55 protein-coding genes and 1 pseudogene (1 of these 56 running past the window's edge) are annotated in these 57,671 nt (G+C 37.8%); 38 read left to right on the top strand and 18 right to left on the bottom strand.

Annotated features, from left to right (window positions below):
• Positions 1–167 carry the start of a Brp/Blh family beta-carotene 15,15'-dioxygenase gene (locus A9996_RS13050; protein ID WP_066435730.1) on the bottom strand. The gene continues 730 nt to the left of window position 1, outside the view, so only the first 167 of its 897 coding nucleotides appear in the window; the start codon lies at positions 165–167; the stop codon falls past the left edge of the window.
• 107 nt (positions 168–274) lie between these two features.
• Between A9996_RS13050 and A9996_RS13045 the strand changes: the two genes are divergently transcribed.
• The 4 genes from A9996_RS13045 (at position 275) to A9996_RS13030 (ending at position 3,927) form a co-directional block, all read left to right on the top strand.
• Positions 275–1,009 (top strand): bacteriorhodopsin-like, encoded by a 735-nt coding sequence (locus A9996_RS13045; RefSeq protein WP_066435727.1) that lies wholly within the window; start codon positions 275–277, stop codon positions 1,007–1,009.
• 204 nt (positions 1,010–1,213) lie between these two features.
• A complete protein-coding gene (locus tag A9996_RS13040; protein ID WP_066435722.1) occupies positions 1,214–2,161 on the top strand; it encodes an NAD(P)H-dependent flavin oxidoreductase in 948 nt (315 codons plus the stop codon).
• 79 nt (positions 2,162–2,240) lie between these two features.
• Positions 2,241–3,446, top strand: coding sequence for an NAD(P)/FAD-dependent oxidoreductase (locus tag A9996_RS13035; RefSeq protein WP_066435719.1), 1,206 nt, complete (start codon positions 2,241–2,243; stop codon positions 3,444–3,446).
• 31 nt (positions 3,447–3,477) lie between these two features.
• On the top strand, positions 3,478–3,927 hold the full coding sequence (locus A9996_RS13030; RefSeq protein ID WP_066435716.1) for a GNAT family N-acetyltransferase: 450 nt from the start codon (positions 3,478–3,480) through the stop codon (positions 3,925–3,927).
• On the opposite strand, the gene A9996_RS13025 is transcribed toward A9996_RS13030, so the two are convergent.
• Positions 3,911–4,486 (bottom strand): GNAT family N-acetyltransferase, encoded by a 576-nt coding sequence (locus A9996_RS13025; RefSeq protein ID WP_066435712.1) that lies wholly within the window; start codon positions 4,484–4,486, stop codon positions 3,911–3,913. The two genes, A9996_RS13030 and A9996_RS13025, sit on opposite strands and share 17 nt — an antisense overlap.
• 3 nt (positions 4,487–4,489) lie before the next feature.
• Entirely contained in the window at positions 4,490–5,134 is a 645-nt protein-coding gene (locus A9996_RS13020; RefSeq protein WP_066435710.1) for an alpha/beta hydrolase, read from the bottom strand.
• 287 nt (positions 5,135–5,421) lie between these two features.
• Between A9996_RS13020 and A9996_RS13010 the strand changes: the two genes are divergently transcribed.
• The 8 genes from A9996_RS13010 to A9996_RS19920 all read left to right on the top strand — a co-directional run bounded on the left by A9996_RS13010 (position 5,422) and on the right by A9996_RS19920 (position 13,561).
• The gene (locus tag A9996_RS13010; protein WP_066435701.1) at positions 5,422–5,847 is read left to right on the top strand and encodes a PaaI family thioesterase; all 426 of its coding nucleotides are present in this window, start codon (positions 5,422–5,424) and stop codon (positions 5,845–5,847) included.
• A gap of 1 nt (position 5,848) precedes the next feature.
• A complete protein-coding gene (locus tag A9996_RS13005) occupies positions 5,849–6,967 on the top strand; it encodes a chorismate-binding protein (protein WP_066435699.1) in 1,119 nt (372 codons plus the stop codon).
• A 172-nt stretch (positions 6,968–7,139) separates the two neighbouring features.
• Entirely contained in the window at positions 7,140–8,897 is a 1,758-nt protein-coding gene (menD, locus tag A9996_RS13000) for a 2-succinyl-5-enolpyruvyl-6-hydroxy-3-cyclohexene-1-carboxylate synthase (protein WP_066435692.1), read from the top strand.
• A 433-nt stretch (positions 8,898–9,330) separates the two neighbouring features.
• Complete coding sequence (locus A9996_RS12995) at positions 9,331–10,161, top strand: CvfB family protein (protein WP_066435690.1); 831 nt, start codon at positions 9,331–9,333, stop codon at positions 10,159–10,161.
• A gap of 20 nt (positions 10,162–10,181) precedes the next feature.
• Positions 10,182–11,021 (top strand): 1,4-dihydroxy-2-naphthoyl-CoA synthase, encoded by an 840-nt coding sequence (locus A9996_RS12990; protein WP_066435687.1) that lies wholly within the window; start codon positions 10,182–10,184, stop codon positions 11,019–11,021.
• 19 nt (positions 11,022–11,040) lie between these two features.
• The gene (gene menA / locus A9996_RS12985) at positions 11,041–11,943 is read left to right on the top strand and encodes a 1,4-dihydroxy-2-naphthoate octaprenyltransferase (protein WP_066435745.1); all 903 of its coding nucleotides are present in this window, start codon (positions 11,041–11,043) and stop codon (positions 11,941–11,943) included.
• Between the two features lie 298 nt (positions 11,944–12,241).
• On the top strand, positions 12,242–12,919 hold the full coding sequence (locus tag A9996_RS12980; RefSeq protein WP_066435743.1) for a metal-dependent hydrolase: 678 nt from the start codon (positions 12,242–12,244) through the stop codon (positions 12,917–12,919).
• A gap of 369 nt (positions 12,920–13,288) precedes the next feature.
• The gene (locus A9996_RS19920; RefSeq protein ID WP_157487221.1) at positions 13,289–13,561 is read left to right on the top strand and encodes a hypothetical protein; all 273 of its coding nucleotides are present in this window, start codon (positions 13,289–13,291) and stop codon (positions 13,559–13,561) included.
• Positions 13,562–13,584: 23 nt separating this feature from the next.
• Here the strand turns inward: A9996_RS19920 and A9996_RS12970 are convergent, their stop codons facing one another.
• Both A9996_RS12970 and A9996_RS12965 read right to left on the bottom strand, forming a co-directional pair.
• Positions 13,585–14,376 carry an SDR family oxidoreductase gene (locus tag A9996_RS12970; protein ID WP_066435741.1) on the bottom strand — a complete coding sequence of 264 codons (792 nt, stop codon included), beginning with the start codon at positions 14,374–14,376 and terminating at the stop codon, positions 13,585–13,587.
• Positions 14,377–14,587: 211 nt separating this feature from the next.
• A complete protein-coding gene (locus A9996_RS12965) occupies positions 14,588–15,544 on the bottom strand; it encodes a sterol desaturase family protein (protein ID WP_066435682.1) in 957 nt (318 codons plus the stop codon).
• 198 nt (positions 15,545–15,742) lie between these two features.
• Here A9996_RS12965 and A9996_RS12960 point away from each other — a divergent pair, with 198 nt between their 5' ends.
• From A9996_RS12960 to A9996_RS12945, 4 genes are all read left to right on the top strand, one after another.
• Entirely contained in the window at positions 15,743–16,777 is a 1,035-nt protein-coding gene (locus A9996_RS12960; protein ID WP_066435679.1) for an o-succinylbenzoate synthase, read from the top strand.
• A gap of 6 nt (positions 16,778–16,783) precedes the next feature.
• Positions 16,784–17,770, top strand: coding sequence for a CPBP family intramembrane glutamic endopeptidase (locus tag A9996_RS12955; protein WP_066435677.1), 987 nt, complete (start codon positions 16,784–16,786; stop codon positions 17,768–17,770).
• A gap of 100 nt (positions 17,771–17,870) precedes the next feature.
• The gene (locus A9996_RS12950; protein ID WP_066435674.1) at positions 17,871–18,941 is read left to right on the top strand and encodes an AMP-binding protein; all 1,071 of its coding nucleotides are present in this window, start codon (positions 17,871–17,873) and stop codon (positions 18,939–18,941) included.
• Positions 18,942–19,022: 81 nt separating this feature from the next.
• The gene (locus A9996_RS12945) at positions 19,023–21,104 is read left to right on the top strand and encodes a VWA domain-containing protein (RefSeq protein ID WP_066435673.1); all 2,082 of its coding nucleotides are present in this window, start codon (positions 19,023–19,025) and stop codon (positions 21,102–21,104) included.
• 50 nt (positions 21,105–21,154) lie between these two features.
• On the opposite strand, the gene A9996_RS12940 is transcribed toward A9996_RS12945, so the two are convergent.
• Positions 21,155–22,435 carry an MFS transporter gene (locus A9996_RS12940; protein ID WP_066435672.1) on the bottom strand — a complete coding sequence of 427 codons (1,281 nt, stop codon included), beginning with the start codon at positions 22,433–22,435 and terminating at the stop codon, positions 21,155–21,157.
• Positions 22,435–24,063, bottom strand: coding sequence for an acyl-CoA carboxylase subunit beta (locus A9996_RS12935; RefSeq protein WP_066435669.1), 1,629 nt, complete (start codon positions 24,061–24,063; stop codon positions 22,435–22,437). Before A9996_RS12935 ends, A9996_RS12940 begins: the two co-directional genes overlap by 1 nt.
• A gap of 165 nt (positions 24,064–24,228) precedes the next feature.
• Here A9996_RS12935 and A9996_RS12930 point away from each other — a divergent pair, with 165 nt between their 5' ends.
• The 7 genes from A9996_RS12930 to ettA all read left to right on the top strand — a co-directional run bounded on the left by A9996_RS12930 (position 24,229) and on the right by ettA (position 30,407).
• Positions 24,229–24,759 (top strand): NADPH-dependent FMN reductase, encoded by a 531-nt coding sequence (locus tag A9996_RS12930; protein WP_066435662.1) that lies wholly within the window; start codon positions 24,229–24,231, stop codon positions 24,757–24,759.
• A gap of 1 nt (position 24,760) precedes the next feature.
• Entirely contained in the window at positions 24,761–25,045 is a 285-nt protein-coding gene (locus A9996_RS12925; protein ID WP_066435660.1) for a GNAT family N-acetyltransferase, read from the top strand.
• Positions 25,046–25,145: 100 nt separating this feature from the next.
• Positions 25,146–25,583: a MarR family winged helix-turn-helix transcriptional regulator gene (locus tag A9996_RS12920; RefSeq protein ID WP_066435658.1), complete on the top strand. Its 438-nt coding sequence runs from the start codon at positions 25,146–25,148 to the stop codon at positions 25,581–25,583.
• A 97-nt stretch (positions 25,584–25,680) separates the two neighbouring features.
• The gene (locus A9996_RS12915) at positions 25,681–27,072 is read left to right on the top strand and encodes a M24 family metallopeptidase (protein ID WP_083993955.1); all 1,392 of its coding nucleotides are present in this window, start codon (positions 25,681–25,683) and stop codon (positions 27,070–27,072) included.
• Between the two features lie 416 nt (positions 27,073–27,488).
• The gene (locus tag A9996_RS12910) at positions 27,489–28,205 is read left to right on the top strand and encodes a pirin family protein (RefSeq protein WP_066435657.1); all 717 of its coding nucleotides are present in this window, start codon (positions 27,489–27,491) and stop codon (positions 28,203–28,205) included.
• Positions 28,206–28,435: 230 nt separating this feature from the next.
• Complete coding sequence (locus tag A9996_RS12905; protein ID WP_066435655.1) at positions 28,436–28,618, top strand: CAL67264 family membrane protein; 183 nt, start codon at positions 28,436–28,438, stop codon at positions 28,616–28,618.
• Positions 28,619–28,715: 97 nt separating this feature from the next.
• Complete coding sequence (ettA, locus tag A9996_RS12900; protein ID WP_066435653.1) at positions 28,716–30,407, top strand: energy-dependent translational throttle protein EttA; 1,692 nt, start codon at positions 28,716–28,718, stop codon at positions 30,405–30,407.
• A 91-nt stretch (positions 30,408–30,498) separates the two neighbouring features.
• Here the strand turns inward: ettA and A9996_RS12895 are convergent, their stop codons facing one another.
• Both A9996_RS12895 and A9996_RS12890 read right to left on the bottom strand, forming a co-directional pair.
• Positions 30,499–30,732 carry a hypothetical protein gene (locus A9996_RS12895; protein WP_066435651.1) on the bottom strand — a complete coding sequence of 78 codons (234 nt, stop codon included), beginning with the start codon at positions 30,730–30,732 and terminating at the stop codon, positions 30,499–30,501.
• A gap of 127 nt (positions 30,733–30,859) precedes the next feature.
• A complete protein-coding gene (locus A9996_RS12890) occupies positions 30,860–31,645 on the bottom strand; it encodes an MBL fold metallo-hydrolase (RefSeq protein ID WP_066435648.1) in 786 nt (261 codons plus the stop codon).
• 175 nt (positions 31,646–31,820) lie between these two features.
• Between A9996_RS12890 and A9996_RS12885 the strand changes: the two genes are divergently transcribed.
• From A9996_RS12885 to A9996_RS12840, 10 genes are all read left to right on the top strand, one after another.
• Positions 31,821–33,170 (top strand): coiled-coil domain-containing protein, encoded by a 1,350-nt coding sequence (locus A9996_RS12885; RefSeq protein WP_066435646.1) that lies wholly within the window; start codon positions 31,821–31,823, stop codon positions 33,168–33,170.
• A 262-nt stretch (positions 33,171–33,432) separates the two neighbouring features.
• Entirely contained in the window at positions 33,433–34,494 is a 1,062-nt protein-coding gene (locus A9996_RS12880) for a hypothetical protein (RefSeq protein WP_066435643.1), read from the top strand.
• Positions 34,495–34,745: 251 nt separating this feature from the next.
• Complete coding sequence (locus A9996_RS12875) at positions 34,746–35,111, top strand: four helix bundle protein (RefSeq protein ID WP_066435641.1); 366 nt, start codon at positions 34,746–34,748, stop codon at positions 35,109–35,111.
• Between the two features lie 83 nt (positions 35,112–35,194).
• The gene (locus A9996_RS12870) at positions 35,195–37,153 is read left to right on the top strand and encodes an AAA family ATPase (protein ID WP_066435639.1); all 1,959 of its coding nucleotides are present in this window, start codon (positions 35,195–35,197) and stop codon (positions 37,151–37,153) included.
• 58 nt (positions 37,154–37,211) lie between these two features.
• Positions 37,212–37,793: an NUDIX domain-containing protein gene (locus A9996_RS12865; protein ID WP_066435636.1), complete on the top strand. Its 582-nt coding sequence runs from the start codon at positions 37,212–37,214 to the stop codon at positions 37,791–37,793.
• 21 nt (positions 37,794–37,814) lie between these two features.
• A complete protein-coding gene (locus A9996_RS12860; RefSeq protein WP_066435634.1) occupies positions 37,815–38,462 on the top strand; it encodes a hypothetical protein in 648 nt (215 codons plus the stop codon).
• Between the two features lie 32 nt (positions 38,463–38,494).
• Positions 38,495–39,730, top strand: coding sequence for a DUF6638 family protein (locus A9996_RS12855; RefSeq protein WP_066435631.1), 1,236 nt, complete (start codon positions 38,495–38,497; stop codon positions 39,728–39,730).
• Between the two features lie 272 nt (positions 39,731–40,002).
• A complete protein-coding gene (locus A9996_RS12850; protein ID WP_066435624.1) occupies positions 40,003–40,362 on the top strand; it encodes a four helix bundle protein in 360 nt (119 codons plus the stop codon).
• Between the two features lie 353 nt (positions 40,363–40,715).
• Positions 40,716–41,240 (top strand): hypothetical protein, encoded by a 525-nt coding sequence (locus A9996_RS12845; protein ID WP_066435621.1) that lies wholly within the window; start codon positions 40,716–40,718, stop codon positions 41,238–41,240.
• A 122-nt stretch (positions 41,241–41,362) separates the two neighbouring features.
• Positions 41,363–43,060, top strand: coding sequence for a hypothetical protein (locus A9996_RS12840; protein ID WP_066435618.1), 1,698 nt, complete (start codon positions 41,363–41,365; stop codon positions 43,058–43,060).
• Between the two features lie 170 nt (positions 43,061–43,230).
• On the opposite strand, the gene A9996_RS12835 is transcribed toward A9996_RS12840, so the two are convergent.
• On the bottom strand, positions 43,231–44,706 hold the full coding sequence (locus tag A9996_RS12835; RefSeq protein WP_066435611.1) for a helix-turn-helix domain-containing protein: 1,476 nt from the start codon (positions 44,704–44,706) through the stop codon (positions 43,231–43,233).
• A gap of 121 nt (positions 44,707–44,827) precedes the next feature.
• On the opposite strand from A9996_RS12835, the gene aceB reads away from it, so the two are divergent.
• Positions 44,828–46,426 (top strand): malate synthase A, encoded by a 1,599-nt coding sequence (gene aceB, locus A9996_RS12830; protein WP_066435735.1) that lies wholly within the window; start codon positions 44,828–44,830, stop codon positions 46,424–46,426.
• 84 nt (positions 46,427–46,510) lie between these two features.
• Complete coding sequence (locus A9996_RS12825) at positions 46,511–48,142, top strand: isocitrate lyase (protein ID WP_066435610.1); 1,632 nt, start codon at positions 46,511–46,513, stop codon at positions 48,140–48,142.
• Between the two features lie 139 nt (positions 48,143–48,281).
• On the opposite strand, the gene A9996_RS12820 is transcribed toward A9996_RS12825, so the two are convergent.
• The 5 genes from A9996_RS12820 to A9996_RS12800 form a co-directional block, all read right to left on the bottom strand.
• The gene (locus tag A9996_RS12820) at positions 48,282–48,749 is read right to left on the bottom strand and encodes a GNAT family N-acetyltransferase (RefSeq protein ID WP_066435609.1); all 468 of its coding nucleotides are present in this window, start codon (positions 48,747–48,749) and stop codon (positions 48,282–48,284) included.
• 137 nt (positions 48,750–48,886) lie between these two features.
• Complete coding sequence (locus A9996_RS12815; RefSeq protein WP_066435733.1) at positions 48,887–49,312, bottom strand: hypothetical protein; 426 nt, start codon at positions 49,310–49,312, stop codon at positions 48,887–48,889.
• Positions 49,313–49,517: 205 nt separating this feature from the next.
• A complete protein-coding gene (locus A9996_RS12810) occupies positions 49,518–50,069 on the bottom strand; it encodes a hypothetical protein (protein ID WP_066435608.1) in 552 nt (183 codons plus the stop codon).
• A 5-nt stretch (positions 50,070–50,074) separates the two neighbouring features.
• Positions 50,075–50,368, bottom strand: a complete 294-nt coding sequence (locus tag A9996_RS12805; protein ID WP_066435605.1) for a hypothetical protein — start codon at positions 50,366–50,368, stop codon at positions 50,075–50,077.
• The gene (locus tag A9996_RS12800; RefSeq protein ID WP_066435602.1) at positions 50,355–51,386 is read right to left on the bottom strand and encodes a formimidoylglutamase; all 1,032 of its coding nucleotides are present in this window, start codon (positions 51,384–51,386) and stop codon (positions 50,355–50,357) included. Before A9996_RS12800 ends, A9996_RS12805 begins: the two co-directional genes overlap by 14 nt.
• 115 nt (positions 51,387–51,501) lie before the next feature.
• On the opposite strand from A9996_RS12800, the gene A9996_RS12795 reads away from it, so the two are divergent.
• Positions 51,502–52,413, top strand: a complete 912-nt coding sequence (locus A9996_RS12795) for a chromosome partitioning protein ParA (protein ID WP_066435598.1) — start codon at positions 51,502–51,504, stop codon at positions 52,411–52,413.
• 88 nt (positions 52,414–52,501) lie between these two features.
• Here the strand turns inward: A9996_RS12795 and hutI are convergent, their stop codons facing one another.
• From hutI to A9996_RS12780, 3 genes are all read right to left on the bottom strand, one after another.
• Entirely contained in the window at positions 52,502–53,740 is a 1,239-nt protein-coding gene (hutI, locus tag A9996_RS12790) for an imidazolonepropionase (protein ID WP_066435596.1), read from the bottom strand.
• 123 nt (positions 53,741–53,863) lie between these two features.
• The gene (gene fumC, locus A9996_RS12785; protein WP_066435594.1) at positions 53,864–55,261 is read right to left on the bottom strand and encodes a class II fumarate hydratase; all 1,398 of its coding nucleotides are present in this window, start codon (positions 55,259–55,261) and stop codon (positions 53,864–53,866) included.
• A gap of 229 nt (positions 55,262–55,490) precedes the next feature.
• A complete protein-coding gene (locus A9996_RS12780; RefSeq protein ID WP_066435591.1) occupies positions 55,491–56,348 on the bottom strand; it encodes a GLPGLI family protein in 858 nt (285 codons plus the stop codon).
• 368 nt (positions 56,349–56,716) lie between these two features.
• Here A9996_RS12780 and A9996_RS12775 point away from each other — a divergent pair, with 368 nt between their 5' ends.
• Positions 56,717–57,358 (top strand): peroxiredoxin, encoded by a 642-nt coding sequence (locus A9996_RS12775; RefSeq protein ID WP_066435589.1) that lies wholly within the window; start codon positions 56,717–56,719, stop codon positions 57,356–57,358.
• Between the two features lie 97 nt (positions 57,359–57,455).
• Positions 57,456–57,648, top strand: a pseudogene (locus tag A9996_RS20610) (hypothetical protein).
• The last annotated feature ends 23 nt before the right edge of the window (positions 57,649–57,671 follow it).

Genomic DNA, 57,671 nt, shown 5'->3' with positions numbered 1-57,671 from the left:
TTTGAAAGTTTATCAAATAGTATGATGTCATTCGCACCGTGAAGCATTCCAAAGGATAGTATTAAGAGAAAACCAAAAATCAGTTCGAGGTTGGCTGTCAAAAACGAGGCAAGCCATAAACAGACGAAGCTGGATACAATTGAGATATTCTTAAACTTGTAACTCATATTTTATATTTACAGTAAAAATAGATCATTTTAAATAGTAATATATCATTTAGTTTGTTTAACTTTATATCAAAATAATTAAACAAAACTAATTTAAACCAGATGTTATGAACACAATGTTACTAATTGCTGACGTGAGCAGCAGATTGAATCCAACAGATTATGTCGGATTTACCTTTTTTGTAGGCGGTATGGCCATGATGGCCGCTTCTGCCTTTTTCTTTTTGTCCCTAAGTCAATTTGACAGAAAATGGCGAACCTCCATTTTGGTTTCCGGACTAATTACCTTTATTGCGGCAGTACACTATTTTTACATGAGAGATTATTGGTTTGCCAATGCCGAATCTCCCACATTTTTTAGGTATGTCGATTGGTTGTTGACAGTACCATTAATGTGTGTCGAATTTTATTTAATACTCAAAGTAGCAGGAGCGAAGCCATCCTTGATGTGGAAGTTGATCTTTGCATCGGTGGTGATGCTAGTTACCGGGTATTTTGGTGAAGCAGTATTTACAGATCAAGCAGCTCTATGGGGAGGTATTTCCGGCGTTGCTTACTTCTATATTGTGTATGAAATCTGGTTTGGTGGTGCTAAAAAACTAGCTGTAGCCGCTGGAGAAGACATCTTGCGCGCTCACAAAATACTATGCTGGTTTGTATTGGTAGGATGGGCTATTTATCCATTAGGCTACATGTTGGGCACTGACGGATGGTATACAAGTTTTCTTGGTACAGGAAGCGTTGATGTAGTTTATAACATTGCAGATGCTATAAATAAAATAGGATTTGGATTGGTTATTTATGCATTGGCTGTTAAAAAGCAGAATGTACTTGTCTCTTAGTTTTTAAGTTTTTTTGATCAGTGAAGAAGCGTGATCTCCGTCAAATGGAGGTCGCGTTTTTTATTTACAATCGTATGGACTTTTAATTTTTTTTGATAGCAAATGTGACCCAATTTCCTATGCATGCATAATATTTTATATATTTGTTGAACTTGGGCAACAGTGTTCAACGTAATTAAATAACCACTCTTGTGGGAAATACATATGCCAACGCAACTCAACCAACTCCTTAACATCAAATACCCTATCATCCAAGCCCCAATGTTTTTGGTTTCCAATACCGCTATGGTTATTGCCGCCATGAAAGCTGGCATAGCCGGATGCATTCCCGCATTAAATTATAGAACCTTACCAGAGCTTAAAACGGCCATTCATGAATTAAAAGCAGCAAAATTGGAAGGCGGTTCTTTTGGTTTCAATTTGATTGTCAATAAATCCAACCTCAAATACAAAGAGCAGTTGCGTGTGCTTTGCGAAGAAGGTTGTGATTTTATCATCACCTCTTTGGGGAGTCCTGAAGACACCATTAATGAGGCGCATAAAGTTGGTATTAAAGTGCTGTGTGACGTCACCGATTTAAAATTCGCTAAAAAAGTGGAAGCTTTGGGCGCTGATGCCATTATTGCAGTTAACAATGAGGCAGGAGGACACCGTGGCGAAATCTCACCAAAGGACTTGATTCAACTTTTGAAAAGCAATTGTAACATCCCAATCATTTCAGCAGGCGGTGTTGGTACTAAAGCAGATTTGGATAGGATGCTGGGGTATGGCGCAGACGGGGTTTCTGTAGGAAGTCCGTTTATTGCATCTGTGGAAGCGGGAGTTACCGACGATTATAAACAAGCCTGTGTAGATTATGGTGCCAAAGATATTGTGATGACACAACGCATTTCTGGCACACCGTGTACAGTAATAAACACGCCTTATGTTCAAAAAATCGGTACTAAAGAATCGTGGTTAGAATCGGTATTGAACAAAAACAAGAAGCTCAAAAAATGGGTAAAGATGATCCGTTTTTCAATTGGTATGAAGGCTACTGAAAAAGCGGCCAAAGAGGCAACTTATAAAACTGTTTGGGTGGCAGGACCAAGTATTGAGCACACCACAGAAATTCTTCCAGTAAAATCCATCATTCAAAATCTCACCGCTTAAAATAAAGGAATGGGTTACAATTTTTTGTAAATGGTTATTCCAAATGGTCTAAATTTAGCATAGTTCTAAATATACCTCTATGCGATTAACTTCTGTCGAGCCTTTTTGGCTTGTTAAAAATGGCATCATTAATTCTTATCCTTCATTGACCAAGGATATTGACACTGATATTGTAATTGTTGGCGCCGGCATCACCGGTAGTTTAATTGCCCACCAATGTATGGCAGATGGTTATAAAACCGTCATTATAGATAAGCGCGAGGTATGCCACGGGAGCACATCAGCAACAACTTCAATGTTGCAATATGAAATTGATAAACCGTTGTTTGAGTTGATTGATATGATTGGTGAAGAAGGCGCTGTGTTAAGCTATAAAGCCTGTTTTGATTCCATTGATCAACTTCAATCCATCTCAAAAGGAATTAAATCGACTTGCGGATTTAAGAAAAAGAAATCCCTGTATTTCGCTTCCAGAAAAAAAGATGTGCCTTGGCTTAAGAAAGAATTTGAGGCACGAGAAAAACACGGCTTTCCTGTAAAATGGTTAGAAGCCGAAACTATTAAGAAAACATATCAGCTTGAAAATTCTTATGGCGGAATTCTTTCAGACCAAGGTGGCAGTATTGATGCTTTTCAATTGGCTCATGATCTTTTACATTATAATCACAAAAAAGGATTGCAGGTTTTTGATAAAACCGATGTCGTGAAAATTGAATATCGTAGTAAGGATGTCTTGATCTATACTGAATTTGAAAAGACCATTAAAGCAAATAAAATCATCTTTTGTAATGGTTTTGAAAGCACTGAAATTATTCCTGAAAAAATTGTAAATCTGTTGTCTACCTATGCCGTAGTGGGCGAACAAAACGAAGACGACCAATCACATCTTCAAAATACTTTATTTTGGAACACTGCTGATCCTTACAATTATATGAGAACTACAGATGACAACCGGCTTTTAATGGGTGGCGAAGATGAAGATTTTGTAAACGCTGACAAAAGGGATGGCTTACTTAAAAAGAAAGCGCTTAAGCTGAAAAAAACGGTAGAAAAACTGCTTCCAAAGTATGATTTTAGAGTCGATTTTGGATGGGCAGGAACTTTTGGCGAAACCAATGATGGGCTTCCTTATATTGGCAAACATCCTGACTTTAAAAATGCCTTTTTCGTTTTGGGGTTTGGAGGTAATGGCATTACGTTTTCCGTCATAGGCATGGACATGGTATCTAAAATGTTAAAGGGAAACGTGCACGAATTGTCAAAATACTTTAAATTTGGTCGATAACATTTTGAGACTTTTCAATTAAACCATATTTATGATAGACTTCCAAAGAACAAATCCGTCGCAAAATGATTTTATAGATTTAGTAAGGGAACTTGACGCAGATCTAAAAATCAGGGATGGTGATGATCATTCGTTTTACGATCAATTCAATAAAATTCAAAATTTAAAATATTGTCTTGTGGCTTATGAACATAAAGTTGCTGTAGGTTGTGGCGCCATCAAACCTTTTGATGCACAAACCATGGAAGTCAAAAGAATGTTTGTTTTACCAGATTATCGCGGAAAAGGAATCGCTGCTAAGGTGCTCAAGGAGTTAGAGATTTGGGCTAAAGAACTGGACTTTTCAGCATGTGTTTTAGAAACAGGTGTTAAACAACCTGAAGCCATAGCACTTTATAAAAAATGTGGGTATCAAATTACAGACAGTTACGGACAGTACATGGGCATTGACAATAGCATTTGTTTTAATAAAAATCTTTGAAAATAGATAGTTTTAGAGGTTGCCATTCTTCTTTCAAAATCCCATAACAGCAGGTACTGCGCTTAAAACCATCACGCATTAAGGTGTCTTTGCGAAGTATGCCTTCTAAAGTGGCACCAATCTTCTCAACAGCTTTTCTTGAACGCATATTGCGTTCATCAATTCTAAATTCTACTTTTTCAAATTGAAGCACATCAAAAGCATACTCCAGCATCAAAAATTTGACCTGTTTGTTGAGTCCTGAACCCTGAAATTCACGACCAATCCACGTCCAACCAATATGCAATACTTTAGTGTCCCAATTGATAAGACCAAAACGCGTACTGCCTGCGTAAGCATTTTTAATCTTGTCATAAATGAGAAATGGAATTACTGTGTTGTTATGATAACCATCCACTGCTGCCTGAAAATAGTTTCTTAAGGTTTCAGGTGTGGTGATGTCTGATGGCGAGTAAAATATTAAATCCTTTTCATTAGCAATATCTTGAAGATGCACATAATTTTCTAAATTCAGGAGCGTAAGTTTTACAAAATCGTTTTCTAATTGCTGTATATTCATGAGTCAGATTAACGTATTGATCAATTCTTTTTTTACCTCATGTACGCCTTCGAAGGGAATGATTTGCAATTTGAGATTTCCAAAAAGGTCAAATGCTCTATTTTTTTCTTGAAGAACCCGATCTTCATCTAAATACGCGTCATTGTTCCCATAAATTAAGGAGACCTTTGTTTCCGGATTTAAAAATTCAAAATCTCTAGTAACCAATTCCTTAGGAATGCCGCCCGACATCATCACGATTTGGGAACACTTCAATTGTCGTTTTGCAACATATCTTAAAGCCACTGACACACCTTGTGAATACCCCAAAACGATAAGATTAAGATGCTCAGGAATGTCTTCAGCTTCAAAAACAGCATCAAAATAACGCATCACATTTTGTGTGTCATTGATGGTGTTTTCTTTGGTGAGCCAACTTGCACCAACATGGTTGAATTTTGGAGGCGTATAATACTTGCTTTGTGCTTGAGGTGCAATGATATAGTTTTCTTTAGGATCCAAATCTGCAAAATACTTTAAGAAATAGCGACTCAAATACCCCATTCCGTGGCACACAAACCAGACGTTTTTTGTGTTTTCAGAGAGAGTGTTTAAAGTGGAGTAGGAGTTGGTGGTGTGATAGGTGATTTCTTTTTCTTTTGAATTCATTCTTTGAGGATTGTTAATCTATAAAGGTACTGAGATAAAATTTATGATTTTAAAATACCAAATACCAAATACCAAATACCAAATACCAAATACCAAATACCAAATATCAAAAACGAAATACCAAAAACCACATAACCATAAACAAAAAACCTGTCAATGTTATTTAGGCATGGACAAACAAGAAACCTGAAACCAGAAACCAGAAACCAGAAACCAGAAACTCAATTTCGAATTCATCAAGTGTTATTTCGTACCTTTACCTTGGACATTAATTACAGAATTTTTCTATGAATTTATCTAAAGAACAACTTCTGGCAAAAGCGAATAGCGCCAGTAAAAACACCCTGATGGAAACGCTTGATATCGAAATGATTGACTATGGTCAGGATTTTTTAGTGGCGAGAATGCCCGTCAATTCTCGGGTTTATCAACCAGATGGGGTACTCCATGGTGGTGCCACAGCTGCTTTGGCAGAAAGTGTGGGGAGTTTTGCGTCCCATATTTTCTTGGACACGGAGCATCTATTTGTTCGCGGACTCGAAATAACGGCCAATCATTTAAAATCTGTCAAAGACGGCTATGTATATGCCAAAGCGACCTTTCTTCACAAAGGGAGAACCACTCAGCTTTTGGATATCAGAATCACGGATGACCATGATAATTTGATTTCTATTTGCAGATTATCTACCATTACCTTACCCAAAACGAAATAGAATGGCGTTGGATCAATTTTTTGAGCATATCCAAAATCAGTTTGATAAGAAGTTGCCTTTTGTTGCGTATAAAAAACCAGACACGTCAGTAGTTAAAGGGCTTCTTCAAAGCGATGCTATAATTCACACCAGTGTCGACTTTACCGAAAGTGGCTTTGTATTTGCGCCTTTTGATGCAGAAAATGAAGCGTTCTTAATTCCTATTGAAAACTCAACTGGAATTGAACATGAGTTTCTCCCATCTCATGAATTTGATGGCGCAACTAAGGCAGATCAAAGCCCTAGTAATCAAAAAGAATTCCACGCACATCTCGTTCAAAAAGCGATCGAGGCCATTAAAAACAATCACTTAAAAAAAGTGGTACTCTCACGACGAGAAGCGGTTCAACCTCCAGAGGCCAATCCCATAAACTTGTTTAAAAAGTTGTTGCATACGTATACCACTGCATTTGTGTATTGTTGGTACCACCCAAAAGTGGGATTATGGTTGGGCGCTACTCCTGAAACCCTGCTGAGCATTAGAGGGAATCAACTAAAAACAATGTCCTTGGCAGGCACCCAGCCTTTTAAAGGTTCAACGGATGTGGTTTGGAAAGAGAAGGAGAAGGAGGAACAGCAGTTGGTAACTGATTTTATTGTTGGGAGTCTTGAGACTTCAGTTGACACTATAAAAGTGTCTGAAATAGAAACCGTCAGGGCCGGAAATTTACTTCACTTAAGAACCACAATTCAAGCCAACTTGAAACCTGGAACTCTAAATTTGAAACATTTGCTGAAAGCAATCCATCCAACACCCGCGGTTTGTGGTTTTCCAAAGGATAAGGCTAAAGCGTTTATTTTAGAACATGAAGGGTATCCCCGGGAATTCTATGCTGGATTTCTGGGCGAATTGAATCTGAAAGAAACCACCACAAGAAATACTAACAGACGTAACGTGGAGAACAACGCCTACGCCGTGTCAAAAAAGGTATCCAATTTTTATGTCAATTTGCGCTGCATGCAACTCAAAGATGAACATGTTTACCTTTATGTTGGTGGCGGAATCACTAAAGACTCAGATGCTGAGATGGAGTGGGAAGAAACAGTCCATAAATCTCAAACTATAAAACGGATACTTTAGGAATTGTAATCAATGAATTTGTGTTTTTCAGATGGTTTCTTTTTATCCTATTACTGAATAACTCAATAATCAATAATTCCATACGATCTCAATGGAGTTCATCTATTTTTCAAGCGGCAATGCTTCATTAAGCTATCCTAATGTTGTATTTTTGTTATAAGATTATCCATGAATGAAATATCCTAAAATCCCCCTTGCACAAACCGTTATTCAGCTTTGTAAAGCAAAAAACATCAAACATATTGTCATTTCTCCTGGTAGTAGAAATGCGCCTTTGACCATTGGTTTTACCAACGATCCTTTTTTTAAGTGTTATAGTATTGTAGATGAGCGTTGTGCTGCTTTTTTTGCGTTAGGCATTGCCCAACAAATTGAAGCACCAGTGTTGGTCTCCTGTACCTCGGGGAGCGCATTGCTCAATTATTATCCGGCGGTTGCTGAAGCATTTTATAGCGAAATTCCGTTGATTCTTCTTTCTGCAGATCGACCAAAACATTTGCAAAATATTGGCGACGGACAGACCATCAATCAGAAAAATGTTTTTGAAAACCACATCCTCCATTCTGCTAACTTAAAGCTGGACTTGAAAGATGAACTGAATATTCCAGTGACTGAGGATATTCCTATTTTTAAAAATATTGAGGATAAATTGGAGCGTTTGTTAGGGCTTCAAAAAGATATCCAGAAGTATAACGAACAGGAGTTAAATGACGCCATCAATAAGGCCGTTGTCAAAAAAGGCCCCGTACATATCAACGTCCCTTTTGATGAGCCGCTCTATGAAATGGTTGATGCCTTAAAAGTAGCGCCCATAAATGTTCCCATCGAGTTAGAGGAGCCAAAAATGGACACCTATATTTTGGACCAATGTTTGAATGATTGGCGAAAATCGAAACGTAAAATGATATTGGTAGGCGAGTATGCACCAAACAAAATTGAACAGAAGTGGTTGAATTTATTGGCCAAAGATGAGAGCGTTATTGTACTGACAGAAACCACATCCAATCTAGACCACGGCTCATTTATCACCAGCATTGATAAACTCATTGCCCCACTACAGAAAGAGGATTTTGTAAAGCTGCAGCCAGAAATCCTGATCACCTTAGGCGGTTTGTTGGTTTCCAAAAAAATAAAAGCGTTTTTAAGGGAATACCAACCCAAAGAGCATTGGCATATTAGTGAAACCCGAGCGTATGACACGTTTTTCTGCTTGACCCACCATATTAAGGAAACACCTGATTATTTTTTAAGTGAATTCTTGCCAAAGGCCGAGCAGGTAAAAAGTTCCTATAAAAACTATTGGACAGGAATCAAATTGGAGCGTGCTAAAAAACATCTGAGTTATGTAGAGAAACTTCCATTTTCAGATTTTAAAGTTTTTGACACTCTTTTCAAAACCTTGCCAAACGATTCTATTTTGCAGGTTGGGAACAGTTCTGCCATTAGATATGCGCAATTGTTCGACATCCATAAATCTATAGAAGTTTTCTGCAACCGAGGCACGAGTGGTATTGATGGGAGCACATCAACCGCTATAGGGTGCGCGGTGGCCCATAAACGGCAAACCAATTTTATCACGGGTGACTTGAGTTTCTTTTATGACAGTAATGCGCTTTGGAACAATTATATTCCCAATTCGTTCAGAATAATTATCATCAATAATGGTGGTGGTGGCATTTTTAGAATCCTTCCCGGGCATAAAAACACAGAAAATTTTGACACTTATTTTGAAACCAAACATGAGTTGACAGCGCAACATTTGGCCGAGATGTACAATTTCAAATATAAGAAAGTGTCATCCCAAAACGATTTGACCAATGCTCTCAATTCGTTTTTCAAAGAGAGTAATCATCCAAAAATTCTAGAGATCAACACTGCTGGGCAGCCCAATGACGCGATATTGCTGGATTATTTTAAGTTTCTGAAATAAGGCGTAGGTAGTGGTCAGCCATCGTTCTACATAACTAAAATTTTCCCAATTGACTTTTCGATAGTGTGATCTATTGAAGTTTAAAAATGAGCAAAAGAGATGAGAAAATTCCTAAATATACTGCAGATTTATAAGGAAAATTCTGTGTTCATGCTGATAGCGTGCTATTGACCAAAGTAGTGTTTGGCTGTAGTCCGTCAATTAGCATTGCCGAGGCTGCCTCAATTTTCTGGATGCCAAATTGTAAACTTTCGTTAAATCTTACAGAAATTAATATAGAGCTGTAGTGTATATGCCGACAGAACATTTTAACAAAGTGGCATTTACGGTTGAGAATTTCCTACATTAAAGTCAGAAAGCGATACCTCTGAAAACCCAGAACTGTATCGCTTTTTTTTTATGGGATAAACACTAATATTCTTACCTTTGCACCATGATACACATTGGAGAATACAACACCCTAGAAATACTACGAGAATCAGAGCAAGGCCTTTATATTGCTGACAATGAAGGCAATGAAGTGTTGTTGCCAAACAGATATGTTCCTGAAACTTTTCAGATTTGGGAAAAAATTGAAGTATTCGTTTATTTAGACAATGAAGAACGTCTTGTTGCCGTAACAGACAGACCTTATATAACACGAGGAGAGTTTGCCATGTTGCGTTGTAATCAGGTGACTGATCACGGTGCTTTTTTAGATTGGGGATTGGTCAAAGAATTGTTTTGTCCATTTAAGGAGCAGGCTTTTAAAATGAAAGCCGGCGGTTGGTATTTGGTGCATTGTTATTTGGATGAAAAAACAGGCAGATTGGCAGCTTCCAGCAAAACCAATCATTATCTAGACAATAAAGAATTGACCGTCACCCAGTTTGAAGAGGTTGATGTGATCATTTCCCATCCGTCAGAAATTGGCATGAATGTCATTGTCAACAATCAACATGCGGGATTGATTTTTCAAGATGATATTTATAAGGAATTGAGCGTTGGTGACCGAATGAAAGGTGTTGTCAAAAAAATTAGGCCTGACAATAAATTGGACATTACTTTAGAACAAATTGGCTATAGAAAAATTGAACCCAATGCAGATGCTATTATGCATGAGTTGGAAGACAATGGTGGCTATATTAATTTAACTGATAAATCAAATCCAGAGGATATTAAAGCAGTTTTACAAATGAGTAAAAAAACCTTTAAAAAAGCCATTGGAACTTTATATAAACAACGATTGATTGAGATTAAGGACGATGGCATCTATCTTATTTAATATCGTATAAAAACAAATACATGAGTCAAATTAAGTGGGAAACTGTAAAGGAGTATCAAGATATTACGTATAAAAAATGTAATGGAGTTGCCCGAATAGCATTCAATAGACCCGATGTTAGAAACGCATTTCGGCCAAAAACCACCAGTGAATTATATGATGCGCTTTACGATGCCAATGAAGATGTGAATATTGGTGTGGTATTGTTGTCAGCAGAAGGGCCATCGTCTAAAGATGGTGTATATTCATTCTGTAGTGGCGGTGATCAAAAAGCGAGAGGGAAGCAGGGCTATGTAGGAGAAGATGGCTACCACCGATTAAATATTTTGGAAGTACAACGCTTGATCAGGTTCATGCCCAAAGCAGTCATTGCGGTAGTTCCGGGATGGGCAGTTGGCGGTGGCCACAGTTTGCATGTAGTGTGCGATTTGACTTTGGCAAGTAAAGAACACGCTATTTTTAAACAGACTGATGCTGATGTGACCAGTTTTGACGGGGGTTACGGCTCAGCCTATTTAGCAAAAATGGTGGGTCAGAAACGCGCCCGTGAAATCTTTTTCTTAGGACGAAACTATTCCGCTCAGGAAGCCTTTGATATGGGAATGGTCAATGCGGTGATTCCGCATGCTGACTTGGAAGATACCGCTTATGAGTGGGCACAGGAAATATTGGAAAAATCACCAATCTCCATAAAAATGTTGAAGTTTGCTATGAACTTAACAGATGATGGGATGGTAGGCCAGCAGGTATTTGCAGGCGAAGCCACCCGTTTGGCCTATATGACAGATGAAGCCATTGAAGGCCGAAACGCCTTTTTGGAAAAACGGAAGCCTAACTTTCCAAAAAAATGGATTCCATAAACCAACCCAAAAAATTAAAATGGACAGATTAAAGCCATGGTTGTCGGCGTTCAGGTTACGAACACTGCCATTATCTATTTCAGGCATTATCATAGGAAGTTGTTTTGCAGCGTACAACGGATTCTTCAATCCTATTGTATTTGTACTGGCTTTATTGGTAACCGTGGCCTTGCAAATTCTTTCCAACTTAGCCAATGATTATGGTGACGGCGTCAAGGGGACAGATAACGAAACTCGAGTAGGGCCCATGCGCGCCATACAGAGCGGAAAAATTACACCCGATCAAATGTTTGAAGGGTTAAAGATCAATATCCTGATTGTAATTTTTCTGACCGTGCTCCTTATTTACAATGCTTTTGGACATGGCTATTTTTTATATTCCTTACTTTTCTTTGGTCTGGGAGCAATTTCGGTGTACGCTGCTCTAAAATACACGATGGGCGATTCTGCTTATGGCTATAAAGGTCTGGGAGATGTGTTTGTGTTGATTTTCTTCGGATTCGTAAGTGTGGTGGGCAGTTATTTTTTGTATACCAAGCAATTGGACCACATTGTTGTGCTGCCTTCTATTGCCGTAGGTCTGTTGAGCGTAGGGGTGCTCAATCTCAACAATATGAGAGATATCGCCTCAGATAAAATCTCTCGCAAAATCACAATGGCAGTAAAGTTGGGAAAAGTAAAATCAAAACAATACCATTTGTTCTTGGTTATAAGTGCCATGGGTGTAGGCGTGGTTTTTGCCATTTTATATTACACCTCGTTATATAATTTTATTTTTTTGCTGTCTTATATTCCGCTTACCATTCATATTATAAAAATTAGTAAAGCCACAATTTCTTCTGATTTTGACTCCCAACTTAAAGTGCTGGCTTTATCCACATTTTTATTTTCCTTGTTATTGGGTATTGGTTATATTTTATAAAACGAAGGTAATTGGTAGTGCTCCAAATATTTAATTTTTAATTTCAATTACTATCTCGCCACCCAACATTTATTTGAGATAAATCTAGTTATAACTTCATCGTTGAATCGATTTGTTCAACAGGCAGATTAACCCTGCTTTCAGTAAGGTCCTATGGCGGTATTCAATATTTATCGTTTTCTTAGAGCTCTTCAATCTGCTTAAAAACTGTTTTTATACCATAGAAATAAAGGACTTCAAAATTATTTTGAATATATTTAAGTCGTTAAAAAAACTAGCACCTTTAATTTCCAAAATCATGAAAATCACATATTACGGCCACGCCAGTTTAGGCATTGAAGTCAATGATGTCAACATTTTAGTTGATCCTTTTATCTCAGCAAATGAAAAGGCGTCACACATAGATATTGAGAGCTTAAAAGCCGACTACATTCTTCTTACCCATGCCCATCAAGACCATATTTTTGATGTAGAAGCAATTGCCAAACGCACAAACGCCATGATTGTGGCCAACTTTGAAGTGGCGAGCCATTTTGAAGCGATGGGCTTTGAAGTCCACCCGATGAACCACGGTGGTTCTTGGGATTTTGAATTTGGAAATGTCAAATACGTTAATGCCATTCATACCTCGTCATTCCCTGATGGTAAATATGGCGGGCAACCAGGAGGATTTGTGATTGAAGGCGAACATAAAAACATTTACATCGCTGGAGATACCGCGTTGACCATGGATATGAAGCTTATTCCCATGACGATCAAGCTTGATTTGGCTATTTTACCAATTGGAGATAACTTCACCATGGGGGTTGATGATGCCATTATTGCCAGCGATTTTATCCAATGTGATAAAATAATGGGCTACCATTATGACACCTTTGGCTACATCGAAATTGACCACGAAGAAGCCAAACGTAAATTTTTTGATAAGAATAAAGATTTGATGTTGTTGGAGATTGGGGAGTGGATTGAGTTATAGTGAATTTTCAGAATGCACTTTTTAATAAAAAGAAGAGCTCTCAAAACTGAAAAATTTTCATGTGCGACAAATAAAGTTTTGTTCAAGGCTCAGCTGGCCATTAGTCAAATAATAATAGGAATATGAACACATTTAAAACTGAAATTGTCAAAACAAAAGAACAAAGTAAAACTACTGGCTATAATTGTTGTTGTTCTTTTTATAATTGCGAATCTCTATATTTTTTTGATTGAGAAAGAAAATCAGAATGTATATTTAAAAAGCATATCGTTCGTAATTTATTTTTTGGGTTTGTTTTTTCTATTCGGCCAGTCCTTTATAAAACCAAAACCTATCGGTTTTTTTGAGATAGCTGATACCTCAATTAATTTGAGATTAGACGAAAGCCAAGACACTTTATTGTTCATTGAGTTGGACAATATCATCTTAAAATATACGGGTTACGGAAGTTGGTGGACACATTCTATCTACGGAAATAAAAACTATTTATTGATTGCCTGTAAAAATGGAGAAAACTATAATTTAGAAATACTTCTAAGAAACAGAAGTATGAAGAATGATTTTAAAGCTTTTCTAAATACAGAAGCGCTACAGGAAAAATTTCAGTTAAAAAAAACCAAAAACACGACTTGTGAGTTTTAAACAATCATGATAAATTACAGCATTTACCTCACATCACTCCGCAGCACATACCAATGCAAAAGCCTCGGGAAAAAGCGTTTCAAATAAATTCCTAAAACTTCCTTTTTGCCAATGTAAGCTTCAAATTTTTCTTTTTGAATAGCGTTAAGCATACGTTTAGCAAATGCATCTACGTCCAATCCGTTTTCAGTGGCATTGTCTTGCGATTGTTGTGGGCTGCCATCTCCAATCAATGCATTTTTAGCCACGTCAGTATTGACAAACCCAGGGCAGACCATAGTGACTTTGATATTGTCTTTATCATGTTCCAATCGTAAAGCATCAAAAAAACCATGCAACGCATGCTTGGCCCCGCAATATCCTGAGCGGTAAGGACTGCTGAATTTCCCCATCAAGCTCGTGACCGTTACAAAATGTCCGCTTTGGCGCTTCACAAAATGGGGTAGCAATGCCTTTGAAAGCGCAACAGGACCTAAATAATCAACGTTTATTAATTTCTTGTCCACGCTAATGTCTGTATCAATCACCAAAGACCGCTGACTGATGCCGCCATTATTGATAAGGATATCCACGGTTCCAAAAATTTGAATGGCTTCGAGAGCTATTGGTTTTAGATTTTCATAATCGGCTAAATCGAAGGGGAGCACTGCCACCTGTTCTGGATTTTTACATTGCAATTTCACAGCTTCCAGCGCTTCTTTGCGCCGCGAGGAAAGAATCAATTGGCAATTGTGCTGTGAAAGCGCCAATGCTAATGCTTTCCCAATGCCGCTTGAGGCGCCTGTAATCCAAATTACTTTGTTGTTGAAATTCATGATGAAGTTGAAGTTGAAATTGAAATTGAAATTGAAGTTGAAGTTGAAATTGAAAAAAATTGACATGGAAGCAAAAATTAACTTCAGTCCTCAGTCCTCAGTCCTCAGTCCTCAGTCCTTAGTCTTCAGTCTTCAGTCCTCAGTCCTCAGTCTTCAGTCTTCAGTCTTCAGTCTTAGGTTTGTATATCAATTGAAAAATTATCTTTTATTATCAAATTTTATTCGATAACTCTGCCGACCCGCCCGAACGTGCCTTTTCGGCACGGGCGGGCTGAATGCTGCCCACTGATTCCCGCCATTCCTTTCGCAAATCATTACTCACTTTCCCCGTCCCATCATGTTTCCATCCGGGAGGTTTGACGATGTATTTTGCACGATCACGCAACGATTTTTTTCCAGAGAAGACATCCTTCCCCATCGCCATCCATTCATGAAATGCCACTTTTAGCGGATTGTAAGTTTTAATATTACTCACCAAACCATACACTACTTTTTCATTCTTAACTTCAGGTTGAAAAGTTCCAAAGAGCTTGTCCCAAATAATGAAAATTCCGGCGTGGTTTCTATCTAAATACAACGGATTGCTGCCATGGTGTACCCGATGGTGTGAAGGGGTGTTCATTACAGCCTCGAACCATTTGGGCATTTTATCAATCGCTTCGGTATGAATCCAGAATTGGTAGAGCAAACTCACAGACATCTGCAATAAAATCATGCCGGGATGAAACCCAATCAACGGTAACCACAGCCAAAATATAAAAGAGTAAAAACCTCCAGACCAGGTTTGGCGCAAAGCAGTGCTTAAATTATAATGTTTTGAAGAGTGGTGCACCACATGAGACGCCCAAAATAATCGGTTTTCATGAGAAATCCGATGGAACCAATAATAGGAAAAATCATCAGCAAACGACAAAAGTATAAAACTCCACCACGCAAATGGGATTGTAAAGAGTCTGAAATTTTCATAAATCAACATAAACGCGAACAATATCAAAGCCTTATTGATAAACCCCAAAAAAACATTGCCCAAACCCATGGCAATGGAGGTTACGGCGTCTTTTGTTTCGTAAGATTTTTTGTTTTCTTTAATGCTGACATACAGTTCCAGTCCCATCGAAATGATAAAAAAGGGGATCGCATAAAGAATGATATTTGGAAACTCGGGCATCACGATAGTGGCATTTGATTACGAATATAATCAATATCACTTTATTTATAATGTTCAAGTGCAATCAACAACCAAAATAGTTAAACGATTCTTTGCGGTGAAGTTTCTTCCAAGTGAAACGTAGGCAGAATTCTTATTAAAACATTATGAAAATCGTCATTTATAATCTAAGCATAATTAACTATTTTTGGTGAAAATATGACAGCAACCTACCAAAAATATACCCTCAATTTTAAAAAACCCAGTGGCACCTCAAGAGGCGTATTGAAAACTAAGGACACTTGGTTTATCAGTATAACTTTCGAAGGGAAAAAGGGCATTGGCGAATGTGGGATGTTTAGGGGTTTGTCCATTGATTCCAGGCCGGATTTTGAGGCCGTTTTAAAATGGACCTGTCAGAATATTTTTTTAGGCAAGGAGGTTTTGCTTTCGAAGTTGACAGAATTCCCGAGCATTCAATTTGGATTGGAAATGGCCTTTGCCGATTTAGAACATCAGACGCCTTTTGAATTGTTTCCCTCTAAATTTACGGAAGGTGAAGATAGTATTCCTATAAACGGATTGATATGGATGGGTACGGAAGCGTTTATGAAAGCGCAGATCACCTCTAAAATTGACGCTGGTTTTACTTGCATCAAACTAAAAATTGGTGCTATCGACTTTCAAACCGAAATAAATCTCTTAAAATCGATAAGAACCAATTTTTCGGCAAAAGATATTGAACTGCGTGTAGATGCCAATGGCGCATTTTCGCCTGATGATGCTTTGGAGAAATTAAAGCGTTTGTCTGACTTTGAGTTGCATTCAATTGAACAGCCTATCAAACAAGGCCAAGTGGAAGACATGGCAAAACTATGCCAAACAACACCGCTGGATATTGCCTTGGATGAAGAATTAATTGGCATTTTTGATATCACAAGTAAAATCAATTTGCTACACACCATTCAACCGCAATACATTATTTTAAAACCTACATTGGTGGGTGGATTTGAAGGCAGTAACACCTGGATTGAAGCTGCCAATAATAGCAAAATAGGCTACTGGATTACCAGTGCTTTAGAAAGTAATGTAGGCTTGAGCGCCATTGCCCAATGGACTTACACTTTACAAAATGATAGGCCTCAAGGGCTTGGAACAGGGAGTTTATTTACCAATAATTTTGAGAGCCCGTTACAGGTTGAAAACGGTACCTTGCAGTACGATAAAAAAACAGATTGGAATTTTAATTTATAAGTAACTATGTTTATAGCTCAGGCGTTTAAAGGATTACATGATTGGTGGCGTTATGTGGTAGGATTGATTATTGCCATCATCGGGGTCTTTGTTTTTTCAATTCCTCATGCCCTTGGTATTCTGTTCAAAACAATGCAGGGAGGAACTATTGATCAATCTAAAATGAATGATCCCAATTACATCATGCAACTTTTTGAATCCAACGTTAATTTGGTGTTCATTCTGCTGCCTTTTGCCGGCGGCTTGCTGTTTTTGTTTGGAGCGGTGAAGTTTTTGCATAAACAGTCCATCACATCCCTTACTACCTCAAGACCAAAAATTGATTGGAAACGGGTTTGGGTCATCTTTTTCTTTTGGGGTATTCTATCTTCAAGTTTGGTGTTGTTGGATTATTATATGTCGCCAGAAGATTATGTTTTCAATTTCAAATTACAGCCCTTCTTGATTTTGAGTGTCATCGCCATTATTTTGGTGCCCTTACAGACCAGTTTTGAAGAGTATCTATTTAGAGGCTATTTGATGCAAGGGCTTGGGGTCATTACAAGATACAAATGGATTCCTTTGGTGGTGACGTCCGTTGTCTTCGGAATGCTGCACATCGCAAACCCTGAAGTAGATAAATTAGGTCCTATTATCATGGTCTATTATATTGGCACAGGATTGTTTTTAGGAATCATGACGTTAATGGATGAAGGCTTGGAGCTTTCTTTGGGCTTCCACGCTGCCAACAACTTATTTACGGCTTTATTGGTAACTGCAGATTGGACAGCGTTTCAAACCCATTCCATATTTAAAGATTTATCAGATCCGCAAGTAGCAGAGTTTATGGATATTTTTATGCCTGTTTTTGTGATGTTTCCAATTATTCTACTCATTCTGTCAAAAATGTATAAATGGACCGATTGGAAAGGGAAGTTGTTCGGGAAGGTTATTGAGCCTCCAAAAGAAGATTATAAAGTATTGGATGAGGTGGATACCATTGGAACTGAATAAGTACCTCTTTTATTCACATGAGCACTCAAATTTCGTAGGAAACCGTTATCTTGGCTAACATAAAAAAATTTAAAATCATATCATCTCAAACCCTGTAAAAATGACACCAACATTTGATAAAATCCATTTGAAATTTAAGTTAAACGACAACACTTATGGCGCCGAAGAGCTTAAAGAGGTAGCCTACAGTTTGGTGAAAGAAGGCGCGGACTATGAAAGAGTAATGGGCGATTTCTTGTTGGATTGGTTAGATTCTAAAGACTATATCAATGTCAAAACGTCGGGTTCTACGGGGAAACCAAAATTGATGAAGGTGAGCAAGCAGGCCATGGTCAATTCGGCCATTGCAACAGGTAATTATTTTAGCATGGAACCAGGACAGGCAGCTCTACTGTGTTTACCAACCCACTATATTGCAGGTAAAATGATGTTGGTAAGGGCCATGATATTAGGTTTGGAACTCGATTTTGTGGATCCTACCTCGCAGCCTGTTTTTGACTATGGCAAAACCTACGATTTTTGCGCCATGATTCCCCTGCAATTAGAAAACACTGTGGGCTATATCTACAATATCAAGACTTTAATTATTGGGGGTGCTACCATTTCAAAACCACTGGAAGACGCTATCCAAGGCTTAGAAACAAAAATTTATGCCACTTATGGAATGACCGAAACAGTAAGTCACGTAGCCGTAAAAGCGATGAACGGTGAACATAAAATGGCGCATTTTGAAGTGTTTCCAAATGTCAGTATTTCTCAAGATGATAGAGGATGCTTGGTTATCGACGCTCCAAAAGTGGCTCCAGAACCATTGGTGACCAATGATGTGGTGAAATTGCATTCAGCGTCAGAGTTTGAATTGATGGGTCGTGTTGATCATATCATCAATTCAGGAGGTGTCAAATTGTTTCCGGAGCAAATTGAAGCCAAACTTTCCAATCACATCAAAGAGCGTTTCTTTATGGCGCCTGAACAAGATGTTACCTTGGGTGAAAAACTGATCCTGATCCTTGAAAGCGATACAAATACTTTGGATCCTTCGGTGTTTGATTCTTTAGAAAAGTTTGAAGTTCCTAAAGAAATCTACACCGTTTCTAAGTTTAAAGAAACGTCCACGGGAAAAATCCAACGCAAGGAAACCCTGAAATTTTTAAAAAACGACGTTCTCTAATTCAAACGGCCACTTTACTCATTCTTGATTTTATATGAAGGGTTTGGTTTATAGTTTTACTGTAAACTAAAATCACATATTATGAAATCATTACTACACCTCGTTTTTATACTGTTCCTTTCGGTACAGTTACAAGCACAGCAAAAAACAGTTACAGGAATTGTGACCTCCGCTTCTGATGGCGCGCCATTGCCAGGAGTTACTGTCATTATCAAAGGCACCACCACAGGAACTCAAACCGATTTTAACGGTAACTATGCCATAATGGTGGTTGAAGGAGATGTCCTGCAGTTCAGTTATGTGGCTTATAAATTGCTAGAATATAAAGTTAGAAAGGAAACCAGTATAAATGTTGTTCTTGAAGAGGACAGCGCTACTTTGGATGAAGTGGTGGTTGTGGGGTATGGTACTTCAAGACGGTCGGGAAATACACGCAAAAATAAAAACAGGCAAGTTTCGTATGCCTTGTCTGGTAAAGTAGCTGGGATTAATTCGAACGCTAACCGGAATGGTGGCACTACTTCAGCCATTCGGTTGAGAGGTGTGGGCTCTATTAATGGCAATAGAAAACCCTTATATGTGGTGGATGGTATACTTATTACTTCAGATGAAAATATTGCGGCCATTGATAAAAAAGGCATAAAAGCTACCACTATTTTAAAAGACCAAGATGCAACGGCCATTTATGGCGCCAGAGGTGCCAATGGCGTCATTGTTATTGAAACAAAAAAGGGGAATTATAAAGCACTTCAAATTGAAGAAGTCAATAATGAAACGTATGATGAAATTGTTGAGAATCAATTCGAGCGTGTGGCTCTTGCACCGTTATCAACCTTTTCGATTGATGTTGACAAAGCCTCCTACAGCAATATTAGAAGGATGATCAATAACGGCCAAAAGATTCCTGCGGATGCCGTTAAGATTGAAGAAATGATCAATTATTTTAATTATAACTACCCACAGCCCGCAGATGAGCATCCATTTTCAATCCATTCCGAAGTTGCCAAAACACCGTGGAATGCAACTACTAAGATTGTGAAAATCGGTCTTCAGGGCAAAACCTATAAGAATGATGAATTACCAGCATCCAACCTGACGTTTTTGATAGACGTGTCCGGTTCAATGAATGATGCAAATAAACTACCGTTGCTACAATCTGCATTTAAGTTGTTGGTCAATCAGCTCAGGGAAAAAGACAAGATTGCAATTGTGGTGTACGCTGGAGCTGCAGGTATGGTGTTGCCGCCAACTTCTGGAGCACGCAAAGAAGAGATCATGAAAGCTTTGGATAACTTGAGTGCAGGCGGCTCAACAGCAGGAGGTGCCGGCATTGAATTGGCGTATAAAATAGCCCAGGAGAATTTTATTAAAGAAGGCAACAATCGGGTAATATTGGCCACTGACGGCGATTTTAATGTTGGTGCCTCCACTGATAAAGATATGGAGAAACTTATTGAGGAAAAACGCAAAAGTGGTGTGTTTTTATCGGTTTTAGGGTTCGGTTTCGGAAATTATAAAGATTCAAAATTAGAAACACTTGCTGATAAAGGCAACGGCAACCACGCTTATATTGATACGATGCAAGAAGCACAAAAAACGTTTGGGAAAGAATTTGGCGGTACATTATATACGATTGCTAAGGATGTGAAAATCCAGATTGAATTCAATCCCAATAAAGTGCAAGCGTATCGATTGATAGGTTATGAAAACCGATTGTTGGCCGATGAAGATTTTATTGATGACACCAAAGATGCAGGAGAATTGGGAAGCGGACATACGGTGACCGCGCTTTATGAAGTGATTCCTGTGGGGATAGAAAGTGATTATTTAAAGACTGTAGATGATTTGAAATATACCAAATCAACAGTTGCTTCCAATCTTTCTGACGAGTTATTTACGGTTAAATTCAGATATAAAAAACCAGACGGCCATAAAAGTATTGAAATGGTACATGTGCAAAAAGATGACGTTTCTGAACCATCAAACGACCTTAAATTTGCCGCTTCGGTGGCATTGATGGGCATGCAGCTCAGAGATTCAAAATTTGATAATGAAGCCACTCTTAAAAATGTTGCGCAGTTGGCAAAAGAAGGAAAAGGCTTAGATACTGATGGCTATAGATCAGAGTTTATCAGACTGGTTGAAGCTTATCAGAGTTTGTAAAAAACATTAGTGAATAAAAGATAGAGCGACGTATATGTCGCTCTGTCTTTTTATAATTTTTTAAGTTTTCTATTAGTGACGATTGAGAAGGCTAATGTGGCGAAAAATCCAATTAAAGAAAAAATGGCCATTACTATAAATACATGCTGATGCCCTAGCTCTCCTGGAGAATTGTCCAAAAGCACACCGATCATTGGTCCTGCAAAAATATCAGGGGTGTAACCTACCACGGAGATAAACCCAACGGCAGTTCCGGTTATCGCTAAAGGTAATTTGGCCTCTTCCAAAATCGCAAAATAAAGTACCCGCGTGGCATAGACGCCTATAGCCATAAAAATAATCGAAATGGCAAATAATCCAATAGTATGTGCTGAAATAACGCCTGAAGCAAAGATCAGACTGCTCAATAGCATGATCGCAAAACCAATGATAATCCAAAGGGACGCACGCGTTTTATCAGCTAAAAGCCCAATGGCAATTCCGGTGATCGGGCGGATGTAGAGGAGGTAGGTACCAATCTCAGCCGATTTGAGGTCATCATAACCCAACACGTCTTTGGCGTACAGACTAAAAATGTCCGTGGTTTTATAACCCACATAAGCGCACAAAATGATGAGCATCATCAGCCAAACGCTTGGATATTTTGAAACCGATCTAAAATTTTCAAGAGAATATATTTTTCTCGGACTTTGAAATGTATCCGCATTAGTTGATAGCGGTTTTAGAAAGTAATACACCAGAATGCCAATCAAGATAATGATTGCTGAACACGTCCATACGACATATTTAAAAGCTTCTTGACGCTCCAAAAGCGATGATTGTGAAACATCAACAGTCATCATATAAGAAAATACTAAAACCCCAAGAGATCCAAAACTGGCGGCAACAAGCCCTCTTCCACCATCTAAAAACCCGAAGGCGAGTCCTTGTTTGTTTTGGCCACCCCAAACTCTGGTTGCTTTAATCATGGGCGCCCAAAATAAGAATATCGTGGTAAATCCATAATACCCAAAAAGTATTTTCAAAGCAAAATAGGAGGGAAAGGTGGCCATATAAAAGCCACCGATTGCGGTCATAAAAAGTGCGACTGCCATCAAAGTTCTGGGAGCATACTTATCTGCTAAAGAGCCACCAAAAAAATACGATATAAAAGCCACGACGCCATAGACCGAGAAGCAACTGCCCAATTCAAAATTATTGATATCAAAAACCTCTAGAAATGTAGGTCTAAAAATACGTGCCAATACAAACGGAAGCACAAAAATGGCCTCTCCCGCAAGAATTAACAAGAGTATGACAATAATGGACTGTTTCGGTTTTGAAGTGTCCATTACACCTGCAACACCCCCATATTAAATTTCTTCTCAATAGGCGCGTGGTTGGCCGCTTCAATACCCATACTGATCCAAGTTCTGGTGTCTAGCGGGTCAATGATGCCATCCGTCCAAATTCTCGCCGCTGCATAATAAGGTGATACCTGTGCATCATAACGGTCTTTAATCTTATTGAAGAGTTCTTCTTCTTGTTCTTTGGTAATGGTTTTGCCTTTCTTTTTAAGAGAAGCGGTTTCAATTTGAAGCAATACTTTTGCGGCACTATTGCCACTCATAACTGCCAATTCTGCACTTGGCCACGCCACAATCAGTCGTGGGTCATATGCTTTTCCGCACATGGCATAGTTTCCGGCACCGTAACTGTTGCCTATTATAATGGTGAATTTTGGGACTACGGAATTGCTGACCGCATTCACCATCTTCGCGCCATCTTTAATAATACCGCCATGTTCGCTTTTGCTGCCTACCATAAAGCCGGTGACATCTTGTAAAAACACTAACGGAATTTTCTTCTGATTACAATTGGCAATAAAACGTGTGGATTTATCGGCGGAATCGTTATAAATCACGCCGCCAAACTGCATTTCGCCTTTTGCCGTCTTTACCAATTGCCGCTGGTTGGCAACTATACCAACCGCCCAACCATCAATTCTGGCATAGGCTGTAATAATGGTCTGGCCGTAGCCTGCCTTATATTCGTCAAATTCAGAATCGTCCACCAAACGTTTGATAATCTCATACATATCATATTGATCGGCACGACTTTTTGGAATGATCCCGTAAATATCCTCAGGGTTTTCTTTTGGTTTTATGGCTTTAGCCCGGTTGTATCCCGCTTTGTCATAATCGCCAATCTTGTCTATCATTCTCTTTATGGTGTCTAAAGCATCTTTATCATCTTTAGCCTTATAATCGGTAACACCAGAAATTTCACAATGTGTTGTAGCACCTCCTAAGGTTTCATTATCAATGGTTTCGCCAATTGCGGCTTTGACCAAATAACTTCCGGCCAGAAAAATACTTCCCGTTTTATCTACAATTAAAGCTTCGTCGCTCATAATGGGCAAATATGCGCCACCTGCAACACAACTTCCCATCACTGCAGCAATTTGGGTGATGCCCATACTGCTCATAATGGCATTGTTTCTAAAAATGCGACCAAAATGTTCCTTATCTGGGAAAATTTCATCTTGCATTGGTAGATATACACCAGCGGAATCGACCAAATAAATAATTGGCAATCGGTTTTCAATCGCAATTTCTTGTGCCCGTAAATTCTTTTTCGCGGTAATTGGAAACCAAGCACCAGCTTTTACTGTGGCATCATTGGCAACCACCATACATTGCTTGCCCTTCACATAACCTATCTTTACAACAACACCTCCTGATGGGCAACCACCGTGCTCCTCATACATATCTTCACCCGCAAAAGCAGCGATTTCAATGGATTTGGCTTTAGGATCCAACAGATAATTGATGCGTTCACGAGCGGTCATCTTGCCTTTATCGTGATGTTTGTCGATGCTCTTTTGTCCGCCACCCAGTTTCACTTGGGCAAGTCGTTGACGTAGGGCTGAAAGTAGAAGTTTATTGTGATCTTCGTTTTTATTGAAGTTAAGGTCCATTGCAAATGTTTTAGATGACGCTAAAGTACAAACTTTAAAAATTCTACAAAAGCAGGACTAAGGTTAAACATTAATTATTTGTTAAATTGAATTACATGGTAATATATTCCTTGGAATATAAAACCTTTTATCATAAATTTGTTTCGAATTAAAAAAAATAGATCCATGAAAAATATTTTAGCCTTTGCAGGAAGTAACAGTTTAGATTCCATCAATAAACAACTCGCCATCTATGCTTCGGAACTAGTTGAAGATGTTGAAGTGACGATTTTGGATTTGAACGATTTTGATTTGCCAATCTACAGTAAGCATTTGGAAGCCAAAGAAGGAATTCCAGACAACGCCAAAAACTTTCATAAATATATTAAGGACACAGATGGCATTGTATTGTCCTTAGCCGAAAATAACGGGGCTTATTCCGCAGTATTCAAAAATCTATTTGATTGGATGTCTCGATTGGAGCAAAAAACATTTCTCGGAAAGCCCATGCTATTGATGTCAACCTCACCAGGAGGGAGAGGTGGCGCTTCAGTTTTGGCAATGGCACTTAGCAGATTTCCAACTCACGACGCAAAAATAGCAGCGGACTTTTCCCTGCCCTCTTTCAACGATAAATTTGCCAATGGGGAGATAACCGATTCAGAATTTGATGCAAAACTTAAACAAGCCGCAGAACTATTTCAAAAAGAACTATAATATGGAAGTAAAACACAGAGACGACGAAAAAAAAGGTACATTTTATGTGGAAATTGACGGTAACAAAGAAGCAGAAATGACCTATAAGCACTCAGGTCCGAATGAAATAACCATTGACCATACTGAAGTGAGCGATAAACTCAAAGGTGAAGGCGTGGGCCACAAATTAATTAACGCTGCTGTTGATTATTTGCGTAAAAATAATTTAAAAGCTATTCCAGAATGTCCTTTTGTGCAGTCTGTTTTCGACAAAAAAGGCGACGAATTGGCTGATGTGAGAGCTTAATTTTTTGAATAGAAATAGAAATTTATAAAGAATAAATTAAAAGAAGGTTGACACATCTTGGTAACTATAAACTGGGGCCTGCCAACAGCTGATTAAAATTATGGGAGATATTTCTAAAGACATCAAGTCAACATTTAGCAATGTGAAGGATAAGGCCTTGATCAACATTTTGTATACGGCCAGTTGGATTTCGAGTTTTCAGAACGAATTTTTTAAACCTTTCGGAATTTCGCGCCAGCAGTATAATATTTTAAGAATATTGAAAGGCTCTAATGAAGCCATGAAAGTTCAGACGATAAAGAAACGTATGATTGAGCGTTCGCCAAACGCCACCAGATTAATGGATAAATTGTATGCGAAACAATTGATTGAACGGTTTCCGTGTGCAGATGATAGACGTGTGGTTTTTATACAAATCACAGAAAAAGGAATGGCGCTTTTAGATTCCATTTCAAAAGATTTCAATCAAGAATTGCTTAAAAATATTTCAGACGAAGAAGCGGTTCAACTAAGTGGTTTATTGGATAAAATGAGATAGCTTCATGCTTTGCCTGAAATTTCTCGGAATATTAAAGATGTCATAATTAATCGCTCAAGATAGTCCTGGTCTTGTATGGAGAATATAATTATTTTTTATGGAAGTATATGATGTATTTTCAACATCGCAAATTTTATATGATGAAAAAACTACTGCCAATTATTATTTTCTTTTTTGTATCGTAAGCGCCAAAGCGCAACAAATTCTTCCAGAAATAGAGCGCGCACGCGTTATTGATGAAATTTTGGCAGACAGATTTAATACACTTTTACCCAATTTAATGGATGAAGCTGGTTTAGATATGTGGCTTGTCATCGCTAGAGAATACAATGAAGATCCTGTGATTAGAACCATGCTTCCAGCAACTTGGTTGAATGCGCGCCGAAGAACTATGCTCTTATTTTATCGTGATAAGAGTAAAAATACAATTGAAAAATTAGCGGTTGCCCGGTATAATGTAGGTGAGAATATTGTTTCTGCTTGGGATCCAGAAAAACAACCCAATCAGTGGAAACGATTGGTAGAGTTAATTGAAGAGCGAAATCCGTCAAAAATAGGGCTAAATTTTTCTAAAGATCACAATATTGCTGATGGTCTGGTTAAAACTGATTATGACGAATTCTTAGAAAATCTTCCCAATAAACACCTAAATAAAGTGGTTTCTGCCGAACAACTGGCAGTACGTTGGATTGAAACTAGAACGCCAAGAGAAATGGTTATCTACAATCAGTTAGTGTCGATAACGCATGGTATTATCGCGGAAGCTTTTTCTGAAAAAGTAATTACTCCGGGTGTTACTACCACCACAGAAGTGGAGTGGTGGATGCGGCAAAAAGTGACTGATTTAGGCTTAGAAACTTGGTTTCATCCTACTGTTGATGTACAAAGAAGCAGCGAAAAATTGGTAGATCATTTGTATTCATTTTCAGGAAGACCGGACGATTTAGTCATTTTGCCTGGTGATTTATTGCATTGTGATTTTGGAATTACCTATTTGCGCTTAAATACCGATTGTCAAGAATTGGCGTATGTATTAAAACCTGAAGAAAAACAAGCCCCAAAATTTTTGGTAGAAGGTTTAAAAGCTGGGAATAAAGTGCAAGATTTCTTAACCCAAAATATGATTAAGGGTAGCACTGGGAACGAAATTTTAGCAAAAGCATTAAAAGAAGCCAAAGCAGCAGGACTACAACCATCCATTTACACGCATCCTTTAGGTTTTTATGGACATTCGGCCGGCACAACTATTGGTATGTGGGATGCACAAGGTGGGGTAATGACGGACGATGGTAAAAATTATCCCTTGCGGCCAAATACGGTGTATGCTATTGAACTCAATACAACCATAACTATTCCTGAATGGAACAGGGATATCCGGATTATGCTTGAAGAAGCTGGTTTTTATGGAGAAAACGGATTTAGGTACGTAAATGGCCGCCAAACAGAATTGCTTTTAATTCCGAGAGTTGAAAGTCATCAAGGGAATTAATCCGGATTAATACTTAGGTGAAATGGCATATTGAGAGGCGCATAATTGGGGCTATAACAGGCACTTTAATTTATTTCCAGTTATTCAGTGGGATGATACCTGATGACCAAAACGACCATACCAATGGTTAAAATGTAAGAGAACGTAGTTATTCAACGTTTTCGTCGTGAAGTTGATAGGTGCGTAGTTTCTATTGAAATTACAGATAACGGAACGGCACTAGCGGACTAAATCTCAAAAGATTTCAATAAAAATCACTTAAAAATAGCACTAAAATTGACGCTATTCAATGAAGTCATCTTTTGGATAAAATGACACAACCATAGCACAGTTTGAAATAGTGTTATCCAATTAAGTTGTCTTAAATTTTTAAAACAAAGTAGAACCAAAATATACCCGCATAAGCGGTCAGAGCTATGAAAACAATACTACACAAAGCAGCAGATAGAGGTCATGCCAATCATGGATGGCTTCAGGCAAACCATTCCTTTAGTTTTGCCAATTATTTTGATAAGGATAAAATGCAGTTTGGTGCATTACGGGTTATGAATGACGATAGTATTGCTCCAAAAATGGGATTTGGAACCCATCCGCATGACAATATGGAAATCATTACCATTCCGTTGAGCGGTGTTCTAAAACACCGGGATAATATGGGACAAGACTGGCAGCCTGTGAAGACTGGAGAAGTACAGGTCATGAGTGCTGGAACAGGTGTGCAGCATTCAGAAGTCAACGGCTCAGAAGAGAGCCCTCTAAATTTGTTCCAAATTTGGATCATTCCAAATGAGCGAAATGTTGCACCACGCTACGGTCAGAAGGCATTCAGTCCAGAGGAGAGAAAAAACAAATTGCAAACCTTGGTCACGTCTGTTGCGAATCACCATGAAGGTAGTTTGAAAATCCATCAAGATGCGGTCTTATCACGCATTGACTTAGACAAAGGCATATCCTTCGACTATCAATTGCGAAGTCCAAATCACGGTGTGTATATCATGACTATTCAAGGAGCTCTTCAAATTGAGGATTATTTTCTACAAACCCGAGATGCTTTGGGGGTTTCCGAAACCGATAAATTTACGATTAAAGCATCTGAAGACGCTGAGGTGCTTTTTATTGAAGTGCCCATGTAGCATTTTTTTCATCCTTTAATTTATCAAAGACAACAAAAATTACAAGTTTTTGTTTTGCTGTATTTTTTAATTTCAATTATGATGGCAATTTCGATTCTTATTATAAGTAGTGACAAAAATGAGCAGTGATGATCGATTACATTTATTCCAATCCTTTTAAAAACCCACTTTTACAACGGTTTTTATTCGAAAATAATCGATATTTGTAGTTCCCTTAAAAATGAAGATTTATGTCAATGAATAAAAATACGGTGTTGGCTTGGGCCACAACAATCATGATTATAGTTGGAGTTGCATTAATCGCTCTTGGCGCATTTAGATATGATGATGTGGCAGGATACGGATTTGCATCAGTAGGTATTGGCTTCTTTGCCATCGCCTGGGTATTCAACGCACTTAAAGGACGGGTATAACAGATAACGAATTCAATCTTCAGTCCACAGAAGATGGACAGAATGCGATCAAGCCTTTAATACTTAATTTTACAATAACTAATAATTTTTTTTGGAAATGAGCGACGACAAAAAAATAATTTTCTCGATGCGTGGTCTTACTAAGACTTTTAAAGGTGCAGATACACCTGTATTGAAAAACATTCACTTGAGCTTCTTCTATGGAGCAAAAATTGGAATTTTAGGACTTAACGGTTCAGGAAAATCCACACTTTTAAAAATTATTGCCGGACTTGATAAAAACTACCAAGGCGATGTCACCTTTCTTCAAGATTATTCTGTAGGCTTTTTAGAGCAGGAGCCGCAATTGGACGACAGCAAAACTGTTATGGAAGTGGTTCGTGAAGGTGCTGCCGAAACGGTGGCCATTCTTGACGAATATAACAAGATCAATGATATGTTTGGTTTGGAAGAGGTGTATTCTGATCCAGATAAAATGGAAAAGTTGATGAACCGTCAAGCAGAATTACAAGATAAAATAGATGCTTCTGATGCTTGGGAACTCGACACCAAATTGGAGATTGCCATGGATGCGTTAAGAACTCCTGATGGCGATAAGAAAATTGGCGTGCTTTCAGGTGGAGAGCGCCGTCGTGTGGCCTTATGTAGATTGTTATTGCAAGAGCCAGATGTTTTATTGTTAGATGAGCCAACTAACCACTTGGATGCTGAATCTGTGCATTGGTTAGAACAACATTTGTCACAATATAAAGGAACCATTATAGCAGTGACCCACGATAGATATTTCTTGGATAATGTAGCCGGTTGGATTTTGGAGCTCGATAGAGGTGAAGGTATTCCTTGGAAAGGAAATTACTCATCTTGGTTGGAACAGAAATCAACACGAATGGCACAAGAGAGCAAAACCGCTTCCAAACGACAAAAAACATTGGAGCGTGAGCTAGATTGGGTACGACAAGGTGCCAAAGGACGCCAGACCAAACAAAAGGCGCGTTTAAACAATTATGACAAACTCTTGAGTCAAGATCAAAAACAACTTGACGAAAAACTTGAAATCTACATTCCTAGTGGACCGCGTTTGGGAACAAATGTTATTGAGGCCGTTGGGGTCAGCAAAGGTTATGAGGATAAATTGCTTTATGAAGATTTGAATTTCAATTTGCCACAAGCAGGAATTGTTGGTGTTATTGGACCTAATGGTGCTGGTAAAACGACCATTTTTAGAATGATCATGGGCGAAGAAACACCTGATAAAGGCCAATTTAAAGTTGGAGACACTGCAAAGTTAGCATACGTAGATCAAAAGCACTCCAACATTGATCCTGAAAAATCAATCTGGCAAAACTTTAGTGATGAGCAGGAGTTAGTTATGATGGGCGGCAAACAAGTGAACTCGAGGGCCTATTTGAGCCGATTCAATTTCTCTGGAAGTGAACAGAACAAGAAAGTTAAACTCCTTTCTGGTGGTGAGCGTAACCGTTTGCATTTGGCCATGACGCTTAAAGAAGAAGGAAACGTATTGCTGTTAGATGAGCCTACCAACGATTTGGATATAAACACCTTAAGAGCGTTAGAAGAAGGTTTGGAAAACTTTGCAGGCTGTGCCGTAGTGATTAGTCACGACAGATGGTTTTTGGATAGAATCTGTACGCACATATTAGCTTTTGAAGGCAATTCACAAGTCTATTTCTTTGAAGGTAGTTTCAGTGAGTATGAAGACAATAAGAAAAAACGTCTTGGTGGCGATTTGACCCCAAAACGACTCAAGTATAAAAAATTAGTACGCTAATTGAAAATGCCGCTCAATGAGCGGCATTTTTTATTTGTTATATTTTTAATCTCTTATATTTTCAGAACATTTGGTAATTATTTTTTTTAGATTACCTGTTGTCATACAAATGACCATCAGTAAAATCCTTGTACCCATTATCTACTTCATCTTTAAAAGCATCGCTTTGAGTAAGGCGTTTGTTCTCTGCTTTGAGCTTATACATTTTAATAACTGCCAAAGCAATGAAAAACAAAAATACGGCTGCGGTAATCAGTAAGACAATGGTAAGTTGTGCTGTACTTACAAGTAAAAGCAGGGGGATTTTGTATTGAATAGCATACATAATTTCAATGTATTTAGGTTTGGTTTGGAGTTCAAATATACACTTTTAATCTATTCACTAACTGTTTCATATTAAAAAAGTTATGAAAAATGAGTGTTGTTCATCGACAGCTTTTCACGATAAACGACTACTCGTACCACTCCAATTGCACCACCTCAATGTCTGAGTTTTCCTTATTTATAAGTGCTTTAAAGGTATCTACATCACTCATGCCATCCGTGCCTCTATAATGGTATGGATATACTTTTTTAGGCTTAAAATCAAGTACGGCACTTGCGGCACTTTCAACAGTCATGGTGTAAGGCAAATTCATACAAACAAAAGCCATATCAATATCTTTAAGTTGTCTCATTTCTGGTATATCTTCAGTATCGCCAGAAATATAGATTCTTTGACCGTCCAAGGTTAATACATATCCGTTACCTCTACCTTTTTCATGGAATTTTAAGGCTTCCTCTCTCAAATTGTACATTGCGATGGCCTGTATAGCAAAGGATTCAAAGTCTTTGTTCTCGCCATTATTCATTACAATTACTGATTTTACCTTTAGCTCAGGAAGCTTTTCATTTACGGCTTGTGGAACAATGAGAACGGTGGAGTCTAAACTCATACCTTGTAAGGTTTTTGGGTCAAAATGATCGCCATGAATGTCCGTAATCAAGATATAATCAGGTTTTTTTTGATCAGAGAACGCTTCAGGACCACCCACCGGATCTATATAAAAAACAGTGTCCTCATTGGCCAATATCATAGTAGCATGATTGATCGGAATGATTTCAATAGGTTCTGATGTCGTTTTTTCATGCATTTCGGTTGTAGTTTCTGAAGCCATATCGACAACTTTTTCAGTAGTGTTCTTACAATTAAAAAATAAAAGGGTACAAAGTGTTGCAATAGGGAGTGCTCGTTTCATTTTATGAATATTTGTTTGCTTAAAGATACTGACTTTGAAACATATTTAAAAAAGGTGTAACAATTTTATAATAAATCCTACAAATAATTTAAGGGGTAATTATTTTGAAACTGATATATTTTAACGAAATTGCTGCTCACTAAAAAATGTCCAACGCACTAAAACAAGATACCATATGTCTGATGATTTTGATTTATTAGAAACCAATTCTAACGAAAAAACAGGGAAAGTAGATGTCAACTGGGGGAAAGCTATTGACACTATGAAATCTAAATTGGCCCAGGAAGATGATCCACAATCCCGTCAAAAAATTCTAAATGCCACCTTGGATGATGTGGTCCATATGGCAGAAAAGGATAGAACAACATTATTGGACGCCATTAAAGATCTTACTGATTATCAGGACGAAGTTGGGATAATTTTTGAAAAGTTTTCTTCACTTAATGCTGATGAGCAACGCATTATTGACGACGCACAAAAAGCACTGGAACGCGCCCGGATTGAACTGGAAGATGCACGAAATAAACCCGATACGTGGTGGAATAATTTGTGGGGACGCAAAAGCAGGATCCAGAAAGAGGAACAAGAGATTAAGGAGGCTGAAAAAGTAAGGGCAGGTGCTGATAATAGAGCCAAAGCCATGTTTCAGGAACGCATTGAAAGTGCAGATGTGCAAACACTTTTGAGTGAGCTGTCCTTTAAAAGTCAAGCAGCCGTTACGCGTCTGAAAAATAGAGAGGTTGAAATTAAGGAGGTTGAAGATAAACTTCAAGTTGCCATTGTTGAAGCTACCAAAAACCATATCCGCTCTTTAGAAAAAAAGAAGGAGGTAGAAGGGAAGCTGGATGAAAACTATGCCTTGTTGAAACAAGCCCGTCAGGAACTGGAAGAAATAGTAGACAAGCAATCGACCAACTATGCGCAAGCCGTTGGTAAAGTGACCACTTTGGAGCAAAAAATTGAAGAGTTGGAAGGCCTTAAAAATGCCTACACCACCTTGGCGGCAAGTAAGGACAGTTTTGTGCACAAGCACAATTTGACCATTAAAGTATTGACATCTTTGCGCAGCAACTTGCAAACGCACCGTGCCAAATTGAAGAGTGATACTGAAGAGCGACTCAAATATTATGACGGTTATGTTGTGGCTTTAAAAGCACGTACAGACCAAGAGTTTGCCGCAATTTTGGAACATTTGGGTGTTAAAACAGATGAGCATATTGGAGAAACGTTGGCGTCCATGCATACCGCAAGTGCCAAAGCACGCCAGGAAATGATGGAGAATATACCAGTGCACGAAAAGGTTATGCAAGGTGTTTACAGCAGTTATGCACAGGCCTTACAGGAAATCCGTGCAAAGGATATGGACATCCAAAAGAATTTTGCTGAGCGTTATGGTATCGATATGAAAGAAATTTTTGAAGACTATTATAAGGCTGATGCCACCAAACCTTCAGGAAACAACGATGCTGGCAAACCTGCCGTAACTCCAAAACCTGAAACTACTAGTGAGGATTTATTGTCTTGATGAATTCTTACTGCGGCTGGAATCTCATAGTTTAGGAGTTGAATTTTTTCTATAAAGGCCTTTCCACGCAAAAAAGCGTGGTCAGCCAGGCAGGCTTTCCGCTGTATCTTTTTCTTGAAATTAAAAGGATGCCGCTGCAAATACGAAGTATTCACGATGTCATATTTAACATTAATGGATGAGTAATCCTTAACGCATATTGCGCACAACAACATGATTGGCTAATTCCTAATTCTCAATTATTAACCTTTAATTCAAAAAAGTGTCCATCAATCAAATTGTAACTCCATTAGATTCAGGATATCTCGACACCAAGGCGCAGTATGTCTTTTATCATAAAATGGTCGATTTTGCCTTAAAGGAATTAATTGTGAGCGCACAGCAAAACCAATTGTGCAGCACGCAAGAAATTATTTTCTTTAAACAATATGCTGATTTACTGCTGTATTCCATTGAAGCTATGCGCGTCAAATACATGTATGATGAAGAGGATAATATGAAGGTCGATTTGACAGAATCAGGCTTTCCAAATTATTTGGAATTCCGTTACCTCTTCAATGATTTGTCACTGAAAGAAAAATACGTCAACAAGCTAAAGGATGTCAGCGAGTTACAAGAAGAGTTTTTGGATAGTTTATTACGAAAGAAAGAACCCGTCAGTAGATCCAAATTATTTCAGGCAGCCTCTATTATATATTACACGTCTGTAGAACAAAAATTTATTTTTAATCGGTTTGTCCAAGGTAAAATCATAAAAGCCCCAGAAGGGTCGGCAGGCGAGTTTATGACCAGTTGGAGCTTCTTTGATGTAGGCTGTAATCGTCCTTTCATCTGTTTTATGTATTTCGACTTTGAAGGAACTAACATCGAGACCAATAAAGAACTTATTTATGAGATGCTCATGGCAACTGCAGATAGAGATATGAGCTTGGACATCATGGCTTATGGTATTGATAGGAAACTAAAGGATATCAAACCGCGGCACATCAAACGCATTGATTTGGGGCCTTTTCATAATGTGTTTGCCAAAGATGAAAATCAGATTACCCATGCTATTTTACAAAGTATTGCTAATAAAGATTTGCCTTTGGAATCGTATGCGCTATCACTCAAGATCGATGAAGTCGTTTCTGGAAGTGAATTTACTGAAGGCGGGTACTTCTCTAAGCAAACCTTACAAAAATGGAATGAACCTGTACATCAAAGTTATGTGCTGGCACCACATCGCATCATTCAGTTGTTATACAGTAAAACACCGGAAGTTATGAATGGACTGGCAAAACCGCCTATTCAGATAGCCGATTTGGAAATAAGTAAAGTGTGAAAGTCGGCAGTTGGCAGTCTGCAGTCTTCAGTCGGTACCTATGTCGAATTGACATTGTCTTAATCATTAAAATATAAACTGAGGGCTGACAAACGGATTTTAGAGAGTGAAGAGATTAGTGAACTCTTAAATTGTATGATGAAATATCTTGAAAAATTTGAATTAAAATAATAACGGCATTCCAAAGAGTGCATATCTCAGAATGAATCTGAAGACTGCCAGCTGAAGACTGCCAACTGAAGACTGAAAAAATGGGTTTCAAAAAGTTATTAGCGTATCAAAAAGGATTTGATTTAGCGATGGATATTTTCCATTTGACGAAGGAATTTCCGAAATCTGAACAATTTGTATTGACGTCTCAGATGGTCAGATCAAGTAGAGCTGTATGTTCTGCAATTGCTGAAGCCTACAGAAAACGACAATATGAAAAGCACTTCAAAAGTAAAGTGTCTGATGCTGATAGTGAAAATTCTGAAACACAATTATGGTTAGATTTTGCTTTGGCTTGTGATTATATAGATGAGCCAAGGAGAAAAGAATTACAGCTAAAGAGTGAAGAAATTGGAAGACTACTAAACTATATGATTAACAATCCCGATAAATTCGGATTAAAATAATAATGGCAATCCAAAAGATAGAATACTGTAAACTACGGATCGTAAACTGCGGACTGAAGACTGCCAACTGAGGACTAAAAAATATGCAACAAAACTCAACATTCCCCATAAAACAAAATGAACTCGATATGCTTCGTGATGAAGCCGCATCGTATCTTAAAAGTATCCAATGGGAACAAGGACAACGGGCGAAAAACAAAGATAAAGACACCAAGGACGATTCCATTTTGCTCTATCTTTCCAGAGCCAACAACGGATCTAATGTTGCAGAAACGACTTCTGTTTCAAAAACTATTTTAGAACTAAAAAAACGCTTACTGCCAGATTCCATTGCCATTCCCGTTTTGCTCAACCAAACCTTGTACGCGGTTCAGGAAGGACTGACCTTGGGCATCTGGATCAAGGATAGTTATTATGATGCCTCAGGTTTGTCCAGCCTAAATGAGCGCAAGGCCTCGTTGGACAGCATGGGTAAAAGGGACTATGAAAGTAAGATGCATACTGCCACGGCATTTATGTTGTTTTCTACGGCCTATCATATTTTACATCATCTAAAACCGTATGCTTCTGATGATTTGAGCGTCATGAAGCAAAAATTTGCTGGGATTCCTGAAACGTCCTTATTGTCACCTCTTAAAGGAGTTGCCTGTACCTTATTTTATTATGATAAATATTTGGGACACCCTGATATTATCAAAAGTGATAAGGATGTGGCCGATTTTACAGTGGTATTCTTTGAAGCGCTGATTGATGAAATCCAGATGCGAAAATCCACTTTGGAGCATCAAGAAACCATTCTGGACAGAACCTATAAGCTCGAGCACTCAGAGTTTGCAATTTCTGGTTGGAACAATGTTTTCGCAGGTGCTGCCAAAAGTATAGAATTCAACAAAATTAAGTTTGAGCAGATTGTTGGCAATAAAGACGCCAAACATTTCGCACGCCGTTTAACGGAACGGATGTTAAGTTACGATTTCACAGCAAAAAAGAATCCGTTTCAAGAATTGGGCGGATTTATGCCTGTCTTTATGGGTTACGGAATTCCAGGAACAGGAAAAAGTATGCTCATTGCAGCAATCGCAACACGTTTAAAGGAACATTGTGATCATCTGGAACTTCCGTTTTTATTCCATCCTATGCCAGACACTTTGATTTCAACTTTTCAAGGCGGTTCTGCAGAAAAAATGGTGGAATGGATGAAGCCTATGCAGGATCCTACAAAACTGATTTTCGCCCCTATTGACGACGCAGAGAATAATTTGCAGGAACGTACTGCCCAAGGTGTTTCTGCCGGTGTAAAGGAAGTTATTGGCGTGTTTTTGAGATATACTGAGGGCGCTTATGCTGTCAATTACGGGAATAGTTCCATCGGATTATTTACCAATTTACCAGAAATGTTGGATAAAGCGGTGATCTCGCGTGTGCAAGGCCGTTTTAAGATTGATGGTGCACAAACTGAACATGACTTTTTGGATCAGGACCATTTGTGGTGGCGCAAGTTGCAAGACACCATGCCCAATTTTGTAAACATGAAAAATCCTGATAATTACAACTACCTGCAAGATCAAGGGTTGGCTAAAAATATGGGAGAAATCTTGAAATCTGTCGATAAACCTTCAGAAGAACGTGTGCATGCCGTTTATGATCAGGTTCAAAAACAGTATCCAACCAATGAGCACCAATTTTATGCCAACTTATATAAAGAAATGCAGCGGGTTTTTCCCTTCTTTTCATCACGGGATGTGAGGAATATCCAATCGGCTGTATCTTTGCGATTGACGGATTTTGATTTGGAACAAAGCTGGTTTGATAATCCGGAAATTTATTTCAAACAGTCTTATGAGACTAAATTCAACATGCTTCAGGAGTTGATGCGTGCCAATATGAAGGGGCTCGATTTTTCAGAAATAAGACGTCAGGAAGTGGTGCGTTATTTGGATAATGTGGCAACCATTGCTGACACTGATTTTAAGCGTCAGGTAGACTCTCGCGTAAATGATTTGAATATTGAGTTGGAAGCCCGCAATAAATTCGAAAACTAAACTCACAAGCATTATAGCGCCTAGGAGATCCTGTTAAAAGTTAATTATATCTTGAAAAATGTCAAATAAAATAAAAAATATAACCCATAGAGTGCTGTCTAAAGCATGGGCAACGCTATTGGAGATCAATTATGATTTTCAGTTTAAAAATGGCACTTGGAAACGGGTCTCTCGTGAAAGTTATGATCGAGGTCATGGTTGCGGAATCTTATTGTACAATATCGACAAGGGAACAGTTATTTTAACAAAACAATTCAGGATGCCAATTTACCATACCAATGAAGAGGAAGGCATGTCAATTGAAGTGTGCGCGGGAGCCATAGATAAAATTGAGACCCCAGAATCGACCATTATTAGGGAAGTGGAAGAAGAAGTAGGTTACAAAATAAAAGAAGTGAAACAAGTTATGGAAGCGTACACTTCGCCAGGAGCTTTAACTGAAAAAATGTATCTGTTTGTTGCACGATATTCTGATGCTATGAAAGTCAATGAAGGCGGAGGGGTGTTCAGCGAACATGAAGAAATAGAAGTGATAGAATTACCATTGTCTAGAGCCATTCAAATGGTATCGACAGGAGAAATTAAGGACGCTAAAACAATTATGCTGTTGCAGTATGCGCAGATTAATAATTTAGTCTAAATAATTTCAGAACATAAAACTATGGAAAATAATACAGAAATTATTAGTGAAAATAAACCATCAAATGATTTGGCCTTCCAGGACTATTTGTCCATCGGTTACGTGTTTTTATTGATCTTGGGCGTATTTCATGAAACGATATACTATAAATTTTTAGGTGTCAATATTTTAGAATATTCATCGATTTTAGATGTCTTGATTAGCCCCATAGCTGTTATGTTAGGTAATCTGTTGCTAGGGACGGCAGTTTTGGTGGTCATAATTTTTGGTTATATATATTTGAAACTTATTCCCAGATATCATAAATGGTTGGGAACCAAAAAGAAATATCAGGAAGGGAAAAATAAAATGAAACTAGAAAGAGCAAATGAGATGTTTAAAAATAAAAATGCGTCTCTATTAGTAATTACTTTGTTTGTATTCGCTTTATTTACTGGTTTAGGAATAGGACGGGGTGTAAAGACCAAGGAGAGAATTGATAAAGGAGATGTCAACTTGTCGCACACCATCACTTTTGAGGACGGCCAAAAACAAAAAGTAAAATTACTTGGCAAGAATAGTTTATATATTTTTTATGTGACAACAGGCGTCGAAGAAGTTTCCATCGCTCCAATAGAAGGGAATATCAAGCTAATTCAAAAACTGCCTAAAGAACCACTTACCAATTAAATACAAATTGAAAATCAGCGTGTACTTTTCAAATGAATAAACTAAAAGAAGCGAATTTATACAGGCACGAACTCATCCCTATCAGCGGGAAATTGGTAGAGCGCTACAATCAGTGCCTAAAAATGTTGGGGTTTGTTGAAACAAAACTCACGAGTTTCTCTATTGATGGATTGGGTTGGAGCCCTGAAATTGCTGAAGAAAAGTCAGAGCCGCACTATCTCAATAATGGGGAGGCCAATCCAAATGCCATTATCATTACACCGTTACAAAAAGGAAAACCCGTGTATGTGCCGTTTCACACATTTGATCGGCAAATGATGCAACATGTTTTCCATATTCATGGCAGCAGAATCAATGATATAACGAGAGATTGTGCTATTTGTGTGCACTTTGATCAACATATCGATGCGTTTTATGAACCTCTTGATGTGTTGAAATACCAAGACATTTCGATCACTTTCAAACTGATTAATGAGCTTGACAAAGTTCAAAAAGAACAATATCAGTTGATAGATAGCTTTAAACAAGGACATAATTTTATTGATGAACACTTGCATCAGCAATTGCTGGATTCTGCAAAAACCTATGGCGATTTAAGGCACCGCAATCTCGAGCTTCATGAGCTTTATTACGCCACAGATTCTTTTTACACTAAGGCTTTTGGTGGCGTGTTTGTGTTACGCGATTTCATCACGCCAATCATCGTTTTTCAAGATGTAAAGTGGCACAAGGAAGCTATTAAAGACACGTCGCATGATGTGTTGATTTATCATATTTCGCAGCCAGAACTAAGTGATAAGTTGCGCGACCATATGATCATTGAGTATGATTTGGAAGCGGTTGTTAAAATGCCACGCTATGACCGTATCAAAAAATTTATGTTTGCCCAGTTTCTGAAAGATACGCAGCATCCTTTAAAAGATATTTTGGATGATCATGTTTTATTTAAAGGATATCTCAACAAATTATCCATTGAAGATCGGAAAAAAGTGATGAGTGTTGAATTGTATCTTGATAAAATGGAACTGAGCAATCAGCACAAATTGGCAGATATTGTTGATATGCATCTTTTTGAAGCCTTGCAAAAGCCACACTCATCTTTACACGTCAAACATCATGATTTAATCTGGAAATTGTTGGTCAATATCTCGACATTGGACGTTCTTTTTTTGTATTGGTATGATAAAGAGCAGTTTTATAAAAATTATGATGCGTGGGATGAATCTTTGAAAGATTGGGTCATTGCAACCATTCGTAACAATATTTGAGTTTTTTAGACTAATTTTAAGATGAGATGGGAGATGGGAGATGGGAGTTGGAAGCATGAAGATAGAAGTTGGAAGAATGAAGCTAGAAGTTGGAAGCACGAAGCGTGAAGCTAGAAGTTGGAAGTACGAAGCATGAAGCTAGAAGCAGGGGGAGTACGTAGTTTGAACCTGAATGAAATAACAAGTATTTCTTGGCTCAAATAGAAATAGGATTAAACATCTGAAGGCACAAAGCTTCCTGCTCCAAACTTCAGGCTTCAAACTAATTAACTATGAAATTCAAATTTGAGGATTTGATTATTTGGCAAAAAGCCATGAATTTAGGTGAGGAGATGAATTCTTTGGCGTATAAGTTTCCAAGAGAAGAGCTATACAATTTGTCTTCTCAAATAAGAAGAGCTTCAGATTCTATTGCTTTGAATATTTCGGAAGGCTCAATTTTACAGTCTGATGCAGAATATAGAAAATTCTTAGGTTATGCAATTCGATCAACCGCTGAAGTAGTGACGTGTTTGCACAAAGCCAAAAGAAGAAACTATATAACAGAAGATGATTTTCTTAAATTTGATAAGTCCTGTTTTGATTTAATGAATATGACCATAGCCTTCAGAAATAAGATTATAAAGCTATGAGCAAGAAGCATAAAATTTTATGTATTTATTATATAAATATTAGCTAAATTCAACTTTATAGGTTGGTTTTCTTTGGAATGAAAAAGGCTATTTAATTAGTAAAAACACTCTCAGTAATGAAGTTATTAGGGGAAATAAGGCACGAGGTAATTTACCTTATGTTTTATTATTCATTAAAGGTTAAGAAACTGAAATTTTTTAAATATATGAAAACAAACTTAAGAGACTTGCTTCTAGCTTCATGCTTCCGGCTTCAAACTTAAAAATAAGTTTATGAGCCAAATAAAATTAAAATCAACCGCCTGCAGGTATCAAGCGTCGTGCTTCATGCTTCCAGTTTCAAACTTTTTAAAATGACATTAGAAATCATCGTTTTTATCGGCTCAATTTTATTCGGAATCCTGCTGTATTGGCGAGAATCAACCGGCAATGGCTTGTATCGTTTTGTAAATAGAATGATGTATTCCAAAAAACTTCAAATGTCTCCAAATGATCCAAGAGGTTTTTTGTACGAGCAAAAATTCCTATTGCGATTGGTATTTATCACCATGATTTTTCTTGTGGGGATTTTAATTGCGCGGTTCTTGATCCCTATTGACATTGCCACTATTTCAGTATTTGCCTCAAGTATCGTCGGTACACTTTTGGGAACCTATATTGGCGGATTTATTCTTAAATCCGAAAAAGTAATCGATGCCCACAGTGACAACTTTGAGAAGAAGTTTGATACCGCCATTGATCAAGGCAAGGATTTCATTCAAGATATCACCACTAGAGAACCAAAAGTTGTGGAAGAAGCAAAAAAAGAAATTGAAGAAGATCCTGAGCCACCTAAAAAGAGTGCCAGGGAACGCTTGAAGGACAAAGGATTAATGTAAGAATGAGGTTTGAGGTATGAGGTTTGAGGAAATTAGTTCTTATTGACAACAGACAACAGACAACAGACAACCCACAACAGACAACCCACAACAGACAACAAACAGCACACAACAGATAAGCCATGATAAAAAACTATTGGAATAGAGGAAGCAGACAGAAAACAATCACGATTATTGCTGCATTCATTTTAGTACTGTTGCTATTTTTTCTTCGAGATGATTACCAACCCGTACTGCTCTGGATCAGAAAATTCATTTTTGTAATTCTCGTGGTCGTACTGGTGTTATTTTTCGGATTAAGAAGCTTTAGAAACTCGGCAAGTATAGGACGTCGGATCGGTATTTTAACACTTCTAATTCTAGTCCTAGGGCTCCTTTACGTCATTGGAGGACACTTTCAGATGTATGCCTATATGAAAACTTACAATGTTTTCAATAATTTGGATAAAGTTGAAATTAACCAATTGCCGCTTACCCAAAATGAACGCATCCAACCGCTGCGCAATATTTACTCTATGGCCAATGAGTCAGTTGGAGAAACTAAAGATGTTTCTTTGCCCCATTTGGTAAGAGTTGATGGTGAGAACAAATGGACCATGGCCATCCAACCTTCAGAAAAATACACCATGCAGCAAATAAGTGAGAATACTGAGGAAGTTTTCGCAGTGTCCAGTACCTCGCCATTTCCGAGATTTTCTAATGAAAACCGCATTCCAGTAATATTTTCTATTGGCGAATCATTAAAGTTTAGCAGAAACACCTACAACGCGGTCGTACAGCGTTTCAATATTTTCCAACTTTTCACTACTGAACCTGGTGATACCTTTTACATGAAAAATGACGATGGCAATTGGGTAGAAGTGGTAAGTTTGATCAAATGGAAAGGGTTCTTTTTTCCGTATCCAACTTTTGGAGGCGTGATGGTTATTGACAGTGGTAAACACGATTTCAATGATTATGTGGAGCGTGTTTTGATTGGAAAAGGAACATACATCAGTCCTGAAGACATGAAGAACCATCCCTTTTTGACCAAGCAAAATACCTTGTCAGAGAAAGTATCGCGTTTACAGGCAGAATCCTTGAAATTCTTGGGCGGATTTACAGATCCTTTACCGTGGAAAATGGAAACTGCCGTTAAAATTCCAGATCTTCCAGATGATCAAAATGAACAGCCTTTTGTAACAGATTTCGATTTTTCAGGTATTGAAGGCAATGCTTATAACGGCTTATACCATTGGTTTGGATTGGAGCCCATTGGTGATGAACGCACAAGTTTAACCTATAGCGTGTTTGTGCCCGCAGATGGTACTGATAAGTTATACTACTATGATCACGCCAGTAAAAAACAGGGCTATGCTGGTGTTTCCGCAATGCCTCTTAAAATAATTGAATCCCGCAAGGAATATGATTGGTCAGTTAATAAACCTGTGGAGTTCAGGCCGTATATTAAAGATATTGCAGGCCGGAGACGTTTATTTTTCTTGGGAACTGTTTCAGCAGTGAGAGAGGACTCCGAAAAGTTTGATGGAGCAGCAACACCAGATTTGGCTTTGGTGGACAGTGAGTATCGTGATGTCATTTGGATAGATGTCAAACGTCCGAGCACATGGGATAAAGCAGTCTACGATCAACTGAATGAAGCCTGGAGAGCCAGCGAGGGGATTGGTTATTTTTATGATGAAGAGCTAAAAACAACAGATTTGGATATGATGCAAAGAGAGATTGATTCCATTCGTTCCATTCCAAAAATTAATGCCAATGCTGACGAAATTGACAAATTACAACGTCAGATTGATTCTTTGAAATCGGTTGGGAATTAATTTTTTTAGAAAGACCTCTCAGGTTTTGACCCCGACGGTTCGGGGCTGAGAGGTTTCTCGATAACTTATCATTCTCTAGATAGGAGGAATCTCATAGTTAAGGAAATAAAAACTAAAGTATCATTTTGAGAGGTCTCAATTTTTTCGATATGTCAGAAATTTAAAGTAAACTATCCAAACCGCTTCTGTAAATCTGCAACAACCATTTCAATCTGATTGTTTTTGTTTTTTCGTTCCAGAAATATGGGTGGTGCTTGTCTCACTTTACAATCAGCAATTGCACAGCGTTCACAGGTGACACCAACCTCTAGTGATTTGATTTTCGGATCGTTCAGGAAAGCAATTTTACGTTGCAACTGTTTATTGATCAAGAGACCAACGCTGATGCTTCGGTATTGATGCTCTCTAAATGGATCTTTTGTTGCCGATGATATGACCAAGTATTTCATATCATCATCAGGATAATTTGAAATCTGCAAATCAAAGACATGATCTTCCTTCGTTTCGCTGATGGTTTTCAGGACTTTTAAAGAAATCCAACGTCGGCAATAATGCTCATTGGTTTCATTTGCGCGTGGCGAATGTTGGTGTGATAGGTGTAATTCTTTCTTCAGATAAAAACGTTCACTATCAGCCCGATGCGTAAAACGTAAGAAAAACAAATCCTGAATATTAAATGCTTTAGGCAATATATTGGTCAGACGCTGGTAAAACGACTCTGGAGACGCGTTGAATGCGTTGACAATTTCTATAAACAACTGTTCATCAAAAGTTTCTTTTTCAAATAATGTCGTAAGGTGTTCTGAAATAGTGGTTTTTGGTAGAATGAGCGCTCCGGCAAAATAGGAAGCGTAAAAATTATTTAGCACCTGATCAAAATTTTCAAATTTGATCAATGAAAAGGTATAAAGGCGCTCTTTATATTGTAAATAATTATATGCAATTTCTTTAGCATAGATAAACGTGCGCTGTGCATCATCCATTTGATTGGCGAGCAAAAGCGTCTTGGTTGTTGGCACGAATACTGAACGCAGCGAATCTAAAGTTTGGTGTCTGTTCAACTCGGTTTCATTGAATGAATAACCGTATTCCTCAATAAGGATTTCCTTTAATTCAGAAGATTCGATAGGTTCGTCCAAATTAATTTGATATGCTTTGGCAAACTTTAATACTGCCTGTTCAATGTCTTCAAAATAATTATGGTTGGCTTCCTGAAAGGAGCGCACAGATGCTAAATAGAAACTTTCCCGACTGAAATTATAATTCTGCGCAATTTCAATAATAGTACTTATAAAGGCATTGACCTTTGCTGGGGCATTAGAAACGATATCAATGAGCGTGCTTTCTTGGATTCCGAAAAGATCCAATGGAATTTCCTTTAGAATTTTAGATTTTAAAATGTCCCCGATAGGAGCGAGATTTTTGTCCAGTTTTAAGGAGACCATTTGGTCGTAAGGCACTTCCATTTTTTCTGAAAGAATGGCAATTTTATCGGGTTTTGGATATTTTTTTCCCTTTTCAATTTCGTTTAAATAAGACTTTGAGAGTCCCGATAGTTTGGACAGGCCAAAAAGAGAAAGGTTCCTTTCAGTCCTGATCTGCTTTAGCTTTAACCCAAATATAAGCTTGATATATTCTTCTTCCATAACAACAAATATAATCGTTTTTTGCGAATATACTTTTTTAGCGAATATTATAATTTAGCGAACGTTCGCTTGTTTTTTAAAAAAGTTATTTCTATCATTGTACTATCAAAATGACAACACCATGGAAAACAACATTTTAAGCTTGCCAAAAATTCAATATTCAAAAGACGTAAAAAACTACTATCCTGAAATCTTAACAGATGAAGCGTTAGAATTTTTAACGACTTTGCACGAAAAATTTAATCAAGGCCGTCTAGAGTTACTAAAATCTAGAGAAGAACAGCAAAAACAATTTGATCAAGGCGCATTTCCTGATTTTCCCGCAGAGACTGAACGTATCAGAGAAGGGGACTGGACGGCTGGTGCAATTCCACAAGATTTATTAGATAGACGTGTCGAGATTACAGGTCCTGTTGACAGAAAAATGGTCATCAATGCGCTCAATTCTGGTGCAAAAACATTTATGGCCGACTTGGAAGACAGCAACGCACCAACATGGCAAAACGCCATTGAAGGACAACAGAACCTCATTGACGCAAACAACAGAACCATTTCCCTTCACGATGTAAAACGCAACAAATCCTATACATTGAATGCTGATCCTGCAGTTTTAATGGTACGTCCAAGAGGGTTGCACCTCAATGAGCGCCATATGCTCATCAATAAAGAAGAGATGTCTGGCAGTTTGGTTGACTTTGGATTGTATGTGTTTCATAATACCAAAACCTTGTTAGATAACAATTCAGCTCCTTATTTCTATTTACCAAAATTGGAACATTATACCGAAGCGCGCTGGTGGAATCAAGTTTTTGATTTTGCAGAAAACTACATGAAAGTGCCTAAGGGAACTTTTAAAGCCACAGTTTTGGTGGAAACCATTACAGCAAGTTTTCAATTGGACGAAATTATCTATGAATTGAAGGATCATATTGTTGGACTGAACTGTGGACGCTGGGATTATATTTTCTCATACATCAAGAAGTTCAGAAACCATGATAATTTTGTGGTGCCGAATCGTGACCAAGTAACGATGACCACGCCCTTTATGGCCGCTTATTCAAAATTGGTCATTCGACGTTGCCACAAGCGAGGCATCCACGCCATTGGTGGAATGGCGGCCCAAATTCCGATCAAGAACAATCCTGAGGCCAACAAAGCAGCGTTGGAAAAAGTTCGTGTTGATAAAGAGCGCGAAGTTAAAAACGGTCATGATGGTACTTGGGTGGCGCACCCTGCTTTGGTAGAAGTGGCGATGAAAGAATTTGATAAGCACATGCCAACAGCCAACCAATTTCACGTGACTCGAGATGATGTCTCTATTACAAAAGAAGATTTGGTTGAACTTCCAATTGGTACAGTAACCGAAGAAGGCGTACGAAAGAATATCAACGTCGGACTCTTATACACCGAAGCCTGGTTAAGAGGTCATGGCGCAGTGGCTCTTTATAATCTGATGGAAGACGCCGCAACAGCCGAAATTTCAAGAACTCAAATATGGCAATGGCTGAAGAATGAGGTGGTTTTAGAAGACGGAAGAAAATTTTCAAGAACGCTTTACGATACTATTTTTGATGATGAAGTTGAAAAACTCATCACAGAATTTGGAGAGGAGAACATCAAAAACACAAAATTCAGTTTAGCGATAGAATTGTTCAATAACCTGGTCACCAACGATGACTTTGAAGAGTTTTTAACGCTTCCGGCCTATCAACACATTTAAAAAAAATGTCTCGCAACTACGGGAATAGTGTACGAGACGTAATTATCAAAATCTAGAACAACCTTAATAATCAAAAACAAAATTATGAAAAATTTAGCACAAAGTAATTATAGTTCTGCATTAGAAACTGTACGGAACCTTAAAGCAAAATATGGCACTACATGGGATGCCATAAATCCTGAAAGCGCAGCAAGAATGGCTGCTCAAAATCGTTTTAAAACAGGTTTGGATATCGCTAAATATACGGCCGCCATAATGAGAAAGGATATGGCTGACTATGATGCAGATGCTTCAAAGTATACCCAATCACTAGGTTGCTGGCATGGGTTTGTAGCGCAGCAAAACATGATTGCAGTTAAAAAGCATCATAAAACTACCAATAAAAGATATTTATACTTATCAGGTTGGATGGTTGCTGCATTGCGCTCAGAATTTGGACCATTGCCTGACCAATCGATGCACGAAAAAACAGCGGTTCCAGCATTGATTACTGAAATTTATGATTTTTTACGTCAAGCAGATGCTATTGAGTTAAATGATTTATTTAGAAGACTTGAACACGGTGAAGACGTACAAGATCAAATCGATAATTTCGAAACACACATCGTTCCTATAATTGCAGATATTGACGCAGGTTTTGGAAATGAAGAAGCTACTTATCTTTTGACTAAGAAGATGATTGAAGCAGGCGCATGCGCTATCCAAATTGAGAATCAGGTTTCTGACGCTAAACAGTGTGGCCATCAGGATGGAAAAGTTACGGTGCCTCATGAAGATTTTATCGCAAAACTGAATGCCATCCGATATGCATTTTTAGAATTGGGAGTAGATGACGGAATTATTGTTGCGCGCACGGATTCCGAAGGTGCAAGCCTTACTCAGAAATTGCCAGTGAGCATTGAACCTGGAGATTTGGCATCACAATATTTAGCCTTTGTAGAGGCAGAAGAAATTAACATTAAAGATGCTAAAGAAGATGATGTGCTTCTTAAAAGAGACGGTAAATTAGTTCGTCCTGTAAGATTATCAAATGGTCTGTATCAATTTAAAGAAGGCTCTAATATTGATCGGGTGGTGTTGGATTGCGTGACCAGCCTTCAAAATGGGGCAGATTTATTGTGGATTGAAACACCAACACCAAATGTGGATCAAATTGCCCATATGGTAAACAGAATTAAAGACGTGGTGCCAAATGCTAAATTGGTTTATAACAACTCGCCTTCTTTTAATTGGACCTTAAACTTCCGTAATCAAGCTTATGAAGAAATGCTTAACGAAGGAGAGAATATGACCGCTTATGATCGAAATAATTTGATGGATGATCACTATGATGGGTCGGAATTGTGCTATCGTGCAGATCAGAAAATTAAAACCTTCCAAATGGATGGCGCAAGAGAAGCAGGTATTTTCCATCATTTGATTACGTTGCCAACCTATCATACGACGGCACTTCATATGAACGATTTAACAGAAGGTTATTTTGGAGAAGAAGGCATGTTGGCTTATGTAAGAGGCGTTCAGAGACAGGAAATCCGTAAAGGGGTTGCTTGTGTAAAGCATCAAAGAATGGCCGGCTCAAATCTTGGTGATGACCATAAAACATTCTTTGCCGGTGATAAAGCCCTAAAAGCTGGAGGCGAGAAAAACACCGCAAATCAATTTGAAATTCATCCTGAAAAGAATCACCGGGAAGAAAAATTGAGTGTAGTGGCCTAAATACATTAAGCAAAATTTGATGTTTTTTTGCTCCTAGATATGTTGATCAAAAACTCCAGTTTGTCGGCTGGAGTTTTTTTATTTGAATGTTGTAAATTAACTTTTGGACGCTCTTTAATTATTGAATTATTAATTCTAATCAAGATTTAAAATCGAGGAACATCTTAATATTACCCCTTTTGTAAGGCGAGTTCTCTTCCACAGGAATTTCCACAAAACCATATTTTCTATAAATATATATAGCATTCTCAAGTTTTGTGTTGCTATAGAGCATCAGCCTTTCAAGACGCTGTTCTTTGGCAAAATCAATGCAGTATGTTACCAGTTGCTGCCCAATTTTATAGCCCCTGTGGTTTGGAGATACCGCCATTTTGGTCAATTCAAAAACCGTGTCTTCCTTGGTCGGCATTAGAGCAACCGTTCCAACGACCTCACCATCAAGTTTCGCAAAGAAGATATGACCACCCTTGTCAATAATATAAAATTCGGGTTTGCTCAACACCTCTTCATCAAATGGCTCTACGTAAAAGTATGTCTTTAACCATTCAATATTTAGCACGTAAAAATCTTTCGCGTAAATTTTTTCAAAAGGGACAATTTCAATCATTATATCGTTTATGTATATCGTTAGTTGTGTTAAGCAATTAAATTAGTAAACAAATACGGACTAGAGAAAATTTCCAAAGAATTTTCCAAATTAGCACCTGACCAAGTAATTAATTGACACCATGTTGTAATGCCTGTTTATTTTTTTTCAATTCTCAACCATTTGTTTTTGGCGATTATCAATACCCAAAAGATAAATATCAAAATTGAGAAAAATAGTACAATTCCAACATATTTTATCGTCGAACTCTCTCTACCATATCCAAACATCAAGGCTCCTGTGGTTGGTAAAATCGATATAATCCAAATGACTTTTCTATTTAAAAAGTCACTTCCACTGACTTTTAGTGATTCGTTATCAGCAAATATATTCAGATTGAGTTTTTCACTTCCACACCATTGAATTTTTGCTTTCAATGTTTCGTTTCCAAATTCATCTGAGATTTCAATAACCTTTTCTTCTCCGTTTTTTAATTCAGTTAGTTTTCTATTTCCAACAAAAATTTCATAAGCATAGTTTTTATTGAATCGTTCTTTAGGTCTATGTAATTTGAGTTTTTTCATCTGCATTAAAACGTTTGGTGAATGAAACGTAGCGTTTAAAAATACGTTAACTATTCGGTTTTGCACAAGCCAAAGCTTTTGCATTTTGTTTCTAATTTTTAACTCTAAAAGCTAAATCAAAAGATTTGGCGACTTTGTAAATAGACACGAACCTCTCGGAAAGCTCGAATTAGCTATGTTTAATAAACGCTGTGATAAAACGTTTTTATTTCAGTATGGCCCACCCACTTTTCGTTTTCTTATAGTAATAAATGTTATCCAAATTAGTTCCACAGATTAGAAATGGCCTATAAGAATAATCACGTATTACAGCAATCTTTGTTTTAGGATTGTAAATCGGATATGAAACATTATGAACAAATTCTCCATCGAATTCATAATCCCATAACTCCTCTAAGTCGGTTGAATCATTTTTCATAAAGTACGAATCGTATTCCTTCCAGTCCATTACTTTTATTCCTTTAATCTTGTCCGTTTTCCAATATTCAGCTGTAAAAATTGGATATGGTGCTGGCATTTCGGTCAAGTTTAAGATTCTATCAGATTCTAAAAACGTATTTTCAAAATCAGGACTTCTCAATTGTCGGTTATTCCAATAAAGTATTGAGTTAGCATCATTTTCGTTTAGTTGTCCGATAAAGTGAGCGTTAATAATTTCGTACGCATCTTGTTCAGTAAATTCTGATATGACTTTTTGCTCTTTTTCTTTACAGCTAAAAAGTATAGTTAAAAACGATATGATTATTATTTTTTTCAAATGGTTTACAACAATGAGGTGTAGCCTATTAAAACGGCAGTCAACAAAGAAAAAAGCATCGTTAATATGGCCAATGCTCTACTGAACATTCTTTTTAGAACAATCCTGAAAATGACAATTAAAGGAATGAAAGCACCGGCACTCAAAATAGGAATGGTAATCAGTTCCATTATAGCCTCAATGGCTACATTGCTCCAATTTTTTGCAAACATAATATTCATTAATAAGAGATACAACAACACAGTGATGCTCCCTATAAATAACCATAAATCGATGAGATACTGTCTATTTTGCTTCATCAATATTTTGGTTGGCTCTCATAAAATCTGTTATGAGGTAGGTGATAAGCTTCCCAACTATAACTTCAGTATCTGGTGTTGGTGCCGCTTCACAAATATGTAAGTAGGCTGCATTGGGCTGGGCTCCAAAATAAGTAACAAATGCTCGGGCCTTTTTTACGCTAAAACCACTTGGTGTCATCGCACTGCTAGGAATGTACTTAATAGCATCACAATCAATTTCTATCCCAAAACGTTTATCGGCAACATGTTTAGCGGCCCGCTCCAATTCTGCCTTAAATTTTTTGTCCTTTCGGATGGTTAGCGCTTCAAAAGTATTGTACTTTAAGGCTTTAAACTTGTCTAGAGTTTTAAAAATATGGTCGGATGTATAATTTTCATGGAGTCCGAAAATGAAATAATTTTTCAAAAACCCTTCGGCATAAGCATAACTAAATCCGTTGCCACTATGTCTGCCTTCTTCCTTTCTAAAATCAGAATGCGCATCAAAATTGACCACGTTAATGGCTTTTTTGAATGCGAGCGATGTGCCTTTTAAATTGCCATAGGCATTGTTGTGACCACCGCCAATAACAATCGGCTTCTTACCTGCACTCACAATTTGGTGTACCAAATCAGTAACATGCCTGTCTATTTTTTCTGTAAGTTTTCTGGCTTTTGCTATGTTCTTGTCAGAAGATTCAAGACCTTCAATCTTTGTCATCTCTTTTGAAAAGTCTAAATGACCCAAAATTAATACCTTGCTAGCGTTGGTGTAGGTATTACTTTGTATATTCAGCAAAACCTTTAAAGTTGCGCTCCAAGCCTTTGCAGCGCCTCGGTTTCCGTAGTTGGCGAATACCCCTACATCTTCGGGAATTCCAAATATAACGTACTCAACGTCCAAAGTTCTTAAAGAATCGTATATATTGGTAGTCTCGGAAAGCAATTGAATGTGCTCTCCAAATTTGGATTCATTTGGTCTTTTTTTTAACAACGTGTCTAAATCGTTAATATTAAATTGAACAAGTTTGTGCATTTTGGAGTTTAATTTTAAATTTGAAGTATTAAAAATACATTAATATTTATTTCCACGATTAATTATCAACCAAAACCAGTGTTAATTTAAGTATCAATAACTAAAAACAAAACTTATGGAAAGTTCAAGTAGTACCAATAGTAACATTAGTAACAATAGTAACAAAAATACCGGATTAAAAATTGCTTTAGGCATCTTATTGGCCTTGTTTATCGGAACAGGTTTTTATACATCCAAACTATACAATGAGAAAAAAGAGAATGAAGCTACATTGACCAAAGAAAAGCAATTGGTCATGAATGACTTGAATAATATGGCCAAGCAATATGATATTGCAATAGGAGAGAATAAAGTAGCCAATGAAGATTTAGTAGACGCCAGAAACAGAATTCAAGGCTTAATGGATTCTTTAAAAATATCCCAAAACAGTGTGAACAGCTTATGGAGCTACAAAAAGAAATTTTTGTCATTACAGGAAGAAATGAACGTTCTCTTGACCGAAAATGATAAATTGAAAATTCAGAATTCTATGTTGGCTACTTCTTTGGATAGCACCAACGTGAAATTGGCTGAACGTACAATGTTTACAGATTCTTTGCTGGTTCAAAATACAGAGTTGGCATCTGTTGTTGAAAATGCTGCTGTATTACAAACCGTAGGCTTAAAAGCATTTGGAGTGATTGAAAGAAACTCAGGAAAATTAATTCCTACAGAAAGAGCACGTCGTAGTGACAAGATCAGAATTTGCTATACGGTTGCTAAAAACACGTTGGTAGGTCCTGGTGACAAAGAATTGTATGTGCAGGTCATGGATCCGAACGATAATGTATTGGGTGCCAATGAGCAGATCCAATTTGGTCAAACTGTATTGAACTATAGTATCGTGAGTAAGTTTAACTACGAAAACAGAAACTTAAACATCTGTGAGTTTGTTTCTCCAAGAGGTGAGTTTGCTGAAGGACGTTACACGGTAAATATTTATAACAAAAAAGAATTGGTATCAACCACTGAATTCACTTTAGAATAAAACGTATTTTTAAAACAAATAACGAACCCGAAAGTCAATTGATTTTCGGGTTTTTTTATGCGATCAAAATTTAGATACTGAAGTAGAATTAATTAATAATCTTACCTCTAATAATTACCGTGTCGATAAGATTATCGCCAAAGGCATAAGGTAAGTTATTATAGCTCTCAATTTCTTTCGTAATGATCAGATTTGCTTTTTTTCCTCTACAAATACTTCCGTATTGATTGGAGAGTCCCATGGCGTAAGCCCCGTTAATGGTTGCAGCATTAATCGCCTCTTCGGGTGTCATTTTTAATTTGATGCAGGCCGTACTGACCACAAAATTCATATTGCCACTAGGTGTGGACCCTGGGTTGTAATCCGTAGCTAGAGCCAATGGTAATCCTGCGTCAATTATTTGACGTGCTGGCGTATACGGAATACTCAAAAAATAGGAGCAGGAGGGCAGTGCCACAGGCATGGTCGTGCTATTTTTTAAGGCTTCAATATCTTCTGTGGTCATTTCTTCAAGATGATCCACAGAAAGTGCTTTATGTTTTACCGCAAGCGCTACACCACCAAAACTATTGAATTGGTTGACGTGAATTTTCGGGATCAAGCCCCATCTTCCTCCAGCTTCCAGAATGCGTTCTGTATCTTCCAAATCAAAATAGCCTTTTTCGCAAAAGACATCAATATAATCCGCAAGCTTTGATTGGCCAACTTCGGGAATCATTTCATTAATTACGAGGTCTACATATTTTTTCTTAGTGTCTTTAAATTCCTTTGGAACCGCATGGGCAGCGAGCAATGTAGTTTTGATAGCTGCTAACGATGACTTCTTTAAGCGTTTGATGACGCGCAGCATTTTGAGCTCGGCTTCAACAGTTAAGCCGTAACCCGATTTTATTTCAATAGCACCCGTGCCCAATTGCATTACCTGATTCAAGCGCTTTAGAGATTGTTCGTAAAGGTCATCTTCAGATGTTTTTTGGAGCACTTCTGCCGAATTTAAAATGCCGCCGCCGCGTTGCGCAATGTCTTCATAAGACAGCCCATTTATGCGATCTACAAACTCTTGAGATCGGTCACCAGCGTACACAATATGGGTATGGGAATCACACCACGCAGGAAGGACGATTTTTCCTTTGGCATCAATGACTTCATCGGCTTGATAGTCTTCGTAATCTGACATTGGCCCAAATTCAACAATGGTGTCATGCTCTATAATGAGATAAGCGTTTTGAAGGGTAGGCAGCGTTTTCATGTCTTCGCCTTTTACAATGGTAATGTTGCTTTCCCTAACTTGAAGCAATTCTTTAATATTTTTGATGAGTATGGACATAAGACGAGCGTAAGTTTTGAATATAAATTAATGACGCATTAAAAAAGCAAGTTATCAAAATAAACTTGCTTTTTTATAAATTTCTGAAGGCTTGTATCTTTTAAAACCTCTATAAACTACTTGTTATTTAAGTCCGCCGACCATTTCCTCGGGTTTTACCCAGTCGTCATAGTCTTCAGCGGTAACATATCCTAAATTGACGGCTTCTTCCTTTAAGGTCGTACCATTTTTATGAGCGGTATTGGCAATTTCAGCTGCCTTATAATAGCCTATTTTTGTGTTTAATGCCGTTACCAACATCAAGGAGTTGTTCAAAAGGTGTTTGATGACATCATGGTTGGGTTCAATGCCTTGTGCACAATGTTCGTCAAAACTCTTACAGGCATCACCCAATAACTGAGCTGATTGCAAGACATTTGCAGCCATCATTGGTTTGAAAACATTCAATTCATAATGGCCTTGAGTACCGCCAACAGTTACGGCAACATCATTACCCATCACCTGAGCACAAACCATGGTCAAAGCTTCACATTGTGTTGGATTTACTTTTCCGGGCATGATCGAACTTCCAGGCTCGTTCGCTGGAATGATAATTTCTCCAATACCACTTCTAGGTCCAGAAGCCATCATACGGATGTCATTTGCTATCTTATTCAAGCTTACGGCCAACTGCTTTAAAGCACCATGAGTTTCTACCAAAGCATCATGGGCCGCGAGTGCCTCAAATTTGTTGGGGGCAGTAACGAAAGGCAGATCTGAAAATTTGGCTATATATTCCGCCACGAGAGTATCGTAACCTTTAGGCGTGTTCAGGCCGGTGCCCACGGCAGTTCCTCCCAGCGCCAATTCGCTTAAATGCGGCAAGGTGTTTTCTAAGGCCTTTAAACCGTAGTCCAATTGTGCTACATAACCTGAAATTTCCTGTCCAAGTGTAATTGGCGTTGCATCCATGAGGTGCGTACGTCCAATTTTTACAACGTCCTTGAAATTACCTGCTTTTTCATGAAGGGTGTTGCGTAATTGAATCACGCCACGAATTGTATTTTGGACCACTTTTTTATAAATGGCAATATGCATTCCTGTGGGGAAGGTGTCGTTTGATGATTGCGACTTGTTAACGTCATCATTGGCTTTAATGACCGGTTCGTCTTCACCAATAATTTTTCCCGCCAATTGTTGCGCTCTATTGGCGATCACTTCATTGACGTTCATGTTGCTCTGTGTGCCTGAACCTGTCTGCCAGATTACCAATGGAAATTGGTCATCGTGCCTGCCTTCTAAAATTTCTTCACAGACTTGAGCAATCAAATCGCGTTTTTCAATTGCCAAAACACCCAATTCACAATTGGTAAATGCTGCTGCTTTTTTTAAATAGGCAAAACCATAAATGATTTCTAAAGGCATGGATGCCGGTGCACCAATCTTGAAATTATTTCGGGAACGCTCAGTTTGTGCACCCCAAAGTTTATCTGCAGGCACTTTAACATCGCCCATTGTATCTTTTTCAATTCTGTATTCCATAGTCTTTCGATGATTTAATGACTCCAAATTTAAGATTTTTGAAATGCAATATGAATTAAAAAGAGACTTTAGTTGTCAATTTTTGCTCGCAAAATTTTTGAGAATTTCGCGCTGATAGCTAAATCCTTGATATTTACAAATAAGCAACTGTTATATCGCAACCCGAGACTTTACCAAAGTGATGCTGAAATTATTTAACCCTAAACATACTATTTAAGCGATTGCAATTTTATCCACGAGCACGACCAGATCGGTTATCTCGGAACTCCTTCATTTTGGTTGTAATGATTTCTTGATATTCCATTTTAGTAACTACCGCGCCTTTTTCAGGGGCTTCAATTTCTAGTTTGTCTTCAGGATTAATAACGATTTTTGAGCATAACATTACGGTGTTACCTGCACTAACTTCTAAGATCAGTCCTGGTAATCCCCAAAACTCTGAAGGCCCGTGTCCAACTGGAATTTGAGGTGTGTACCAAGCTTCTACTTCAGTCATATTTACGGCTTCTTCAGTAGATTCGTTGGTACTGCTTTCTGATGTATTTTCATTCGTTCTCAACTTATCCCATGAAAACGCATACCAAGTGAGTTCATCTGTAGGTATGGAGGCGGTGGCTTTAAAGCATGTGTAACTCCCAATTTGCTTTGTCTCTTGGCCCATTATCCAGTCAATTGGTTGTAACTTGTCTTTTACTAAAAACCTTTTACCATAAAACTCTTGACTTTGTATTTGATTATTGGTTTTTACGTTTTTGTACTGTTCTCCAGGAGCGAAGTTTTTGCCCCAAGAATCTGTAGCGCCAGAAATAGCATCCAATTTCTCATCCTCTTCAAAAACAGATGCTTCTTTGTCAAACACAAGAATATAAGTTTTTTCCAGCCTGTTTTTCATTCTGGCCTCAACGTCTTTTTTTTGCTCTGCGCTTAACCGTGCCCCCCAATTGCCGAGTTCCATTTTAGATTTGGAAATGTAATAGGCTTTTCCTTGAAATGTCTGCTGGGATAGAGCCGAGTTTATGGCCTTAGTTTTTATTGTTGGCTCAAAACTAAATACAATTAACGTGAATAAGAGAAGTACAGATTTCATGATGAAATGTTTTGTGTTTAACAAATATAGGTGTAAGTCAAACACAGTATCCTTTTTAAATCAACAATTTGTGGGTACTTCTAAAATTTTTGTAAACGATTGATTGTCTCATAAATAATCTAGAATCCCAATGCTTTTTAAAATTGTTTGTCATTCTGCCTTTCGTTTCTGTGTTGAGCGTGATAAAAACTACTAAAGGAGACTACCTTATATTAGAAAATAACTATAAAACAGATGTTTTTTATAAACTTGTCTTTGACCCGAAGCGCGATTTCAGTAGCCACTTTAAACACTAATTAACAAATTTTTGTTAATCGGGAAAATCTATTATAACTATCTTTAAACTATTAATAAAAAAATTATAAATTATGAATACTTTACGATTAGGCGACGAAGCTCCAAATTTCACGGCACAAACAACGGAAGGTGAAATTAATTTTCATGAATGGCTAGGAGATAGCTGGGGAATTCTGTTTTCACATCCTGCTGACTATACTCCTGTGTGTACTACAGAGTTGGGTACCGTTGCCAAGTACAAAAAAGAATTTGATGAGCGTAATACCAAAGTAATAGCGCTGAGTGTTGACGGTTTGGAATCACATAAAGACTGGATAAAAGATATTAATGAAACACAACATACAACCGTCAACTTTCCAATTATCGCTGATGAAGATCATAAAGTAGCAAGTCTCTATGATATGATCCATCCAAATGCAGACTCAAAACACACGGTAAGATCAGTGTTTTTAATTGGGCCTGATAAAACGGTTAAATTGATGATTACGTATCCTGCTTCTACGGGAAGGAATTTTGATGAATTACTGCGTGTCATTGACTCTTTACAGTTAACTGCTTATCATAAAGTGGCCACACCTGCCAACTGGAATGACGGGGATGACTGTGTGATTGTTCCTGCAGTGAGTAATGAAGACGCGACAAAAATGTTCCCAAAGGGATACACAGAAGTGCGACCTTATTTGAGAATGACACCACAGCCAAATAAGAACTAGTGGTATTAACAACCTTGTTAATAAAAGTTAATTTTGGTATTGCATAACAAAAGGCTTTCTCTTATCTTTGCTTTAATTATTAAAAACAACTCTTAGCATGTTTGAATTTGACCAATATTTAGGATTTTTAGTCGTTTTTGACCATTTTAACCATCGGTTTTTGGTTGATGATATTTTTGATAACTTTTGTTATACCTTATTGGATCATAGGATCGTCAATTGAACGCTTTAAAGAAATGAGAGCGGAACGCAAAGCAAAAAGAGAGGCAACGAGTTTAGAGCAATTATAATTATTTAACACATAAAAAAAAAG

The sequence above is a fragment of the Gelidibacter algens genome (genome assembly GCF_001678675.1).
GTDB classification, from domain to species: Bacteria; Bacteroidota; Bacteroidia; order Flavobacteriales; family Flavobacteriaceae; genus Gelidibacter; species Gelidibacter algens.
Note: the sequence above shows the minus strand (reverse complement) of the source record. Positions and strands in the feature narration are given on the sequence as shown.

What these genes read in the sequence shown, in the direction of transcription:
- A9996_RS13045 (WP_066435727.1), top strand. Translation starts at nt 275, where the DNA reads ATGAACACAATGTTACTAATTGCTGACGTGAGCAGCAGATTGAATCCA.
- A9996_RS12955 (WP_066435677.1), top strand. Translation starts at nt 16,784, where the DNA reads ATGTTTATAGCTCAGGCGTTTAAAGGATTACATGATTGGTGGCGTTAT.
- A9996_RS13020 (WP_066435710.1), bottom strand. Translation starts at nt 5,134, where the DNA reads ATGAATTCAAAAGAAAAAGAAATCACCTATCACACCACCAACTCCTAC.
- A9996_RS12845 (WP_066435621.1), top strand. Translation starts at nt 40,716, where the DNA reads ATGACATTAGAAATCATCGTTTTTATCGGCTCAATTTTATTCGGAATC.
- A9996_RS12990 (WP_066435687.1), top strand. Translation starts at nt 10,182, where the DNA reads ATGAGTCAAATTAAGTGGGAAACTGTAAAGGAGTATCAAGATATTACG.
- A9996_RS12885 (WP_066435646.1), top strand. Translation starts at nt 31,821, where the DNA reads ATGTCTGATGATTTTGATTTATTAGAAACCAATTCTAACGAAAAAACA.
- A9996_RS12850 (WP_066435624.1), top strand. Translation starts at nt 40,003, where the DNA reads ATGAAATTCAAATTTGAGGATTTGATTATTTGGCAAAAAGCCATGAAT.
- A9996_RS13025 (WP_066435712.1), bottom strand. Translation starts at nt 4,486, where the DNA reads ATGAATATACAGCAATTAGAAAACGATTTTGTAAAACTTACGCTCCTG.
- A9996_RS12965 (WP_066435682.1), bottom strand. Translation starts at nt 15,544, where the DNA reads ATGCCCGAGTTTCCAAATATCATTCTTTATGCGATCCCCTTTTTTATC.
- A9996_RS13035 (WP_066435719.1), top strand. Translation starts at nt 2,241, where the DNA reads ATGCGATTAACTTCTGTCGAGCCTTTTTGGCTTGTTAAAAATGGCATC.
- A9996_RS12795 (WP_066435598.1), top strand. Translation starts at nt 51,502, where the DNA reads ATGGAAAGTTCAAGTAGTACCAATAGTAACATTAGTAACAATAGTAAC.
- A9996_RS12995 (WP_066435690.1), top strand. Translation starts at nt 9,331, where the DNA reads ATGATACACATTGGAGAATACAACACCCTAGAAATACTACGAGAATCA.
- A9996_RS12825 (WP_066435610.1), top strand. Translation starts at nt 46,511, where the DNA reads ATGAAAAATTTAGCACAAAGTAATTATAGTTCTGCATTAGAAACTGTA.
- A9996_RS12905 (WP_066435655.1), top strand. Translation starts at nt 28,436, where the DNA reads ATGTCAATGAATAAAAATACGGTGTTGGCTTGGGCCACAACAATCATG.
- A9996_RS12945 (WP_066435673.1), top strand. Translation starts at nt 19,023, where the DNA reads ATGAAATCATTACTACACCTCGTTTTTATACTGTTCCTTTCGGTACAG.
- A9996_RS13005 (WP_066435699.1), top strand. Translation starts at nt 5,849, where the DNA reads ATGGCGTTGGATCAATTTTTTGAGCATATCCAAAATCAGTTTGATAAG.
- A9996_RS12890 (WP_066435648.1), bottom strand. Translation starts at nt 31,645, where the DNA reads ATGAAACGAGCACTCCCTATTGCAACACTTTGTACCCTTTTATTTTTT.
- A9996_RS12870 (WP_066435639.1), top strand. Translation starts at nt 35,195, where the DNA reads ATGCAACAAAACTCAACATTCCCCATAAAACAAAATGAACTCGATATG.
- A9996_RS12865 (WP_066435636.1), top strand. Translation starts at nt 37,212, where the DNA reads ATGTCAAATAAAATAAAAAATATAACCCATAGAGTGCTGTCTAAAGCA.
- A9996_RS12840 (WP_066435618.1), top strand. Translation starts at nt 41,363, where the DNA reads ATGATAAAAAACTATTGGAATAGAGGAAGCAGACAGAAAACAATCACG.
- ettA (WP_066435653.1), top strand. Translation starts at nt 28,716, where the DNA reads ATGAGCGACGACAAAAAAATAATTTTCTCGATGCGTGGTCTTACTAAG.
- A9996_RS12815 (WP_066435733.1), bottom strand. Translation starts at nt 49,312, where the DNA reads ATGAAAAAACTCAAATTACATAGACCTAAAGAACGATTCAATAAAAAC.
- A9996_RS12970 (WP_066435741.1), bottom strand. Translation starts at nt 14,376, where the DNA reads ATGAATTTCAACAACAAAGTAATTTGGATTACAGGCGCCTCAAGCGGC.
- A9996_RS12855 (WP_066435631.1), top strand. Translation starts at nt 38,495, where the DNA reads ATGAATAAACTAAAAGAAGCGAATTTATACAGGCACGAACTCATCCCT.
- A9996_RS12950 (WP_066435674.1), top strand. Translation starts at nt 17,871, where the DNA reads ATGACACCAACATTTGATAAAATCCATTTGAAATTTAAGTTAAACGAC.
- A9996_RS12835 (WP_066435611.1), bottom strand. Translation starts at nt 44,706, where the DNA reads ATGGAAGAAGAATATATCAAGCTTATATTTGGGTTAAAGCTAAAGCAG.
- menA (WP_066435745.1), top strand. Translation starts at nt 11,041, where the DNA reads ATGGACAGATTAAAGCCATGGTTGTCGGCGTTCAGGTTACGAACACTG.
- A9996_RS12910 (WP_066435657.1), top strand. Translation starts at nt 27,489, where the DNA reads ATGAAAACAATACTACACAAAGCAGCAGATAGAGGTCATGCCAATCAT.
- A9996_RS12920 (WP_066435658.1), top strand. Translation starts at nt 25,146, where the DNA reads ATGGGAGATATTTCTAAAGACATCAAGTCAACATTTAGCAATGTGAAG.
- A9996_RS12915 (WP_083993955.1), top strand. Translation starts at nt 25,681, where the DNA reads ATGGAAGTATATGATGTATTTTCAACATCGCAAATTTTATATGATGAA.
- A9996_RS12980 (WP_066435743.1), top strand. Translation starts at nt 12,242, where the DNA reads ATGAAAATCACATATTACGGCCACGCCAGTTTAGGCATTGAAGTCAAT.
- A9996_RS12860 (WP_066435634.1), top strand. Translation starts at nt 37,815, where the DNA reads ATGGAAAATAATACAGAAATTATTAGTGAAAATAAACCATCAAATGAT.
- A9996_RS12935 (WP_066435669.1), bottom strand. Translation starts at nt 24,063, where the DNA reads ATGGACCTTAACTTCAATAAAAACGAAGATCACAATAAACTTCTACTT.
- A9996_RS12930 (WP_066435662.1), top strand. Translation starts at nt 24,229, where the DNA reads ATGAAAAATATTTTAGCCTTTGCAGGAAGTAACAGTTTAGATTCCATC.
- A9996_RS12800 (WP_066435602.1), bottom strand. Translation starts at nt 51,386, where the DNA reads ATGCACAAACTTGTTCAATTTAATATTAACGATTTAGACACGTTGTTA.
- aceB (WP_066435735.1), top strand. Translation starts at nt 44,828, where the DNA reads ATGGAAAACAACATTTTAAGCTTGCCAAAAATTCAATATTCAAAAGAC.
- A9996_RS12805 (WP_066435605.1), bottom strand. Translation starts at nt 50,368, where the DNA reads ATGAAGCAAAATAGACAGTATCTCATCGATTTATGGTTATTTATAGGG.
- A9996_RS12925 (WP_066435660.1), top strand. Translation starts at nt 24,761, where the DNA reads ATGGAAGTAAAACACAGAGACGACGAAAAAAAAGGTACATTTTATGTG.
- A9996_RS12780 (WP_066435591.1), bottom strand. Translation starts at nt 56,348, where the DNA reads ATGAAATCTGTACTTCTCTTATTCACGTTAATTGTATTTAGTTTTGAG.
- A9996_RS12960 (WP_066435679.1), top strand. Translation starts at nt 15,743, where the DNA reads ATGACAGCAACCTACCAAAAATATACCCTCAATTTTAAAAAACCCAGT.
- A9996_RS13010 (WP_066435701.1), top strand. Translation starts at nt 5,422, where the DNA reads ATGAATTTATCTAAAGAACAACTTCTGGCAAAAGCGAATAGCGCCAGT.
- menD (WP_066435692.1), top strand. Translation starts at nt 7,140, where the DNA reads ATGAAATATCCTAAAATCCCCCTTGCACAAACCGTTATTCAGCTTTGT.
- hutI (WP_066435596.1), bottom strand. Translation starts at nt 53,740, where the DNA reads ATGTCCATACTCATCAAAAATATTAAAGAATTGCTTCAAGTTAGGGAA.
- A9996_RS12775 (WP_066435589.1), top strand. Translation starts at nt 56,717, where the DNA reads ATGAATACTTTACGATTAGGCGACGAAGCTCCAAATTTCACGGCACAA.
- A9996_RS13040 (WP_066435722.1), top strand. Translation starts at nt 1,214, where the DNA reads ATGCCAACGCAACTCAACCAACTCCTTAACATCAAATACCCTATCATC.
- fumC (WP_066435594.1), bottom strand. Translation starts at nt 55,261, where the DNA reads ATGGAATACAGAATTGAAAAAGATACAATGGGCGATGTTAAAGTGCCT.
- A9996_RS13030 (WP_066435716.1), top strand. Translation starts at nt 3,478, where the DNA reads ATGATAGACTTCCAAAGAACAAATCCGTCGCAAAATGATTTTATAGAT.
- A9996_RS12875 (WP_066435641.1), top strand. Translation starts at nt 34,746, where the DNA reads ATGGGTTTCAAAAAGTTATTAGCGTATCAAAAAGGATTTGATTTAGCG.
- A9996_RS12820 (WP_066435609.1), bottom strand. Translation starts at nt 48,749, where the DNA reads ATGATTGAAATTGTCCCTTTTGAAAAAATTTACGCGAAAGATTTTTAC.
- A9996_RS12895 (WP_066435651.1), bottom strand. Translation starts at nt 30,732, where the DNA reads ATGTATGCTATTCAATACAAAATCCCCCTGCTTTTACTTGTAAGTACA.
- A9996_RS12940 (WP_066435672.1), bottom strand. Translation starts at nt 22,435, where the DNA reads ATGGACACTTCAAAACCGAAACAGTCCATTATTGTCATACTCTTGTTA.